Raw genomic sequence first — 57369 nt, 5'->3', positions numbered from 1 at the left:
CCGGAACAGCGCGATCACGTCGCTGAGCGGGCGAAGTGCCAGACTTCAAGAGCCGGACCCGGTCTCACCGGGTCCGGCTCTTTGTCGTTGTCCACCACTGATCGCGAGTGAGTGGCGAGTGCGTTCCAGGAGCGGGCGATGACACCGTGGGGCCCGTCACCGTATTCCTCGACGCCGTGCCGGCCTTCCTCTCGTCGCGTCGCGCTCGCGTACCCCGGCGCGCGTTCGTCACTCCGAGGGCGGACGGACGCGGGAAGGACAGCACGAGTGACTGCAGGTCACCGAGGACGGGTCCCGGCCGATACCACGCCCCGCACCGGTGAGTCAGTGGGTCCGGAGCCGGCCGGACAGTTCCTCGATCGCCCGGGTGAGCTCCTCCAGCTTCGACACCAGCACGCCGGTGACCCCGTCACCCCCCGCGTCCGGCTCGGCCCGGTCCGGCTCCTCGGCGATGCCCCTGCCTCGGTAGTCGACGGCAGGGCCGCCGCTGTGCCGCAGGAATCCGAAGAACTCGCCGAGGGCGGAGAAGCGGTCGTCGCTCCTCACCAGCAGCTGCACCCTGTTCAGCTGCACCTCGCCGACATCGCCCTCGTTCGCGGTGACGCGCAGCCGGTAGCGCCGGTACGCGGCCGGGGCGGTCACGTTGAACTCGCGGACCAGGAAGCGCCCGGCGAAGGTCTCGTCGGTACGCCGGTCGAGGGGCACCCACTTCTCCCCGTCGACGAGGCCCTCCAGCACCCAGTTCTTCGGGTCCCGCGCGCAGTGGTCGTTGGCGGAGGTCAGCGTGTAGGCCGTGACGGCGACCGGCTCGGGAAGGGCGAACTCCAGCCAGGCCTGACCGGTGCGGGCGAGCCACTTGCCCTCGCCGGAGTGGAGTACGTGGGCCGCGACCTCCCCTGCTCCCCTGTACTCGTCGTTGGCGGTGACCCCGGCCACGGGCACCGGGGTGCCGATGATCCCGGGCCGGTCCATGGTGAGCAGCCGCACCCGGTTCAGCTGCGTCTCGGGCAGTCCGCCCCAGTTACGGGCTATGTCGAGCCGATACACCGAGTACGCCGTGGAGTTGACCACCGCGAACGTACGTTCCTGAGAGCGCTCGGGGAAGGCCTGGTCCACCCGTGAGTCGAGCGTGTACCACGTGGTGCCGTCCATCGACCCCTGGAACCGCCAGTCCCGGGGGTCGCGGTCGCGGTAGTCGTTGCCGGAGGTGAGCGTGTAGGCGGTGACGGCAACCGGCTCGGTCAGGAAGAAGTCCAGGGTGGCCTTGTCATCCCAGCCCAGCCACTTGTCCGGGCCGCCGGTGAGGAGGTGCTCGGCGACCTCGTCGGCCTCCGTGTACTCGTCGCTGGCCACGACCTCGTCCACCTTCACCGGCACGGTGCTGTCGACGGACCGCGCGGCCCGCAGCGTGACGGATATGGAGGTGCCCTGCCGGTCGCGCCAGGTGATCCGCTCGACGGGAGCCCCGCCGTCGTCCAGGACCAGGTGCAGCGTGCCGGCGACCGCTGGGCCGCGCGCGCCCTCCGTCTCGGTGGCGAAGACCCGCTCCGGGGAGCCCAGAAGCTCCTCGGAGACCGCCCCGTATCCGCTCTCCGTCCCGCGGTACTCCTGCGGCGTGCCGTCGACGGTGCGCCGGTGGCCGCGGAAGTCCTTCATGCCCTCGCCGAACGCGATGGTGGCCTCCGCCCCGCCTTCTGACCGCCAGGCCAGCTCGACGAGGTCGGACGGCTCCCCCTGGTCCAGACGCACCGTCAGTGGAGAGGCCTTCCGCCACCGCCCCTCGGTCCGGACCTCGGTGTCGTAGACGATCGCGGGGGCGCCGGAGGCGCCTTGGGGGGAGCCGTTCGCGCGGGGGGCGGTGGTGCCGGGCATGGGACGCTCCATTGAGTCGTTCGACGGTTCGCTGCCTGACCCGCCCCAGCCGTGACCTCCGGCCGGAGCGGGCCGACACGGAACACCCTCGCAGGCGGGTCTGACATCCAGGCCCGAAGCAAGTCCCTCGGGGGCCCGCCCCGTTGACGGTGAAGGCCGCGAGATCAGCACGGGTCTTGAGGCGTCCCTCAGGCCGAGGAGCGGATCCGGCCGGGCTGATGGTCCGTGTGATGTTCGGGGCGTGTGGGTCGCGAGCCGTTCAAGGGCCGCGCATCAGGTTGCGGAGGCTGCCGGCAAGGGCTGCCTCGCGCTGCTTGGCGTGGGCGAGGAGGCAGCGGTGGCAGGCTCGGCGCGGTCCGTCCTTGCAGACACACGCGCCGAGCGCCTTCTGCGCGGCTGCGAGCACCTTCCGGAACTCGGCACCGTCGTCGACGACGAGCCGCTGGAGGTAGCCGGTCCCGCCGGGCAGGGAGTCGTACAGCACCAGGTAGTTGCGGGTGAGCCCACTCTCCCGGTCCGGCTCGGTGGCGGGGTGGAGCGGATGTGGTCGGGGTCGCCGCCGTAGCGGAGGGCGAGACCGAGATGGAGGGCGGCGGAGAAGGAGGCGAGCCGCTCGGGGACGTTGAGGGTGGCCGCGGGGAGCAGGATGCGCAGGGCTTCGGTGGTGTGTTCGGTCGCGGTGATGATCGGCTGGTCCTGCGGCCGGGCGGCCCGTGCCCGGCGGCGGGTGGCGCACCAGGGCCGGTGGTGGGCGAGTTCGGGTTTACCCATGACCGAGGCCGGGACGGTGCCCGCTGTGGGGGCGTTGCCCATCTCCCGCTCGGTGGCACCTCCGCACAACGGGCAGAGGGTGAAGCCAGTGATGGCCACTTCCTCGCCCGCGAAGGTGGTGTCCTTGCGCCGCCCGTGCTTGGCCTTGCCGAGGTTGAAGCTGCGGATGACCGCCTTGCGTACGTGGTCCACGCCGAAGGTGGCCCCCTTGTGACGCCAGCTCTCCTTGATGTCGTGCGGGTCGATGTCCACGGCTGTGACGACGGTGTAGTTCGTGGTGGTCCGGTTCTCGTTGTCGTCGATGATGCGGGCGTCGTCCCGCTTGTCGCGTGCGGTGACTTTGGCCGGGACGATCACGTGGTGGAGGGCGGTGCGCCCGCCGATGTCGCGTCCGCCGCAGCGCAGGCAGGCGGAGGTGTCCTGCTCGGCGTTCTCGGTGCGGACGTGGCCGCACTCCTTGCAGACGCGCCAGACCCGCAGCGCCGCGGGGGTGTCCCCGTCCGCTTCCTTGGGGCGCGGGCCGAGGTCGAAGCCGTCGACCACGTGGCGGTAGCCGCGCACGTAGTAGGAGTTACCGGGGGCGAGCTCGGTGAGGGCGGACTCGGCCGGCCGGTCGTAGACGCGCGGTTCGTTCTGCCAGCGGTCGGGGCCGGGGAGCCTGGCACCCCGGGGCGTCGAGCTGAAGCGCATGGTGAAGCGATGCGGCTCGGGTACGGCACTCGGCCGGGCGGCGGTGGCTGGGCACGTGGCGGTCCGGGCGCCGGTGGGTTCGTTGGTCACAGACCTCACCGTGATGCTCTCGGACGCCTGTGACCAGGTGCGACGCGGTGACGGACGCGGCTGTACGAGGCCGGCGGTGTCCCGTACGCGGCGTGCGGCGCGCCGACACGGGACCAGGGGAGGGGCATGCGCACATTACTATCATCGATGTTAGTAACGCAGATGTTCGTAATCGATGTCACAGGAGCTGTCCATGGCGGATTTCGTGGGTCGGCAGGCCGAGCTGGCCACGCTTGAGCGTGAACTGGGCAAGGTCACGGCCGGTGCGGGCGGGGAGAGGCCCGGCCGGTGCGTGATGCTTCGGGGCCGCCGCCGTGTAGGCAAGTCCAGGCTCGTGGAGCGCTTCGCCGAACACTCCGGCGCACCGTTCCTCTTCTATGCCGCGACCGGCGCATCGCCGGAGGCGGATCTCCAACGGCTGGCCCGGGACGCGGACGCATCGACCCTGCCGCTGGCCGGGCTGCTGTCCGGGGCCAGGCCGGCGAGCTGGGACGCCGCGTTCGATGTGCTGGCGGCCGCCCTTCCGCACGACCGGGCGAGCGTGGTCGTGCTGGACGAACTTCCGTATCTGATGGATGCGGACGGCGCCTTCGAGGGCGTGCTCCAGCGCGCCTGGGACCGGGTCCTGGAGACCAAGCCGGTGCTCCTCGTCCTCATCGGGTCCGATCTGTCGATGATGGAGGCCCTGAACAGTTACGGCCGCCCGTTCCACCAGCGCGGCCGCGAGATGGTGCTCGGGCCCCTGAACCCGGCGGAAGTGGGCCGGATGCTCGGCCTGGACGCCGCATCGGCCTTCGACGCAACGCTGGTCACCGGTGGGCTGCCGCTCATCTGCACGGAGTGGACGCATGGAGCGGGACTATGGGACTTCCTCGGGGAGGCCCTCAGCGATCCGGTGTCCGCTCTACTGGTCTCGGCGGAGCGATCGCTCGCGGCGGAGTTCCCCAAGGAGTTGCAGGCCCGTGCGGTGCTGTCCGCGATCGGCAGCGGCGAGCGGACGTTCTCCAACATCGCCCGTGCGGCCGGCGGCCTGTCCGGCGCCTCCCTGCAACGGTCACTGGCCGCCCTCACGGAGAAGCGGATGGTCGCCGCCGAACTGCCGCTGTCCACCCGGCCGTCGAAGGACCGGCGCTACCGGGTCGCGGACCCGTATCTGCGCTTCTGGCTGAAGCTGCTCGGCCCGGCGCTCCCGGAGATCGAACGAGGCCGGGGCGATCTGACGCTCGCACGCATCAAGGAGAACTGGACGAGCTGGCGCGGCCGGGCCGTCGAGCCCCTGGTCCGGGAGGCCCTGGCGCGCCTGCTGCCGGACGACAGCCTTCCGGCCGCCCCGGCGATCGGTGGCTACTGGACGCGTACGAACGATGTGGAGATCGACATCGTGGGGGCGGACAGGGCTCCGATCGCCAAGGAACTGCTGTTCGTCGGCTCGGTGAAGTGGCTGGAGAACTCCCCCTTCGACCGCCACGACCTGGCCGCTCTGCACCGCCACCGGGCAGCACTGACGCCCGAACCGGTGCCGGTAGTCGCCGTATCCCGCAGCGGAACCGACTGCGGTGGGCTGGACGCGGCGTACGGGCCTGCGGAGTTGCTGGAGGCGTGGGGCGGCGGCACGGATCGGCTGGGGTGATGATTCAGCGAACCGGGCGAGTGGTGCGGCCCGGTGTCGTAGCGTGACGAGTGGTGACTCACCGGTGCGATCAGGGTGTTGTACGCGCTGGGCACGGACGTGTACGAGGCGCGTGGCACGACGGAAGTCTCCCGGGCGCGTTGGGCCGTGGGTGGCCCGGGAGAGGCGGCGGTCGGCTGTGACTGCGGAGATGACGGACGGAACCCCCGGCAGCGGTGAGGGCGTGGCGCCTGACGGCCGGCCGGCGCGTGTGCCCGCGCAGCGCCCTGAGGACGTCGTACAAGGACAGCCGTCTGCACACCGAGAGGGCAGCGGTGCGGGAGCTCGACGAGCAGTACGGCATCCTCAGGGCACAAGCGCTGACTCCGCGTGAGTCGCTGGCCACCATTGAGAAGTTGCTGGGAGAGAGATGAACCCCGAAGAGTCCATGAAGCCCACGCCCGAGCTGGACTGGTTCAAGAGCAGTTACAGCACCGGTTCCGGCGGCGAGTGCGTGGAGGTCGCGACCCCCACGGGAGCCGTTCACGTCCGGGACTCGAAGAACACGAGCGGTCCCTCGCTCACCGTTTCGCCCGAGGCGAGGATTGGGTTCATCGCCTCCGCCTGATTGTCCACCAAGAGCCCTGCCGCACGACCACTTGCCGGCAGGGCTCTCACGCGTCAGCTAGTCATCCGCGCTGGGGCCCGTCGCACCCCCGGGCTCCCATCCTGCCGCGCGAAGGCGGCGGGTGAACTCCTTGTGGGCGGCGCGCATCTCGCTGCGCCGGTCGGCGGGATAGAGAGGCCCGTCGTAGCCCGGGAGTTCATCGACTGTCTCCGGATAGCCCTCCTGCGAGCTCAGAGCCTTCCAGGCGTCCTTGGGCTGGCCGTAGCCGTGCTGGTGGTGCGCCTTGGCAATACGCCGGCCGGCAGCGTCGAACCACAGGTTCTCCTCGTAGTGCTGGAGCACGGGGAAGCGGGCGTTGTACATCGCGACGAGCTCGTCCTCGCTGATCCCGAGCCGGACGGCCACGAGCGCGTCGATCTGCACGAGCGCGGCACGACGGGCGAACTCGGTGCGGAGGGGGGTGTCGCGGGTCCAGGTGGGGCCTACGCCTTGAGTGAGGGGCGGGGTGGTGGTGGGCCAACGGGAGATCGCGGCCCAGTTGTCGGTCTCCCAGGCTGGGCTGTAGAGCTTCCGCCAAAGCAAAGCGTACGCACCGGTCTGAGTGTTGAGACGAAGCGTGCGGAGCAGCAGCTCATCCTCCAGCGGATGACCTTGCGTGGGCGCAGGCATAACGTGCGCCTCACCCACTTGTAGGTCCGTACGCCCCGTCGCGCGGAGGAACACCCGTCTTCTGGATTTCCGGAATCCAGTCGAGCAGGTCGTCGGACCGGTCCGCCTCCCTGACCCTGGCGGTTGCCGCCCTGAGGCTCACCTCGACCGCGGACATACGCGCGAGACCGATGGACTCCGACGTTCCCCTGCCCGCGCCGGACGAGCCCGGGCGCGAGGGCGACCGCACGGACCCGGGCCGTGAGCAGCAGGAAGCACGATAGAGGACCGATGAACAGCTTCAGCAAGACCGCTGCCGGTGAGCCGCCCGTACGCCGCCGTCGCATGCCTGTCGCCGTCGTCGTGCTGTCGGTGCTTCTCGCTTGCGCCGCTGCCACGATCGGGGTGGTGTCCTGCGTCACGGAGAAGGTCTCCTCGGACTTGATGGACAAGGAGATCACCTGCTGCTGGGAAGACGGAGCCACGCCCGCCTGGATGAGCGACCAGATGGGTATTCGCATCCCGGACACGGCATCGGACCGTCGAGCGGGTTACGAGGTCGGGGAGCGCTACGACACCGGGCTCCTGTCCTTCGTCCTCCCGGCCGACGAGGCGGAGACGTATACCGGCCGGTTCGTCGAGGACGGCACCAGGATGATCGACAACTCCCATCCCAAGCCGAAGGACTACCGTCCCGCGGCTGCCTTCGATCACCTCGGGCTGCCCGCGCCGGAGACGTTCGTCAAGGGCTGCGGAAGACCAGCCTGTGCCCGGACGACCTCGCGACCCCGGAGGGCACGCACCTCCAACGCTGCGTCGATCTCTTCGCCCACGAGTTCGCACCCGGCACCATGCGGATCTACGTCCGTTCGACCATCGAGCCGTCCGTGACGCCTCCTCCTGCGGGCAAGGCAAAGTAAGTTGCCACCGCCCCCAGCGGCAGAAGGCGACGCCCGGGCGTGGCGGAGCCCGGGAGTCGTATCCAGCTCCCGGGCCCCTGGGGTTGCCACCCAATTGCGCTTGCCAGCGCCGTTTAAGAGTGCGGATCAGTCGTCATACCGTCGCGTTCTGCCTTTGAACTACCGCGCCGCGGAGAGGCGCAGGCCGGATTCGAACCAGCATTCAACGGTGTTCGTCCGTACTCGGTCGATCTGGCAATCGGCGGCGATACTGAAGCTGGAGCGAGAGTCTGAGATTGATCGCGGCTGCCTCTGCCATGTTGGGCCACCCCGGCAGGTGGTGCCGGGGGGAGGACTCGAACCTCCACCGTTACCGCGTCTTCAGGCTGAACGTCAGTTTCAGCTTGCGCTCATCACACGGGGCGGACCTCAATTCCGCCTCGTGCAGGGTGCGCAGCCCCCACGGCATGGGCGCGGGGGCGTTCTTGGGGTGTGCCGCCTGGCGTCCGACCCTAGCCGAACAGGTAGCCGAACACCGCGTCTCCGACGCGGCGGTCGGTGACCTCGGCGCCGTTGGCCTCCTCACGGGCGAATTTCACCGCGTGCTGGAGCTTCTCGACGCGTTCCAGCAGCTCGTTCACCCGGCGCGCCGGAAGCGCTCCGGAGAACTTCACGGTCGTCCAGTACCCGATGGGCACGTCCTCGTAGTACACGTCGACCTGCGCCGGGTGCTTGTCGGTCGCCTCGGCCTTGACGTGGTTGCGCGGGACCTTCTTCGTGCGGATCGTGCGGACCGGGTCGGTCTTCCACCAGTCCGTCGAGGGGTCGAGCGACCAGGACTCGGAAGCGTCCAGGACCGGAAGCTTCTTCACGAAGGTGTGAAGGTCGGTGAGCTGCTTCTCCAGGAAGAGCAGGTAGCTGACCGGGACTTCGGCGACGATAGTACGGCCGTCGACGGTGATGTCCGCGCGGGCCGAGCAGTTGGCCCAGTCCTTCGTCGCGATCACGTCGAACAGCCGGGTCAGCGACGCGGACATCTCACGCAGCGCCTCCTCTGCCTTGACCTGCACCCGCGCGGACTCGGGCGGAAGCTGCTCGCCCTCTTCGTCCTTCGGCTGGTACGTACGCGAGATGCCTGCCAGCAGCGTCGGCTTCTGCACCTTGTGGTGGGCCGCGGTGATGTCCTGGAGCGACTTGCTCTTGACACCCTTCTCCACGGCGATGATCTGGTTGAGCTTGGTCACTTCGCCCCCTTCGAGTGACAGGAACGTACCGCACCCACTGTCGATCAACCGTACGGTTTTTCACCCGGGTCGGTCTGACCACGACGCCGGGTCCGTCCCGTGCCGTGCCCGATCGTCCGGATCTCACCCACCCGGACATGACGCGTCCCGCCGCGCCTGAGGCCGCACGCGACACCGCGGCGGCCTCACACCGTCAGCGCACGTTGCGGGCCAGCCGGAGGCCGAGGTCGTCGATCGCGAAGGTGGGGTGGCTGCGCCGGCGTACGGTGGCGCCGCAGCCGCGCTCCGACTCGGCCCAGCCGCCGCCGCGGAAGGTGCGGTACTCGCCGTAGACCTCCTCGTCGTAGAGGTCCCAGCACCACTCCCAGACGTTGCCCAGCATGTCGTGCAGACCCCACGCGTTGGGGGTCTTGGCACCCGCCTCGTGGATCCGTCCGCCGGAGTTGCCGTCGTACCAGGCGATGTCGTCGATCTCGCCGTAGCGGTAGCCGGTGGTTCCCGCCTTGCAGGCGTACTGCCACTCCGCCTCCGTGGGCAGGCGGTAGCCGTCCGAGGCCGGGTCGCGGATCACCTCGCCGCTCCGTGCGTCGTGGGAGTAGACCGGGTCCAGTCCGGCGCGGGCCGAGAACAGGTTGCACACGTCGATGGCGTCGAGCCAGCTGACGTTCGTCACGGGCAGCGCACCGGGCACGCCGGGGTCGGGGGCCGTACCCGTGAGGGCGCGGTGCTGTCCGGCGGTGACGGGGTGGCGGGCGAGCAGGAAGGGCTCGATCTCCTCCTGCCAGCGGGCGCCCCGGCGGTCGTCGCGAAGATCCACGGTGCCGGCCGGTATCCGGACCATGCAGGAGACCGTCTCGTCGTCGGTGAGCGTGTGCACGCGTGGGCCCTTCTGTCCGGAGGGGGCGAAGTGCCCCCGCGCACACGCTACTTCGCCCTTCAGCCGAGGCGGCGGACCGGCTCGCCGTCGAGGTAGGCGCGAATGTCCTCGACCGCGTCCCCGTAGTACGCCGCGTAGTTGGCCTCCGACACATAGCCCAGGTGCGGTGTGGCCAGGAGGCGCGGCGCGCTGCGCATCGGGTGGTCCGCCGGGAGAGGCTCCACGTCGAACACATCGACGCCTGCCCCCGCGATGGCCCCTCGGCGCAGTACGTCGAGCAGCGCGTCCTGGTCGACGATCGCCGCCCGGGAGGTGTTGACCAGATAGCTGCCCGGCCGCATCAGCCCGAGCTCCTTCGCGCCCAGCAGTCCACGCGTGCGCTCGCTCAGCACCAGATGTACGGAGACGAAGTCGCTGGTCTCCAGCAGCTCCTCCTTGGACGCGGCGAGGCCGACCCCGGCCGCCTCGGCCCGCTCCGGGGTCAGGTTGCGGCTCCAGGCCACCACGTCCATACCGAAGGCGCGGCCGACCGTGGCGACCCTGCCGCCGATCTTCCCCAGCCCGAGGATCCCGAGCCTGCGCCCGTACAGGTCGGCCCCGACGGTGGACTGCCAGGGGCCACCGTTCCGCAGGGCGTCGGCCTCGGTCACGAGCCCGCGCGCCAGTCCGAGGAGCAGCGCCCAGGTCAGCTCGACGGGCGGGGTGGCCGTGCTGGCGGTACCGCAGACGGTGACGCCGTGCCGCTCGGCGGCGGCGTAGTCGATGGACGTGTTGCGCATGCCGGAGGCGACGAGCAGCCGCAGCCGGGGCAGCCGCTCGATCAGCGTGGCGGGGAACGGCACGCGCTCCCGGAGCGTGACGACGATGTCGAACTCGGCCAGGCGTGCGGCCAGTTCGTCCTCGGTGGCGCAGTGCTCGGTGAAGCTGACCACGTCGATGTCGGCGGCGACGGGCGACCAGTCGGCGGCGGTCGCCGCCACGGACTGGTAGTCGTCGAGCACGGCACAGCGGAGTTTCATGGCGTCTTCCCCTTCGGCGGCACGGCGATGGCACGGCGCCGGCACGGCGCCGGCGAGGGCGCTGCGCCGGCACCGGGGAATCTACCGGCCGCGTCCCGGGCTCACGCGCCCAGCCAGGCCTCCCCGTTGCGCGCGACGTCGTAGACCCGCTCCACCTGGGTGGCGGTCAGGACACCGGTCAGCGGGGCGAGTGTGGCCACCTCGCGCTCGCGGCAGACGCGAACGCCGGCCGGGGTGGCGACCACCTCCAGCGCGGTGACGCCGGTGAACACCAGCACGGTCTGCACCGGCACCTCGAAGGTGCAGTACGCCTCCAGCGCCGCCCGGGCCCGCCGGGCACCGGGACGGTCGTCGAGGTCGTACGGCTGCGGGGTGCCGTCGTCGATCCGCAGAGTGCCGTCCCCGATCCGTACCGATGCCCCGGGGCGGTGCTCGGTGCTGACGGCGAACACTCCGCCGGGCCCGATGAGCAGATGCCCGATCTCGGAGCCGTCCGGCAGGGGCACGGAGTGCAGGACCCGCCAGCCGTGCCGGGTCAGCCGCTTGAGCTCGGCCCCGACCCGCCGCTCCCCCGTGAGGGCACCACGGCGCGGGTCCGCGTCCTTGTTCCGCCGCAGCGCCCCGGTGGCCGCCCGAACGAGCGCCCCGGTCCCGGACTCACCGAGCTGCTCCCGGAGCCCGGCCCCCGGCCGCCGTGACGAGAGGTCGCTCGCGGGGGTCAGGGCAGGGAGGACCGCCGGCCGTCGCCGTCGCTGCTGCTCCGTCTCCGGACCGGCCGACGGATCCGGACCAGGCAAGGGGTCCTGACCTGCCGACGGATCCGGACCAGGCAAAGGATCCGGACCGGCCGACGGATCCGGCGCGGGCAACGGATCCGGCGCGGGTTCCGCCTCCGGTGCCGCCACGTCCTCCCGAACGCGTTCCGCCTCCCGCACGGGTTCCGCCTCCTGTGCGGGTTCCGCCTCCCGCACGGGCGCCGCCTCGTGTGCGGCGTCCCGCTTCCGCATCCCCCGCATGGGCGGGATCCGCGGAACCGGCGTCGGGGTCCGCGGGGTCGGCGGCCCGGCCGGGAGGTCCTCACCGACCAGGGCCGGCAGGTCCGGGACCTGGCGCGCCAGTGCGTCGGTCACGGCGTCGCGATAGCGCGGGTGCAGGACCGTGATCGTGCCGCTGCCCCGGTCCGCCCAGCCGATCGCGGTGCCGTCCGGCAGGTTCACATAGAGCCGGTCGTGCCCGAAGAGCTGCCATGACGTGACCTTGAGATCCTGCATCGTGCCCCCTCTGTTCACCCTCCGGCATCCATCCTTCTCCCAGCCTGTACCGCGGCCGGCCGCCCGGACAGGGCGCAGAGCGGGCGCGCGGGGTCGGGGACCCGGCGTTCCGGTGCAGCCCCGGGCCCTGTGTGCCCGGGGCTGCACCGGTACCCCGGTCAGACCAGGGGGAGACCCGGTGCCGGATAGGCGTCCATCATGGTCCGCACTTCGTCCCTGACCTTGGAAACGGTCGTTTCATCACCTGTACGAGCGGCATCGACCACACAATCGATCCACTGCGCGACGGCGCCCATCTCTGACGCGGGGATGCCCCGGGACGTCAGGGCGGGGGTGCCGATACGGATGCCTGACGGGTCGAAGGGCTTACGGGGGTCGTACGGGACGGTGTTGTAGTTGACGACGATCCCGGCCCGGTCGAGCGCCTTGGCAGCGATCTTCCCGGAGACGCCCTTGCCCGTGAGGTCGGCCAGCAGCAGGTGGTTGTCCGTGCCGCCGGACACCAGGTCGAAGCCGCGTGCCGTCAGCTCCTCCCCCAGTGCACGGGCGTTGACGACGACCTGGTGGGCGTACGCGGCGAAGTCCGCCCCGGACGCCTCCTTCAGCGCGACCGCGATGGCGGCGGTGGTCTGGTTGTGCGGGCCGCCCTGGAGTCCGGGGAAGACGGCGCGGTCGACGGCCCTCGCGTGCTCGGCCCGGGTCAGCAGCATCGCCCCGCGCGGGCCGCGCAGGGTCTTGTGGGTGGTGGTGGACACCACGTCGGCGTACGGGGCGGGCGAAGGATGCGCGCCCCCGGCGATCAGCCCCGCGATATGGGCGACATCGGCCACCAGCACCGCTCCCACCTCGCGGGCGATCTCCGCGAAGCCGGCGAAGTCGATCACGCGGGGTACGGCGGTTCCGCCGCAGAAGATCACCTTGGGCCGTTCGGCACGCGCCAGGTCGCGTACCTCGTCCAGGTCGATGCGCCCGGTGTCGCGCCGCACGCCGTACCGCACGCCCCGGAACCACGTGCCGGTGGCCGAGACGCCCCAGCCGTGGGTGAGGTGTCCGCCCATCGGCAGCGACATCCCGAGGACGGTGTCGCCGGGTTCGAGGAACGCCATGTAGACGGCGAGGTTGGCCGGGGAGCCGGAGTACGGCTGGACGTTGGCGTGCTCCATCCGGAACAGCGCCTTGGCACGCTCGACGGCGAGCGTCTCCACCTGGTCGATGACCTGCTGGCCCTCGTAGTACCGCTTGCCGGGGTACCCCTCGGAGTACTTGTTCTGCAGAACGGTGCCGGAGGCCTCCAGCACGGCGGCGGACACGTAGTTCTCACTGGGGATCAGGCGCAGGGTGTCCGCCTGGAGCCGCTCCTCGGCGTCCACGAGGGCGGCAAGCTCCGGATCGGCCGCTGCCAGGGCGGGACGGGCCGGAAGGGGGCGGACCGGAGTGGGACGGGGCGGCGCGGGACGGTGGGCATCGGACGGCTGTACGGCCACGGGGTTCCTCCCGGGTCGGTCGCACGGGGCGACATGGACCCGGACTGCCCAGGCGGACGGCCTCCGGCGACGACGCCCCGGGCGCGCCCGGGGTGTGCCGCTCCCTCGTGGTCGTTTCCACGGAGCACCCTGCCGGGCACGCGCCAGTCGCGGCATTCCGCACTCTACTGGGGCGCGGCCCGTCAGGACACCGTGCCACGGCCGGTGCGGGTCACATCGCCTCCTCGAGCCGGAGCCCTGAGTCCGTCACGAGGACGACCTGGGTGATCCGGAAGCCGTCACGGGTCCGCACCTCCACACGGTGCAGTCCAGGGCTGTCGACGGTCACCCGGGTACCGATACCACCGTCCATCCACCCCGGGTGCAGCTCCTGGCCCGTCGTCGGATCGTCGACGTCCTGGATACGGCACGTGAGGCCCGCCAAGGAATCGACCCCGCTCAGGGACAGGGTCCAGGCACGGCCCGCCTCGGCCATGTCGGGAGCCGTGATGCCACAGCCGAACTGCCCCTGGGGCGGCCCCAGGTGCGTGTCCCTGGCCAGGATCTCCTCGACCGCGTCGAGAGCCGTGTCCTCGGCGGCGAGCGAGCCGTGCTGCAGGGGAAGGGTCGTCGCGGCGGCGGTGATCTCCGCGGACTCCTTGTAGACGGTGCCGTCCCCCTGCACGGCGAAGTAGCGCAACCTGTCGTGCCGGTCCCTGATGAACGTGCCGTCGCTGTTCTGCCGGGCGCCGTCGGGGAAGGCCTCGACCTGTCCGTCACGCAGGGTGAGGCTCTGCCAGGTGGGCTGGTTGATCCCCACGACGGACCGGTGGTCGGGCAGCTCGACGTGCCGCTGGCCGGCGTGGAAATCCCGTGCCGCGCGCGCCAGTTCGGCGCTGCCGCCGATGGTCGCCACTTCCTCCGGCGTGAGAGGGCGGATGCCGTCGTTCTCCCGGACGCTCCGGTACTGGGGCAGCAGGTCGTGCAGTCCGGGCATCGTGGCGCACAGGGAGCGCAGTTTGCGCCTGGGGAGAGGCACGGGGGTCCCACGCCCCGTGTTGAGGATGACGGCGGCCGCGACCGCGCCGCTGAAGGGGGTGCCGAGGGTGATGACGCCTCGGGTGTCGGCCGCGAGATCGCTGTCGTAGCCGTGGGCGAGGGCGGCCCGTGTCACCAGGCCACCCATGGAGTGGGCCACGAAGACCAGGCGCGCGGGGCGCTCGTCCACCCGGTGCCGACGGGCCCGGTCATGCGCTTCGTGGTTCCGCCAGGCGCTCAGGTGCCGGCGGGCCGCGTCGGCCAGGATCCGTGCGTTGACAGCCACGGGAAGCCGCCAGTCGTAGGCGAACGGCAGGACGGCCGCCTCGTGAGCGACGCATTTCCTCACCCGCCCGAGCAGAGCCGTGTAGGGCTCGTGGCCACGCAGATAGGGCGTCCAGGCCGTCGAGGCGAGGAGCCCGGTGGCCTGGATCCGGCCGGTCTTCCCTTCGAGCTCGTCCTCGGTCAGGTGGAGCTCCCGCAACCCCTGGGGGTGCGTCCATGCCTTGACGTACCAGGAGGCTCCGCCCAGGCCCCAGAGGTGACGGCCCGTCGCACCGTCCTTGAGCGTGCTGCCCATGATGCCCGGTACGACGACCACGGCGTCCTGCGTGGTCCTGTCGGAGAACGGCTGCGCGTCGGCAGCCTGCGGAATGCGCGTTCGGCGCGGCGGACGGTCCATGGTTGTGCAGAATAGGGAAAGTGCAGGGGGAGCGTACGGAGATCGAGTCAGCCGGCCGGCCCCGGCGGACGGCGGCCGAACAGATGCGGGCATCCGACCCGCCCGGGCTCCTGATCACGCTGGCCGTGGAGGACGGCACCGAGCCGTTCAACGCGGCGATCGACGAACAGTTGCGGGCGGTCCGCGCCTGGTGGCAGTCCGCGCATCCCTCGGGAGCGCGTTTCGACGTGGTGGAGACACGTGAGCCGCAGAGGCGCCACGACGTGGAACTCTTCCTTGAGCGGGCCGGGTTGCGGGACGTGGAGCCGGACGTTCCGCTGGTCCTCTTCCTCACGGGACACGGCCTGGCGGGTACGGGCTCACGGCACTATCTGCTGCTGGGGGAGACGGACCGGACCCGTCTGCTGGCCACGACCCTGCCGACGTGCGACATCGTCGTCGCCGCCCTGGACTCCTGCGCCCAGGACGTCCTGGTCATCGTCAATCTGTGCGAGGCCGCCGGCATCGCCAGTGAACTCCACGCCTCCTTACGGGATCTGGCGCCCGGCCGCGAGCAACGGAACCGTCTGAACGTGCTGGCCACCACGGGCGACCGTACGGCGGTGCTCGGTCTGGAGTTCGCCACGATCCTCCAGGAGGCGCACGCGTGGTCGCGCAGGGCCGGCGGGATCACTCGTCCTCACCTGTCCATGGCGGAGTTCGTGGAGGCGCTGCGCGCGGCGACCGACGCCATCAACGAGAGGGACAACCGCAGGATCGAAGGGCCACGCCCCATCCTGACGGCGCGCCTCGACGCGCCGACCGCCGCGATCCCCAATCCGGGCTACCGGGCGCAGGTGTCACCGCTCGCGGAGAGCCGGGAATCGGGGACGTCCGAGGCCGGGGAGCCCGACCACTGGCTGGAGAAGGCGAGCGGCCGCCCCCGGCCCGAGGACACCGGCTGGTACTTCTCTGGCCGGGAGAACCTCAACCACGACGTGGCCGGGTTCCTCCAGGGGCCACCGGGTGTACTGATCGTCACCGGCACGGCCGCGAGCGGCAAATCGGCGGTGCTCGGCCGGGCCGTGACCCTGAGCGCTCCGGATTTCCGGCTCTCTGAGGACTACGGCACCGCGGTCCACGGCTCTCCCGCCACCGCCGTTCCTCCCCACGGTGCGGTCACCGCCGCGGTCAGCGCCCGCAACCGCAGCTCACTCGCCCTTCTGGAGGCTCTCTGCCGGGAGCTCGGTGACCGGACGGAGCAGAGTGACGTCCGTGAGGCGCAGGAGAACCTGCGTGCCAGGCTGCGCGCGATCGTCAAGGAGTCGGCCACCGCGGTCACGATCGTGGTGGACTCCGTCGACGAGGCGTTGAGCCCGGCCCGTTGCGTGAGCGACGTCCTGGCTCCCCTGGCAGGCCTGCTCACGCCGGAAAAGTCCGTGGGCCGTGTACCGGAACAGGCCGGCCGGTCCGGGGAGGGAGCCGCCCGGCGCGGGCTGCGGCTGCTGCTCGGGGTCCGCAGTTCCAGCCCCGGCCCCCGTGCCCCGGCAGGTCTGCGCGGAGCGAGTCTGGTGTCGGTGCTCCACGCCGCCTTTCCCACGGCCCGGGAGGTGCGCACGGACGGCGAGGGCACGGAGAACGACATCGACCGGTACACGCGCGCCCTGCTGAGGAACGCGGACGGCTGGAGCGAGCGTGATCGGACCGAGGCGGCGGCACTGGTGGCCCGGCAGGTGCAGCCGTCGTTCCTGGACGCCCAGCGTGCCGCCGAGCAACTGCGCGCGGGCGGGCCGTCCTTGCTGCGCGACGGGCAGTGGCTCGCCCAGCTGGACGGGGGCACGGCCGGCCTGCTGCGGGCCGACCTGGTCCGTGCGGCCGAAGCCGGCCTGCCGGCCGTGGAGGCGCTCGCACTCCTGCGTGCGACGGCGTTCGCCCAGGGCCGGGGAATGGCCTGGGGAGAGGTCTGGCCGGCCGCCGCCGGCGCGCTCCTCGGCCACTCGATGGCGGGTGCCGACGGGAAGATCGACAGGCTTCTGCACAGTTCGCTGTCGGGGTACCTCAGCCACGACGTCGAGGACGAACGCATCGTCTACCGCCCGGCCCACGCCCGGCTGGCCGACATTCTGCGGAGCGGGCCGTGGGCCGACGACGGGGCGGGCGAGGCCGGCGGGGCCGATGACGGCGCGCGGGGCGGGCCGCCCGCCGACGCGCGCGTGTCCGACGGCTCCGGCGCGGGGTACCCGGCGGACGAGCGGGCGGCCCACGCCTCGATCAGCGCCGCCCTGGCGCGTACCTCGGAAAGGTCACAGGGGGACCCGCCTCCCCCGTACATCCGGCGTCACCTCGCGGAGCACGCCCGGCTGGGCGGGGTCCTGGACGACGCCCACGTACCGGTGTGTGTGCTGCCGTGGGAGACGAGCGGCAGCATCCGCGGGCTGCTCAGCTCCTCCGGAGGCACCGGTCCGCGCAGCTGGCTGGAGGCGTACGCCGTCATCGAGCCGTACGCGATCCAGGCGGACGCGACGTCACGGCTCGCCGGCCTGCACCTGGCGCACACCGCGCTGAACCACTCCGGTGTACCCCGTGCCGGGCTGCCCGCCGACTCCGTACCGCAGGGGTCCCGCCTGGAGGTCCTGTGGTCCCGGTGGACGCCGCCCGCCCAGGTGCTCACCACGGTCGGGCATCCGGTGCACGCTCTCGCTCCGGTCGTCGACGCCGACGGGGAGGCGCTCCTGGCCGCCGGGGACGAGCAGGGCGGGATCGAGTTCATCGACCCGGCGACCGGAGGGCTCGTCGGTGCTCGTGTGCTCGCGCACGACGGCGCGGTGCGCTCCCTGACGAGTGTCCGGCACCCGGCCGGGAACGTCCTCGCGTCGGGGAGCGGGGACGGCACGGTACGGATCCGGGACCTGCTCACCGGCCGCCTGGTCAGCCAGGTCGGCAGCCCCGGGTCCGTATGGGCCGATGACGTGACCGGTTATCTGGACGGCGCGGGCCTTCCCGTCGTGGTGTCCGGGAAGGGCGACGGCACGCTGACGCGCTGGAGCGAGACGGACGGTGTCCGCACCCTGGCCGCCGTCGGCAGGACCCGCCGGACCTGCGTCACGACCGTCCGCCGGGAGGACGGCAGTCTGCTTCTGGTGAGCGCCGGCGAGTTCCTGACCGCGCACCTGCCCTCCACGGGCGAAGTCCTCCACCGGTGGCCGCTTCCCGAGCCCGTCCCTCAGGCACTTCGGGTCCTCGCTCCCACCCGGCGCCCGGGAGAGGTCGCGTGCGGACACGCGGACGGCAGTGTCGTCGTGTGGGACGTCACCACGGGCGGCCGGACGGCGCTCGGCGGTACGGGCGGACCCGTGACCTGCCTGACCGCGCTGGCGGTCGGCGGGCGGCACGTACTCGCCGTCGCCAACGGGGACGTCATCGACCTGTGGGACCTCTCCGGCCCCCGGCCTGTGGGCCACCTGCCGGGGCACACGGGCACCGTCACGGCGCTGACCACCCTCCCCCTGGCGGGTGAGGACGTCCTCGCGTCGGCCGCCGAGGACAGGACCGTACGGCTGTGGGACCAGGCCGCGCTGCTCCGTGCCCTGGAGGGCGGCGGAGCCCGGGCGCGGCTCCCCTCGGTCGCGGCGCTCGGCGCGGGCTGCGCTCCTCTTCTCGCCGTGGCGACCGCGGAGTCGGTCGGCCTGTGGGACCTGGAGACGGGCGCGTCCGAGGGCGGCTTCGGGACCGAAGGGGGCCGGGAGCCGCCCGCTCTCGCCTGGGCGGCCGGTACGGCGGGACGGACCCTGCTCTGGGCCGCGCCCGACCACAGCATCCGTCTGTGGGACGCGACCGCGCGCAGGAGTCCGGCCGTCAGGCTCAAGGGGCATACACAGCACGTGACTTCCCTCGCCTCCTGCACCACCGCTGCGGGGCGGGACGTCGTGCTCAGCGGAGGGCGCGACCACCGGGTCGTCCTGTGGGACCTCGACGGACCGGTGCTGCGACGCACATGGCGTGCTCACGCCTTGCCCGTCAGTGCGGTGGCGGCTGCCTCCGGTGAGAACGACGACTGGTTCGCCTCCGGAAGCTCCGACGGCACCGTCCGCCTCTGGAGCATCGAGGACAGCGCCCCGACCCGGGTGATCGCCTGCGACCAGGGCATGGTCGAAGCCCTGGCGATCAACGCACGTCCGCAGGCGGGCGAGCCGCCCTGTCTCGCCGCCGGGGGAAGCGACGGGTCGGTCAGGCTCTGGAACCTGCTGACCGGAGAGCCGCTCTTCCCCCGCCTGCTGGGCCACACCGCGTCCGTCGATGCCGTGGCCACCTGGTCGGCCGGGGGCACGGGTCTGTTCGTGGCCGGCGCCTCACGGGACGGGACACTGCGGATCTGGGACGCGGCCGGCGGCCGTTGTCTTCTGCGACTCGCCCTGACCGTGCCGGTCCACAGCCTGTCCGCCCAGCCTTCCGAGGGAGAAACGGGGCGCGTCACCCTCACCGTGGCGGGTCACGCCGGCGCTGTCGTGATGACTCTGGACCTCGGGGATCTGTGACGGCCGGATCCGGCGACCCGTGTGCGCCCCCCAGAAGCTTACGTGCGCCCCTGCTTCTTTGCGCGGGCATGCGGTGGAGGAGCGAACGGCGCATAAAAATAATCGTCCCGTACATGAGGCTGTTGCTCTGCGCGGTGCCGGGCCGTCCGACCGGACCGCTCGCCCGGCGACCCGCTGCCGGCACCACGTACGCCTGACGCTTCCGGGCGCCGCCCACCCGTCTCCCGATCCGAGTGAGGAGCACGCATGACCGTACGAGGAGACCACCAGCCGGATGTCAGGCTGATCCCCGCACCCGAACGGGGCGTATGGCGGCTCGGCAAGGTCCACGCACCCCTGAAGTACGAGCAGATCCGCCGCGACGACGCGGACAGCGCGGCCGGCAACCAATGGAGCCTGGTGGGGTACGGAACCCTCTACTGCGCCTCCGAACGGGACGGCTGCCTGGCCGAAGCCCTCAGCCCGTTCCGCCCGCATCCCGACTGGCAGGACGCCGCGGCCGCCGACTGGGCGGACGAGGACGCACCGGGCCTGCTCCCTCCCGACTGGACGACGCGGCACACACTGGAGCGCTTAGAGCTGTCCAAGGACGCCAGGTTCTTGGACGTCGACGACGAGCGCACTCTGATGACCCTGTCCGACGAGCTCAGGCCGACACTGACGCTCAACAAGGTGGACAAGCTGGCCCGCAGTCACATCGAGGGCTTCAACCGCAAGATCACCCGCGCCATCTCCGCCTGGGCCATCAGCCAGCGGGAACCTGAGCAGGGCGGCCGCCTCATCCATGGCATCGCCTATCGGTCCCGGCTGGGCATGCGTCAGTGCTGGGCGGTCTACAGCGACGTCGGCTTCACCCGGATCGAGTCACACCTGGTCTTCCCGGAGGACGCCGCGCTGCGCAGGGTGGTGCAGGAGTACGGCCTGCGACTGGGCTGACCTCGACCGGACCCACCACGGACACCACCGGGAGACCACGGGAAAACCACTGGGAAACCACTGGAGACACCAGCCTCCAATAAGGTGAAAAACCCGTGGAGTCCACGTCGCCCGAACCTGTCGACCAGAGGTCGTCGTAGCAGGTCACTGCTCCAACACGCTGATCCCCCCGTCAACTTGACGCTGCATTACGTGTCTGAAACAACAGTCAAAGCGGTGGAGTTGGACAGACTTGATGGGTAGTCTCAATGCATCTTCTTCAGATGGGGGCACAGATCATGATGAAACAAAGGGCTGTCTTAGGCACGTCGCAACAGCCGCCTTTCTGTGATGCGCGACCGTACGCCGGTCCCCGCATCGACGCGTCGCCGCACCAGCCTCCATGCACCGGATCCCCGACGACCGGCAGGCATCGAGACTGAACAGCCGGCGCGCACCAGCTCGCCCCACCCGTCGCGGTCACGCTTCCCCACGGGTGCGCACCAAGAAGCGTCCACAGCACCAGGCACACCTCTCTTCCGCGTAGCGCCGGAACGCCGGCCCGCAGTGCCTCCCGGTGCTCACTCACCACCCATGCCCATCACCCGTCGTCCGGCACGCGACCGCCGTCCAAGGCGTGCAGCCATGACAGCGAGGGAGACCCCCTGTGACCATGACGCAGACCATCACACGCACGCCGTTGAGCACCGACCTCGCCGAGATCGCGCACGGCACGGCCACACGCATGCGCATCGCGGAGGTGGCGCGCTTCCTGCAGGAGAACCTCGGGCCGCGCATCACCGCCCGCATCACGCGGATCAGCGATCCACGGCAGGTGGGCAAGTGGGCCGCCGGCGACGCACAGCCGCGCGACGAGGCCGAAGAGCGCCTCCGCGCGACGCTCCAGACGTTTCACGTCATCCAGAGCGCCGAGGACAACCACACCGCGCGCGCCTGGATGATCGGCATGAACCCGCAGCTCGAGGACGAGACGCCCGCTCAGTGCATCGCGGACGGCCGGTTCAAGGACGTCATGGTGGCCGCCCGCGCCTACGTCGACGGCGGCTGAACCCGGCACCGGCCCACGTGCGGCTCCACCCGGGGAAAGCGCCTCAGCCGCGCGTCAGGCCGACGTGCGTTTCCGCGTCCCCCGGGTGGTCTTCTTCGCCGCCTGCTTCTTCTCGGTGCTCTTCCTAGCCGTCGCCTTCTTCACCGTGTCCTTGGACGCCGTCTTCGCCGACGTCTTCGCCGCGGGCTTCTTCGCGGCCGCCTTCTTCGGGGCCGCCCGCTTCGACGGGGCCCGCTCCGTGGCCGCCCCGGCCTTCTTCGCGCCGCCGCCCCGGCCGGACCCGATGGGGTGGACGTCCGCGACCTCGCCCCCGTGCCCGCCGCCCTCGCCGTGGGACTCCCTCGCCGCCCGCACGCTGTTCTCCAGCGCCGCCATCAGGTCGATCACCTTGCCCTCGGGCTCCTCGGCCTCCCCCTCCGCCACGGGTTCACCGGCCGCCTTCGCCGCGACGAGGTCCTCGACCGCCTCGCGGTAGTCGTCGTGGAGCGTGTCCAGGTCGGCGTCGCCGAGGGTGTTCATCAGCGCGTCCGCCAGGTCGAGCTCCGCGTCGCGGACCTTGACGCCGGAGTCGGGGGCGACGCCTTCCGGGGCGCGGATCTCGTCCGGCCACAGCAGGCCGTGCATCGCGATGACGTCGTCGACCACCCGCAGCATGCCGAGCCGTTCCCGCCCGCGCAGCGCGTACTTCGCGACGGCGACCTTGCCGCTGCGTCTCAGGGCCTCGCGCAGCAGGGCGTAGGGCTTGGCGGCCGGGACGCCGTTGGCCGAGAGGTAGTACGCGGAGTCCAGCTGGAGGGGGTCGATCGCCGAGGACGGCACGAATCCCTCGATCTCGATCGTCTTGGCGGTGGGCAGCGGGAGCGAGGCGAGGTCCTCGTCGGTCACCGGGATCACCGTGCCGTCGGCGTCCTCGTACGCCTTGACGGTCTCGGAGGCGGGTACCTCCTCCTCGTCCAGCTCGCACACCTTGCGGTAGCGGATCCGGCCACCGTCCTCGAGGTGGATCTGCCGGAAGGAGATCGCGTGGCTCTCCGTGGCGTTCATGAGCTTGACCGGGATGCTGACCAGCCCGAACGAGATGGAGCCGTTCCAGATGGACCTCACCGTGCACCCCTTACGCCCTTCATGAGCTCATTCACACGATTTCATGTGATTCTTATCGTATGACGCCGATCACAGAGGTGGAGGGGCGGCGCCTGGCGCTCAGCAATCTCGACAAGGTGCTGTACCCGGCCACGGGAACGACCAAGGGCGAGGTGCTGCACTACTACGCGGCCACGGCGGCCGCCGCGATGCTGCCGCACCTGCGCGACCGCCCGCTGTCCTTCCTCCGGTACCCGGACGGCCCGGAGGGGCTGCGCTTCTTCACCAAGAATCCGCCGCCCGGTACACCCGACTGGGTGCGCACGGCCCCGGTCCCCCGCAGCGACGACCCCGATGCCCGGCAGGTGCTCGCCCAGGACCTGCCGTCGCTGATGTGGGCGGCGAATCTGGTGGTGGAGTTCCACACCCATCAGTGGCGGCAGGACTCCCCCGCCGTGGCCGACCGGATGGTGTTCGACCTGGACCCCGGACCGCCCGCAGGCGTCGTCGAGTGCTGCGCGGTCGCCCTCTGGCTGCGGGAGCGGCTGGCGGAGGACGGGCTGTCCTCGTACGGGAAGACCTCCGGCTCCAAGGGGCTCCACCTGCTCGTCCCCCTGGAACCCACCCCCTCCGAGGAGGTGACGGCCTACGCGAAGAAGCTGGCGGTGGAGGCGCAGGGCGCGTTGCCGGAGCTGGCCGTGTACCGGATGACGCGCGCCCTGCGCCCGGGGAAGGTGTTCGTGGATTTCAGCCAGAACGCCGCGGCGAAGACCACCGCGGCCCCGTACACCCTGCGCGCGAAGGGCAGCCCGACCGTCTCCGCGCCTGTCACCTGGGACGAGATCGAGGCCTGCGGGGCGCCCGACGACCTCGTCTTCCTCGCCGGCGACATGGCCGCGCGGCTGGAGCGGCACGGGGATCTGCTCGGCCCACTGACCGGCCCCGGGCAGGCCCGGCCCCTGCCCGGGGGCTGAGAGGAGCGCAGGGTACAGGGCGTGCACAACACCTTCAGCCCCGGGCGGGCGCGGCGAGGAAAGGCCGCAAGTGGACGGTGGATTGTCGTGGACGTGGTGCACACTCTGCGCAGACGCTGCTTCGCGTGCGCGGTTTTCCGCCGGGTCCGGGGTGCGAGGGAAGACACGGGGAGGGCGTGGCGTGTTCACGGGGATCGACGAGGTCGACTGGGCCTCGATGGAGCATGCGTACGGACCGGCCGACGACGTGCCGGAGCTCCTGTACGGGCTCGCCTCCGCCGATCCGGCGGAGCGGGAGAGCGCGCTCGACGGGATGTACGGCGCGGTGCACCACCAGGGCGATGTGTACGCGTGCACGCTGGCGTGCATACCGTTCCTCTTCGAGCTGGCCGTGGATCCCGGCATACGGGACCGGGGCGGCATCGTCGAGCTGCTCACCAGCATCGGCGGTATCGATCTGGACGAGGACGACGAGAGCGACCTGGACGAGGACGAGATCGAGGGCGTGGCGAACTACGCGATGGCCTCGGCCGCCGTGTCCGCCGGGTCCGCGGTGTTCTTCGAGCTGGTCGCCGACGAGGACCCGGGCGTGCGGCTCGCCGCACCGCTGGCCCTGGCCACCCTGCACGGACGGCCGGGGAGAGTGCTCGCGCTGCTGCGGGAGCGGCTGCCGGTGGAGGCGGACGACGAGGTGCGGCTCGCGCTCATCGAGGCCGCCGGCCGGATCGCCCTGCGTCACCGGCCGTTGACGGGGCAGGCCGCCGACTGGCTGAGCCGGCTCGCCGCGGAGGCGTATCCGCCCGGGCTGCGGCTCGCGGCCCTCGCCCAGCTGGCCAGGTGCGCGCCCGACGCGCTGCCCGGTGACGTCGTACGGGTGGTGTCGGGGCTGCTGCGCGAGTTGCGCACCCGGCCCGCCCGTCCGGGACCGACCGTCACGAAGGCGGCGGGCGGTGACGGCTCCGCGGCGGACGGGACCACCGCGCCGACGCCGGTGGGCCGGCTGCGGGAGCTGTCGGCCGAGGAGTCCGCGCGTCCGCAGCAGGTCGGCACCCCGTGGGCCGCCGATCTGCTGCGGACACTGCACGGCGGCCTGGACGACCGGGTGGAGGACCGTACGGCGCTGCTGACGGACCAGCTGCTCAGCCCGGACCCCTGCCAGCGCGTCGACGCCGTCCGGATGAGCGGCGGGCTGATCCGGGCCTGGCGCGGTTCGTACGAAGGCCTGGTGCGACTGGTCGGCGTGCAGCTCACGGATCCGGAACCGCGGCTCGCGGAGGCCGCCTCGCATGTGCTGGAGGAGCTGTTCGGTCTGGCCGCCCCGGCGGCCGACGCCCTGGCCGGGCGGGTGGCGGCGGATCCCGGGGCGTGGGTGAAGGAGTGGGCGAGCGGGCCGCCCGGCCTGGGCCCGGCGGTGAAGGCGCTGGCCCGGCTGGGGGACGCCCGGGTGCTGCCCGCGCTGGCGGCGGCCCTGGAGCGGCCGGAGGTGCCGCACGACGTGGGGTTCGCGATCCGGTGTCTCGGTGCCCCGGCGGCCCCGCTCGCCGGGGCGCTGCGGCGCCGGCTCGGCGAGGTCGGCCTGGACGAGGGCGCGTACGACCGGGCGAGTCCGCTGCTCGCCGGGCTGACGGCGCTGCGCGCGGGCGAGGCCGCTCCGGAGGTGCTGCGGGTGCTGCGGGGTGCGCCCGAGTACCGGGGCGAGTGGTTGCGTACGGCGGCCCTGCGGGCGCTGGGGTCGTTCGGGCCGGCCGCCGGCTGCGCCGTGCCGGAGCTGCGGCGGCTGATCCGGCGGCCGGGGACGGCGACGGAGGCGGCGGAGGCCCTGTGGGCGGTCACGGGCGAGGCGGACACGGTGCTGCCCGTGCTGGCCGAAGGGCTGAGGGCGGAGCAGGTGCACGACTGCCGGGCGGCGGTGAGCGCGCTGGGCGGGCTGGGGTGGCGGGCCGAGGCGGTGGCGCCGAGGCTGCGGGCCCTGCTGGCACACGAGGAGCTCTGGCTCCGGGTCGACGCCGCGATCGCCCTCTGGGAGGTCTCGGGGCGGACCCGCGAGGCCGTTCCCGTGCTCCTCTTCGCGTGGGAGAGGAATCGTCACGTCAGAGTCCGGATCGCGGGATGTCTGGCGCGGATGGGTGTCGCTGAGGCAGGGTCGGACGCGGTGCGGGTGCTCCGTGCCGAGCTCCTCTCCGCGCGCCGTCACAACGCGCTGGACGGCGGATACGGCAGTCACGACACTTATGAGGACGAGAAGCTGCTGGCACTCTGCCGGCGGGCACTTCTGGGAAACACGGGGAAAGGAACCACATCATGATCATTTTCGGTACGCGGGGCTATCTCTACCAGCTGGCGGTCCTGACGATGGTGTGCGGCTGGTGCGGCAATCCCGCGGCGCACACCCTGCGCAAGCGGGTCACCAAGTTCACGCTGTTCTTCGTGCCGCTGTTCCCGTTCTCCACGAAGTACGCGACGCAGTGCACCTTCTGCGGCGGTGAGCGGAAGATACCCAAGGAGGAGGCCGACCAGCTGCTGGCGCAGGCCCAGGGCGGTCAGGACGGCGCTCCGCACGGCGCCGCGCAGCAGCAGCCCGGTTACGCGCCTCCCGGCGGCCGGAACCCGTACCAGCGCTGAGCCTCCCAGGGGCCGTCCGCCTGGAAGTGCCACGAAGCTGACATAAGGGCAATAGCACCTTCCTCTTGCTACGTTGCGGGGCATGACCGCAACGACGGCGGACGCACGCCCGCCCGAGCTACGCCTGCCCAAGCGGCGCGGGGTCGAGCTCTCGCTCCTGATCGGGGCCGTGCTCATCTCCGTCTACGGCTACGCCGCCGTCGGCCTCGCCCGGAACAACGCCGTACCCCCCGATGTCGCCGGGTACGGCGCCGGTCTCGGTCTCCTCGCCCTGCTCGCCCATCTCGCGGTCCGGTTCCGCGCCCCGTTCGCCGATCCGCTGCTGCTGCCCATCGCCGTCCTGCTCAACGGACTGGGCCTGGTGCTGATCTACCGGCTCGATCTGGAGACCCCCGGCGACCGGGCGGCGACGACGCAGCTGATCTGGTCCACGCTCGGGGTCGCCTTCTTCATCGCCGTCGTCGTCCTGCTGCGCGATCACCGGGTGCTCCAGCGTTACGCGTACCTCTCGGTCGCCGCGGCACTGGTGCTGATGATCGTGCCGATCTTCTTCCCCGCGGTGAACGGGGCGAAGATCTGGATCCGGATCGGCGGACTTTCCTTCCAGCCGGGTGAGTTCGCCAAGATCCTGCTCGCCGTCTTCTTCGCCGCGTACCTCGCCGCGAACCGCAACGCGCTCGCGTACACCGGCCGCAGGATCTGGAAGCTCCAGTTCCCCACCGGCCGGGTCCTGGGCCCCATCGTCGCGATCTGGCTGCTCAGCGTCGGTGTCCTCGTCCTCGAACGGGATCTCGGCACCTCGCTGCTCTTCTTCGGCCTCTTCGTGATCCTGCTGTACGTGGCCACCGGCCGGACCGGGTGGATCGCCGTCGGGCTGCTCCTCGCCGCCGCGGGTGCCTTCGTCGTCGGCTCGTTCGAACCGCATGTGCACAGCAGGGTGGAGGACTGGCTGGACCCGTACGCCACGATCGACGCGGGCCAGGGGCCCAGCCAGCTCGCCCAGTCCCTCTTCGCGTTCGCCGCGGGCGGCATGCTCGGCACCGGCCTCGGACTCGGCCACTCCATCCTCATCGGCTTCGCCGCCAAGTCCGACTTCATCCTGGCCACCGCGGGCGAGGAGCTCGGCCTGGCCGGGCTCACCGCGATCTTCCTGCTGTACGCCCTGCTGGTGGCGCGCGGCTTCCGTGCGGGCCTGGCCCTGCGGGACCCCTTCGGGCGGCTGCTGTCGATCGGCCTGGCCTCGATCCTGGCGCTCCAGGTCTTCGTGATCGCGGGCGGGGTGATGGGGCTGATCCCGCTGACCGGGATGGCCATGCCGTTCCTGGCCCAGGGAGGTTCGTCCGTGGTCACCAACTGGATCATCGTGGCACTGCTCATCCGGGTCAGCGACGTGGCCCGCACCCCTGACCCCGTCACGGAGACCGCGCCGACCCGGGAGGCACAGTGATCCCGTACATCCGGCACGCCGCCGGATTCTGTCTGCTCCTGCTCCTCGCCCTGCTGGCGAACGCCGCCCGTGTCCAGCTCTTCGAGGCGGACGAGCTCAACTCCAGCTCCGCCAACCGCCGCACCACCATCGACCGTTACGACCGGCCGCGCGGCGACATCGTGGTCGGCGACGGACCCGTCACCGGCTCGAAGGACACCGGTGAGCAGCTCGCGTACGAGCGCACCTACCGCCACGGTCCGCTGTACGCGCCGGTGACGGGCTACGCCTCGCAGACGTACGGCACCACGCTGTTGGAGAACGCCGAGGACGATGTCCTCTCCGGCACCGACCCGGTCCTGGCCCCGATCCCGCTGTGGGGTGACCTCACCCGCAGCCGGCAGTCGGGCGGCGATGTCGTCACCACCATCGAGGAGCCGGTGCAGCGCGCGGCGTACGAGGGCCTGGACGGCCGGCGCGGCGCGGTGGCCGCGCTCGACCCGGCCAGCGGCCGGATCCTGGCGCTGGTCTCCTCGCCCTCGTACGATCCGGAACTCCTCTCCGGCACCGGCTCCGCCGTCACCGACGCGTGGACGCGGCTCAACCGCGCGCAGAGCCGGCCGATGCTCAACCGGGCCATCCGCCAGACCTATCCGCCGGGTTCGGCCTTCAAGATCGTGACGGCCGCCGCGGCGCTGGACGCGGAGGTCGTCACCGATCCGGACGCGGAGACGGACACCCCGTCCCCGTACGTCCTGCCGGGTACCTCGACCGTGCTGCCCGACGAGGCACGCGGCTGCGAGAAGGCGTCCCTGGCGGAGGCGATCCGGGTCTCCTGCAACACGGTGATGGCCCATCTCGGCGTCGAGGTGGGGCTGGACGGGATGCTGGAGGCGGTGGGCGGCTTCGGCTTCAACGACGACGACCTGAAGATCCCGTCCCGGGTGGTCCGCAGCAATTTCGACTCGGACATGAGCGACGACCAGCTGGCCCAGTCCTCGATCGGCCAGTTCGACACGGCGGCGACCCCGCTCCAGATGGCGATGGTGGCCTCGGCGGTGGCGAACGGCGGTGATCTCAGGCGCCCCCACCTGGTGGACCGGGTCACCACCGACGACGGCGACACGGTCCGGCAACAGGGCTCGGACTCGTACCGCCAGGCGATGAACCCGAGGACGGCCCAGCAGCTGCAACGGATGATGGTCGACGTCGTGGAGAACGGCACCGGCGCGAACGCGGCGATCGACGGGGTGACGGTCGGCGGCAAGACGGGCACGGCCCAGCACGGGGTCGACAACTCCGGTACGCCGTACGCCTGGTTCATCGCCTGGGCGCAGGCACCGGACTCCGGCCGCCCGGCCGTCGCCGTCGCGGTGGTCGTGGAGGACGCGTCGGCCGACCGGGCGGATGTCAGCGGGGGCGGCAACGCGGCGCCGATCGCCCGGCAGGTGATGGAGGCGGCGCTGGAGGGCGGAGACTGACCCCATGACCTCAGCGGTGGCGGCGGCACTGGCACGGATCGACGAACTGGACCCGGAACTCCACGCGTTCACGGAGGTCCGGCACGAGGACGCGCTCGCCGAGGAGCGAGCCGCCCAGGACCTCCCGCTCGCCGGACTGCCGTTCGCGGTGAAGGGCCCCAAGGGCCTCGGCTCGTACGCGGCCCGCCGTCTGGCCGCCGCGGGCGCCGTCCCGGTCGGCGCCACGTCCGTCCCCGGCCCCGGGACCCACTGGCAGACATGGGGGCAGGGCGCGCACGGCCGTACGGTCAACCCCTGGCGGCCCGACCGCACTCCGGGAGGCTCCTCGGCCGGCTCGGCGGTGGCGGTCGCGGCGGGCATGGTGGAGCTGGCGACGGGCAGCGACGGGGCCGGGTCGGTGCGGATCCCGGCGGCGTGGTGCGGGGTGTTCGGCCTGAAGACGACGACGGGCCTGCTGCCCTCCCCCGACCGCACGGGCCTCGCCTCCCCCGGTGTGCTCGCGAGCTCGGCGGCACGGGCGGAGACGTACCTGCGCCACGTACTGGACGCGTACGTGCCCCGGCCGGCCCGACTTCCGGTCCGGGCCGCCTACAGCCCGGACCTGGGCTTCGCCTCCGTGGACCCGGAGGTGGCCGAGGTGAGCCGGGCCGCAGTGGAGCGGCTGGCCACGGCCGGGGTGATCCGCCTGGTCCGGGACCCCGTCACGCTGTCCGACCCGACGGAGGCGTGGACGGCGATACGCGGGGAGTCACCGACCCCCGCCACCCGGGCGCTCCGTGCCGCCAACGACCGCGCCCTCGGCGCCTTCTTCGCCCGTACGCCCCTGCTCCTCACCCCGGTGACGCCCAACCCGCCGCACGGCCACGAGGGGCCGGGCGACGTCTACTCCACGGCGCTCACCTGGGCGTTCAACCTCAGTGGCCACCCGGCGGCCAGCCTGCCGGCCGGCTTCACCCCGGACGGCTGCCCGGCGGGTCTCCAGCTGGTGACCCGCCGGGGAGCGGACGCGGAGCTGCTCGGCATGGCGTGCGCGATGGAAGGTGTCCTGCCGGCCCGGCGGCCTGACCGGTTCAGCTGACCGGCCCGCGCCGGACGGAGCCGGTACCAGGACGGGCCGTGACCCGTCAGCTCAGGGGTTCCCGGCGCAGGCGCCACTCGGCGGGAACACCCTCCACCCCGGTCGCCGCCCCGACGACGCCCCCGGTGATGGCGCACGTCGTGTCCACGTCCCCGAAGCCCTCCGCCGTCGACCACAGGGCGGCCTCCAGGTCGCCGGGATGCCGGGCAGCGGTCCACAGCGCGAACGGAACGGTGTCGTCGGCCCTGATGCGCTGCCCGTTGCCCAGGAGTTCGGCGGCCTTCCACGGCTCCGTGACGAACGGCACCTCCACGGCACGCAGCACACCGTCGCGGACCAGGCCCGCGGGGGTGCGCTCGGCGACCGCCTCCAGCGTGAACCCCCCGCGCGCCGAGAGAGCCGCCGCCACGGCGACCGCCACCGCGCCGGCGACGCCCTCCGGGTGGGCGTGGGTGACGACCGCCGAGAGCGCGGCCTGTTCGGCGGCACGGTCCAGGTCGGCGTGGAAGCGGGCCCCGAGCGGCGCGACCCGCATCGCGGCGCCGTTGCCGAGGCTGCCGCCCTCGAAGAGCCGGGGCGCCAGGGTGCGCCAGGCGGCCGGCGAGGCCAGCAGTTCCGGCAGCAGGATGTGCATGCCGTGCCCGTAACCACGGGCCCGGTCCGCGTCGAAGGCCAGGGCGTAGTACAGGGCGAGCCGGTCCTGTACGACCTGCCCGTACTCGTCGAGGACCCGCTGCAGGGCCAGCGCGAGCGCGGTGTCGTCGGTCCAGTGCCACACGGGCTCGTGCGGGGTGCGGCGCGCCCGGACCTCGGCGTACGCCTGCCGGGGCGGCCGGAAGAGCGGGAACCAGCGCTCCCCGAAGGCGTCACCGAGGGCGAGCGCTTCGAGGCTGCGGCGGGCCGCCGCGGAATCACCTTTGCCGGAAGGGGTGTTCATGTCTGCCATCCTCCGCCCGCGTACCCGGTACGTACAGCGGATATGAGTACGCGTGCTCACGCTCTTCCCCTCCGGCCACGGCAGGCTGGACCTGTCAGCCACACACACAGAGGGAGCCCCACCATGCGTACGGCCAACCGACTCCGCACCCCGTCGCGCACCACGCTCGGGCTCGCCCTGGCCGGCGTCACGGTCGCGCTGCTCACCAGCGCCTGTTCCCTGCAGGACGCCGTGTGCGGGGGTGGTGAATACCCGGTCCTGCACGTAGGCAGCGCCGGTAGCGCGTGCGTGTCCGACGACGAGGAGCCGCCCAAGGGCTATGCCCGCTACCCGGAGGGCAAGGTTCCCGAGCGGGTGGACGACAAGTGGTACACCTACTGGAGCACCCGGACGCTCGATGAGAACGGCAACACCATCGAGCTGCCCGACGAGAACTAGGGCGCGTTTCGAAAGTCCCGCCTGTCCGGCGGGCGGACGACGCTACTTCCGCGACACGCCCTGGGGCCTCCCCTCCGCGATCGCCTCCGCGACCTCCGCGACCCGCGCCTGCTCCTCGGCCGCGAAGCGGTCACGGTCCAGTTGCTCGGCGATCTCCTCGTCCTGGGCCATCAGCAGGTCCAGGTTCGAGTCGCCCAGCTCGAAGACGCCCATGTCGACGTAGGCCTTCTGGAGCCTCTCGCCCCAGAGGCCGATGTCCTTGACGCAGGGGACGATCCGGCTGAACAGCAGCTTGCGGAAGAGCTGCAGGTACTCGGAGTGCTCGGAGAGCTCCTTGGCCTCCTGCTTGCCGATGCCGAAGTTCTCCAGGACCTCGACGCCGCTGAGGCGGTCACGCATCAGGTAGCAGCCCTCGATGACGAACTCCTCGCGTTCGCGCAGTTCGGCGTCGCTCAGCTGCTTGTAGTAGTCGCGCAGCGCCATCCGCCCGAAGGCCACGTGCCGGGCCTCGTCCTGCATGACGTAGGCGAGGATCTGTTTGGGGAGCGGCTTGGTCGTGGTGTCGCGGATCATGCCGAACGCGGCGAGTGCCAGCCCTTCGATGAGGACCTGCATGCCCAGGTAGGGCATGTCCCAGCGGGAGTCGCGCAGGGTGTCTCCGAGCAGCCCCTGGAGGTTGTCGTTGACCGGGTAGAGCATCCCGACCTTCTCGTGCAGGAAGCGGGCGTAGATCTCCGCGTGCCGCGCCTCGTCCATCGTCTGGGTCGCGGAGTAGAACTTCGCGTCCAGGTCGGGGACCGACTCCACGATCCTTGCGGCGCAGACCATGGCGCCCTGCTCACCGTGCAGGAACTGGCTGAACTGCCAGGAGGTGTAGTGCTTGCGCAGTTCGCCGCGGTCCCGCTCGGTCATCTTCGCCCAGTGCGGGGTGCCGTGGAGCGTGAGGGCCTCGTCCGGGGTGCCGAGCGGGTCCGCCGGGTCGACCTCCAGGCTCCAGTCGATGCGTTTGTTGCCGTCCCACTGCTTGTCCTTGCCCTTCTGGTAGAGGGCGAGGAGGCGTTCGCGGCCGTCGTCGTAGTCCCAGCTGAAACGGGCCGCGCCCGTGGCAGGCACCTGCCACGTCGGAGCGGCGGGTGCGGTGGTGTAGAGGTCGTGTGTCGACACGGACAGCTCCTTCGCCCGGCGAGGATCGTGCATTCCGTGGTGCTGGCGCCAGTTGGCAGGTTCACACGTTGGTAGACGCGCGGTCAACAAGTCGCGCACGGGGGATTGACCGCCTTGCTGACAGACGGTCTCATAATGCGTGACCGGAAACCTGACCGCCGGTAACCCATGTGCGAGGTGCCCTCAGCATGACGACAGTGACCGACCAGGACGTCCAGGCGCTGCGCGATGCGCTCGGCCCGCTCAAGGACCGTGAACAGGTCGCGGCCCGCCTGCTCGAAGCCTCGGCCAAGCACTCCTTCGACCCGGACACCGAGCTCGACTGGAACTCCGCCGTCGAGGACGGCAAGTGGTTCTGGCCGCCCGAGCTGGTCTCCCTCTACGACACCCCGCTGTGGCGGAAGATGTCCGAGGAACAGCGGATGGACCTGGCACGCCACGAGGCGGCGTCGCTGGCATCGCTCGGCATATGGTTCGAGATCATCCTGATGCAGCTGCTCGTCCGCCACATCTACGACAAGTCCGTGACGAGCAAGCACGTCCGCTACGCCCTGACCGAGATAGCCGACGAGTGCCGGCACTCGATGATGTTCGCCCGCATGATCGAGTGGGGCGGGGCGCCCAGCTACCCGGTGCCCCGGCGCTACCACAACCTGGCGCGGGTGCTGAAGACGATCTCCACCACCCCCGGTTCGTTCGCCGCGACCCTGCTCGGCGAGGAGATCCTGGACTGGATGCAGCGGCTCACCTTCCCCGACGAGCGCGTCCAGCCGCTCGTACGCGGAGTGACCCGCATCCATGTCGTCGAGGAGGCCCGGCATGTGCGCTACGCCCGCGAGGAACTGCGCCGCCAGATGGTGACCGCGCCCCACTGGGAACGCCGGCTGACCCGGCTCAACTGCGGGGAGGCGGCACGCGTCTTCTCCGTCTGCTTCGTCAACCCGCAGGTGTACGAGAACGTCGGCCTGGACCGCCACGAGGCCGTCGCCCAGGTGAAGGCGAGCGGCCACCGGGCGGAGGTCATGCAGGCGGGAGCGAAGCGGCTCACGGACTTCTTCGACGACATCGGCGTGCTCAACGGCGTGGGACGCAGGCTGTGGAAGAGCTCGGGCCTGCTGGCCTGAGGGGGTGGCCGAAGGCACCGCTCGTGCCGGTCGGCCTCACGGCCTCGCCCACGACTGCCAGTCGTGTCGCGGCGCTGGGACCTCCGCCTCCGCCTTGGATTCGAAGGCCCGGGGCGCCGCTGCTTCTCCCCCTGTCAATCGTGGGCGAGGTCGTTAGGCTTCGAGGTATGACCTCCGCACCCGCAGCACCGCCGGCCCGCGCCTACCGACGGCTCGGTGTCGAGGAGCGCCGCGCCCAGCTGCTGGGCGCGGCGCTCACTCTCTTCGCCCACCGGGCGCCGGACGACGTGTCGATCGACGAGGTGGCGGCGGCGGCCGGGGTCTCCCGTCCGCTGGTCTACCGCTACTTCCCCGGCGGCAGGCAGCAGTTGTACGAGGCCGCCCTGGGGTCGGCCGCCGAGCAGCTGACGCTCTGCTTCGCGGAACCGGCCGTCGGGCCGCCCACCGAGCGGGTCAGCCGGGTCCTGGACCGCTATCTCGGCTTCGTCGACCAGCACGACGCCGGCTTCAGCGCGTTGCTGCGCGGCGGCAGCGTGGCCGAGACCTCGCGCACGTCGACGATCGTGGACGGCGTACGCCGGTCGGCGGCCGAGCAGATCCTGCTCCACCTGGGCCGGGGCACCGGCCCAGGGCAGGAACCCGCCGGACCACGCCTGCGGATGATGGTGCGCACCTGGATCGCGGCCGTGGAGGCGGCGTCCCTGATCTGGCTGGACGAGGAGAAGCAGCCGGCGGCGCCCGAGCTGCGCGGCTGGCTGGTCGACCATCTGATCGGCCTGATGGCGGTGACGGCGGCCACGGACGAGGAGACCGCGTCGGTGGTGGCGGACCTGCTGGGCCAGGAGACCGCTGACGGCCCGACCGGGCGGCTCGCCACGCTGATCATCCCGGTGGCGGGCGGGGCCGCGCACCTGCTGCCACCGGGCTGAGTGACACTGGCCGGGTGAAAAGCGAGAACACGCCCTTCCGCGGCGGCCCCCTGGACGGCCGGGTGCTGCCCGTCCTGCTCGGGCCGACCGGTCATCCGCCCACGTGGTACGAGGTCCCGGTGCCTGACGCCGACGGCGGTCCCGCCACCGTCCACGCCTACCGCCGTGCTCCGGCCGGTTATTCGAAGCGTCTCGGGCTGCAACGTGGCTGGGTGTACGAGTACGCCCCCGGGGGCCGTGAGCGCTTCACCCCCAAGTGGCCCTGGAAAAAGCCCGGTAGCGGGTCCTGAGCGGCCGTCCGCACCCGCGCCCGTAAGATCGGCATCGGCGCCCGGGACCCGAAGGGTGCCACGGTCAGCGCGCCCTACCGGGTGCTGGCCGCCGGGAAGACCGCCGTGGTCCAGCGGGAACGGGCCTTCTACGCGTTCCCCGTGGAGTGAGCTGTCCGGGCGTCCGCCGTCCGGGTACGCCCCGGGCGGCACGCCCGGCGGTCCTTGCATCACCCGGGGCCGAGTGACCGGATGGACGAGATCCGATCACTTGTGGGGTTGTCCGATTAATCGGCGTCACCCCTGACACCGGAGGTGATGTCGTGCCGGGCAGAGTCGTACACGCCCTCTGCACGGCGGCGCTGGCAACGGTCGTCGCCGTCTCCCCCGCCGCCTCCCTCGCTGTCGCAGAGCCGTCCGGGCCGGACCCCGCACCGGCCGCCGGAGCGGCTCCGCAGAGCGTGGCCGGGCTGCTGAAGCAGTTACAGACGCTCTACCAGAAGGCCGAGGAGGCCGGCGAGCTCTACAACGGCACCGAGGAGGAGCTGGAGAAACTGACCGCCGAGGCCAAGAAGCTGCGCGCCGAGCTGACCAGGGCCAGGGCGGCACTGGACTCCGGACGCAGGGACGCCGGGCGACTGGCACGCGACCAGTACCAGGGGCGCACCGACTTCTCCCTGTACGTACAGCTGCTCCTCGCGGAGGACCCGGCCCGCGCCCTGGAGCAGAGCCATGTCATCGAACGCGCCCAGGCCGGCCGGACAGCCGTGGTCGACCGCCTCACCGGCGCGGAGAAGCGCGCCGAGACCCTGGCGGCCACGTCACGGGCGGCACAGGAGCGGCAGCGGGTGCTGGCCGCCCAGCGGAAGAACCAGCGTGACAGCGTGCAGGCACAGCTGAAGGGCATCGAGTCGATGCTGGCATCGCTGTCGGCCGAGCAGCTCGCCGCGCTCTCGGCCCTGGAGGAGAAGAACGTCGGCGAGGCCCAGGACGCACTGGCCGCCTCGGGGGCGCTCAGCTCGGTCCGCCCGCCGTCCGAAGAGGGCGGCGACGCCGTCCGCTACGCCGTCGAGCAGATCGGCAAGCCGTACGTGTGGGGCGCGGAGGGACCGGAGTCCTACGACTGTTCCGGGCTCACCTCGCAGGCCTGGTCGGCTGCGGGCCGGGACATCCCGCGCACCTCGCAGGAACAGTGGCGCCGGCTGCCGAAGGTGCCGGTCGGCTCGCTGCGCCCCGGCGACCTGGTGGTCTACTTCCCGAAGGCCACACATGTCGCGCTCTACATCGGCGACGGACTCGTGGTGCAGGCCCCCAGGCCCGGCACGACGGTGAAGGTCTCGCCGCTGGCCTCGAACCCGCTGCTGGGGGCCGTCCGCCCCGACCCGGGCAGCGAGCCGCTGAGCGCGTACACACTGCCGGAGCTGCCCGAGGACGCCACCTCGGGGGCGGACACGGGCTACGACGCCCCGGACACGTGAGAGCCGGGCCGCCGCATCCGCCCATGCCTGCGTGACGGAACGTGGTGGCCCGGCCTCCGTGCCAGCGGGTGTCAGCCCCGCGCGCCCGAGATCTCGGCGAGGTAGGCGTTCGTCTTCTCCGGCTCGAAGAAGAAGTTGTCGAAGTCCGCCGGGTCGTTGAACCCGTTGGCGAACCGGTCCGCGGCCGGCTGGAGCTGACCGGCCGCGCCGATCAGGTTCAGCACGTGCTCCGGCGGCGGCGCGAGCATCGCGTTGGTCCACTTCACGACGTGCCGCGTGTTCTCCCAGTGCCGCTCGAACGTGGCCTCCATCCACTCCTCGTCGAACGGTCGGTCGCCGTGCTCCAGGATCGAGTGCAGGTAGGAGTGCGCGCACTTGGACGCGGTGTTGGAGCCCTGGCCGGTGATCGGGTCGTCCGCGACGACCACGTCCCCCACGCCGAGGACCAGGCCGCCGCCGGGCAGCCGGCCGACGGGCTTCCGCACGGTCGGGGCATAACGGCCCACCAGCGTCGCGTTGGCGTCGGTCAGTTCGACCCTGGTGGCGCGTGCGTACTCCCACGGCGTGTACTTCTCCATGAGCTCCAGCGTCCTGGCCAGGTGCTCCGAGGGGTCCTTGATGCCCTGGAAGGCATCGAGCGGACCGCCGGGGACGCCCTCCCAGAACAGGATGTCCGCGCGGCCCGACGTCGTCAGGGTCGGCATGGTGAAGAGCTCACCGACGCCCGGGACCAGGTTGCACCGCACCGCGTCGAACTCCGGGTGCTCGGGCCGCGGGCCCAGACCGTGGACGTACGCGACGGCCAGCGCCCGCTGCGGGGCGTCGTACGGCGAACGCGAGGCGTCCCGGCCGAACATGGAGACGAGCTCGCCCTTGCCGGCCGACACCATCACCAGGTCGTACGTACGGGAGAAGTAGTCCAGGTCGGAGACCGCCGCACCGTGGATGACGAGCTGCCCGCCGCGCTGGACGAAGGTCTCCATCCAGCCGGCCATCTTCACGCGCTGGTCGACGGACTGGGCGAAGCCGTCCAGCTTGCCGACCCAGTCGATGACGCGCGAGGAGTCGGGCCCGGCGACGGAGACGCCGAGACCCTCGATCCTCGGGGTCTGCGACTCCCAGAAGTCGAGCTGCAGGTCGCGCTCGTACTGGAGGGCCGTGTGGAACATGCACTGCGTCGACATCACCCGGCCGGACCGGACCTCGTCCGCGGTGCGGTTGGACATGAGGGTGACTTCGTACCCGCTGGACTGCAGTCCGAGGGCCAGCTGGAGACCGGACTGGCCGGCCCCGACTATGAGTATCTTCCGCATCGCCGTTCTCCGTTACGTGTTCCGGGTGCGTCCGTCGTCACTCGGGGGCGTCGTCGAGTGCGTGGCGCACCAGGGTGAGCAGCGCCTCGACGACGGTGATCCTTCTACGCGCATCCATGATCACAACAGGTACGTGCGGAGACACGGTCAGGGCCTCCCTGACATCGGCCTCGTCGTAACCGGTCGTTCCCTCGAAGTGGTTGACGGCGACGATGTAGGGAAGACCGCAGCTCTCGAAGTAGTCGAGCGCGGCGAAGCAGTCGGCGAGGCGCCTGGTGTCGGCCAGCACGACCGCACCGATCGCGCCGCGCACCAGGTCGTCCCACATGAACCAGAAACGCTGCTGGCCTGGGGTTCCGAAGACGTACAGGACGAGGTCGTCGTCCAGGGTGAGGCGGCCGAAGTCCATCGCGACGGTCGTCGTGACCTTGTCGGGGGTGGCCGTGAGGTCGTCGGTCCCCTCACTGGCCCGCGTCATCAGCGCTTCGGTCTGCAGCGGGACTATCTCGGAGACCGAGCTGACGAAGGTCGTCTTGCCCACGCCGAACCCGCCCGCGACCACGATCTTGGTCGCGATCGGCGCGCGCGTGTGGTCGAGCTGCCAGGGCTGCACCGGCTCTTCGGGCCGGTCCTGCGGGCCTCGCTGACGCGGAGTGAAGAGCGGCGCCTCAGAGACGACGGAGTCCATTGAGCACCCTTTCGAGCAGCGCGCGGTCAGGCTGGCCGGTGCCGTGACCGGTTCCGTAGACGCGGATCTTTCCTTGGTCGGCCAGATCGCTGAGCAGTACCCGGACCACGCCGAGCGGCATCTTCAGCAGGGCGGAGATCTCCGCGACCGTACGCATACGCCGGCAGAGTTCGACGATGGCCTGGAGCTCCGGCATGACGCGCGAGGCGAGGTTGCCGTTCGTGAGCTCGCGGCGCTCCTCGGGAGCCTCCAGAGCGGCGACGAACGTCTCGACGAGCAGGACGTGGCCGAAGCGGGTACGGCCGCCGGTGAGGGAATACGGACGGACTCGCGCGATCTTGCGGTCCGCGCCCCGGACGGGGAGCTTTCGTACAGGTTCAGCAGCTGACGTCACTGGGTGCTCTCCATCGATTTGCGCAGCTCGCTGCGGAGTTCGGGGGTGAGTACGTGTCCGGCGCGGCCGACGAAGAGCGCCATGTGGTAGGCGATGACGCTCATGTCGCAGTCGGGGGTGGCGTGCACACCGAGCAGAGAACCGTCACTGATCGACATGACGAAGACGCTGCCCTCGTCCATCGCGACCATCGTCTGCTTGACGCCGCCGGCGTCCATCAGCTTGGCGGCACCGATCGTGAGGGACCCGATGCCGGAGACGATGGTGGCGAGGTCGGCGCTGGAACCCCTGGGGCCTCTCTGCCGTCCTGCCCCCTCGGCCGGTGCGAGACCGGGGTCCGAGGAGAGCAGCATCAGTCCGTCGGACGAGACGACGGTGACCGAGTGGACCCCTGACACCTCCTCCACGAGATTGCTCAGCAACCAGTGAAGGTTCCGGGCCTCGGTGCTCAACCCCAACGTGCTGGGCGCAGTCAACTGCGTGCCTCCTCGACTGTGTCCCCCGTCTCATCGATTCGACCGTCGGCACGGTCATGGTCGGTCTGTGGGCCGCTCTCGCCGATCTCCGCCTCCACTTCACGGCGGCCGTCCTTCGCCCCCTGGTGGAACCCGCCGAGCCGGTGGCGCAGGGCTTCCTTGTCCAGGCTGCCCTTTTGCTCGGCGGCCGGGACCGACGGCACCGCGGCGATCCTGGGGGTGCGCTTGGGCAGCCCCTTGTCTGTGAGGCGCTCGGGCAGGGGTGCCGGGTCGGGCACCTCCTCGCCCAGTCCGGTCAGCGCCTGCCGGGGGCCCGGAAGGGCGTCGGCGGCCGGTGCGGGCACGGGGGCCGTGGCGGGGCTCGTGTCGGCGGCGCGCTCGTGGCGGTCGGGGCCGATGGCGTACGGGCTCGACGCGTCCTGCTGCGCGGGCAGCCGGACCTGCATCGTGGTCTCGGCCTCGGACTCCTCGTGGGCCTCGGACACAGGCTCGGCGGCATCGGATGCCACGGGCTCAGCTGCGGCAGCGGATGCCACAGGCTCAGCTTCCGCCACAGGCTCAGCTTCCGCCACGGGCTCAGCTTCCGCCACAGGCTCAGCTTCCGCCACGGGCTCAGCTGCCACGGGCTCAGCTGCCACGGGCTCCTGGCCCGCGGCCTGCAGGGTCCGCTCCGCGGCCGCGATCAGCGGGTCTCCCACCGGAGGGGCCGAACGGGGCGGCAGTGCGTTGGAGTTGGCCTCGGCGACCGACCCCGGAAGATTCAGCGTGGGCGCGTCCCCCGGCAGGGGTACGGGCGGCGAGGAAGCCGCGGGCGGCTCCTTGGGCAGCAGCGCCTGCGGAAGGACGACGACCGCGGTCAGCCCGCTCCCCTTCTGCTCGCGGAGCTCCACCCGTACGCCGTGGCGGGCCGCCAGCAGCGAGGTCACCTGGAGACCCAGACCGGCTCCGTCCGCGGCCTGTTCGCCCGCTTCGAAGGACGCCGGGTCGGCCAGTCTGGCATTGAGCTCGCTCATCCGGACCGCCGACATGCCGATGCCCTCGTCCTGCACGGAGAGCATCACCTCCCCGGTCTCCAGCAGCCAGCCGGAGAGCTCGACATGGGAATCCGGCGGTGAGAAGGCGGTCGCGTTCTCCAGGAGTTCGGCGACGAGGTGGCTCAGGTCGTCCGCGGCGAAGCCCGCGACCTGGGCGTGCGGCGGCAGGGACTGGATCGTGACCCGCTCGTACCGCTCGATCTCGCTGATCCCGGCACGCAGTACGTCGACGAGGGGGATCGGGCCCGCGTGCCCCTGGTTGTGATCGGTTCCCGCGAGGACCAGCATGTTCTCGCTGTGGCGCCGCATGACGGTGGCCATGTGGTCCAGCTTGAAGAGGGTCGCCAGGCGCTCCGTGTCCTGCTCGCGCTCCTCCATGCCCTCGATGACGCCGAGCTGGCGCTCGACGAGGCCGAGCGTGCGCAGCGACAGATTGACGAAGGTGTGGTGGACCGTGTTCCGCAGCCGCTCGATCTGCCCGGTGAGTTCCGCCACCTGGGCCTGGAGTTCGGCCCGCTCGAGTGTGAGGGCCTCATGGCCGGTGGCCAGGTCGCCGCGCTCGGTCTGCAGGTTCTCGAGCCGGCCGGTGACCTCGTGGTGCAGTCCGTGCAGCTTGCCGTGCAGGGTGTTGATGGACCGTACGACCTGGGCGAACTCGTCGTTGCGCCCGGTGTAGCGGACCGGTTCGGCGGTCTCCGGCTCGGCGGCGATACGGCCGGCCCCGATGCGCAGGACGGCGAGCGGCTGGGTGAGGGTGCGGGCGACGGCGGTGGAGACGCCGATGGCGATCAGCACACAGCCGCCGAGCAGGGCGAGGCGGAGCTCCAGCGCGGTGACGTCGTCGTCGCGCAGCCCCTCCAGACGCTTGACCTGCGCGGTACCCAGCGCGGACTCGACTCCGCGCATACGGTCGATACGGGCGGAGAGCGCCGCCTCGACCTTCTTCGGGTCGGCTTTCCGGTCGGCGTCGGACAGCTCGGGGCGGTCGGTGAACCGCGTGAGGTACTTCTCCGCGCTGGTGACCTCGGGCCCGGTGACCGTGGAGGCGAGCCTGTCACGGGCGGAGGACCCCGCCGCCTGGTCGAACTCGGCGAGCGAGGCGAGCTCGCGCACCCGCGCCCGCTGTGCGGCGGCGCTCAGCTCGTCGCGGTTGCGGTCGTCCTCGTCGGAGGCCGTGGCCTGGCCCTGGACGGGCAGACCGGTGAACGGGTCGATCTGCTGCTGCACCTGCGTGCCGGGCACGGCCAGCGCGGCCAGGAGCAGCCCCCTGGTGGCGGCCGCCTGCTCCACGGCGCCGCCGAGCGCGAGCGGGGCGCGGGTGGCGTCGGCGGCCCGCGGCGGGGTCTTCTCGGCCAGCTCGTTCGCGAGGTCGTGGAGCTTGGCGATGACCTCGGAGTACGCCGTGTACGCCTCCATCGCCGAGCCCTTGCCCGTGAGGGCGGTCCGGCGCAGCGAGGGAACGGCGGCGAGGTCCCGGCGCAGCGCCGCAGGAGCCGTGGCCCGGATCTCGTCCACCTGCTGGTCGACGCGGGCAGCGGGGCTCGTGGTGGCGTCCTCGGCGTCCCCGGCCTCACGGCCGCCCGCGATGTGGGCGATGACCTCGTCGCGCTCGTCCGCGAGGGAGTGCGCGAGGGTGATCGCCTGTTGGTTCAACTCGGCCAGTGTGACCAGCCGCTGGGACTCGTTGAGATCCGAGGACGCGCCGAGGGCCGCCGGGGCTCCCGCGGCGATGACGGTGATCCCCACGACGGCAACGCCGGCGACGAGCCGGCTGCGTACCCGCACGGTCCGCTTGGAGGCACCCGCTGCCTGGGGCGTCGCCCCGGACTCCTCGCGCGTGCTGTCCTTGCTCCGAGGCCGCTTCTTCTGCACCGGTGCTCGCAATCTTGACTCGTCCGCCCTTGAAGCAGAGGTGACGCACGGTCACGTGAATGGGCGCCCGCCCTGGTGTGCACCGTACGGCTTCTGACCATTCCAGCGCTTTTGCGAGGGGGCCGTGCATCAACCGCTCCGCCACTCGAACGAGTGAACCGCACTCCGGAGTTGGCGAACAAGTCTCCCCACAGGAGCCGCAGGGCATGCATGCACCACCGGGTGGAACTTCGGGCCAGGCTTTGGCAGTATGCCTGCCCGCATATGCCTGGATCCCTGAGTTCCGTCCACGGCGAGCCATCTGACCTGCCGGTACGGCCCGAGCGCGGGATCAGCGGGATCACGCGCCCTCGCGAGGACATCGTGCAGACTGATCGGATGCGTATCGAACTCGCTACGGAGCCCGGCAGTCCCGAACGCCCCAACGAGGACTGGGCGTCGACCGCCGCCCCTGCGGGGGGCCGGGGCGGCGCCCTCGTCCTGCTCGACGGTGTCACGCCACCTGTGGGCGACGACGGGTGCGCGCACTCCGTTCCGTGGTTCACCGCGCGACTCGGAGGCGCATTGGTCGAACTGTCCGCTTCGCGACGGGATCTGACGCTGGCGGAGATCCTCGCGCTGTCCATCCGACGCACCGCCGACACCCACCGACCCCTGTGTGACCTTTCTCACCCGCGTACTCCTCAGGCGACGGTGGTCCTGGCGCGCTGGGACGACGAGCGGGTCGAGCACCTCGTGCTCTCCGACTCGGTCCTGCTCGTCGAGGGGCCCGACGGCACGGTCCGGCCGCTGCTCGACGACCGTCTCGACCGGCTGCCGCCCGGCTCGCTCGCCTCGGAGGAGATCGCGGACGCACGCGTACGGAACAAGGAGGGCGGCTTCTTCACGGCCGCCGCCGACCCCTCGGTGTCGTCACGCGCGGTGACCGGCGAGACCCCGCGGGCGGAGGTGCGGGCACTGGCGGCCCTGACCGACGGTGCGAGCCGCTGGACGGAGAAGTTCCGGGAGGGTGACTGGACGGCCACCCTGGGGGTGCTGCGCAAGGTGGGGCCGCAGGGGCTGATCGACCGGGTCAGGGAGCTGGAGCGGGCCGACACCGGCCGCGCGCACCTGCGCCGGGGCAAGACCCATGACGACGCGACAGCGGTCCTCGTGGAGCTCTGACTTCCGCCCCCCGACCGGCCGAGGCTGCGGCGGGGCGGCTCACCCCTCGGCCCGCTCGTTCAGATGGTGCAGCAGTCGCGCCAGTTCCGCGATCTCGGCCCGGTCCCAGCCCGCGAGCTTGCGGGCATAACGGCCGCGGCGCGCGTCACGGACGCTGCGGAAGCGCGCGAGGCCTTCCTCGGTGAGATGGACGAGCGAGGCGCGCCCGTCCGCGGGGTCGGTCTCCCGCGCCACCAGGCCGAGCCCTTCCAGGGCCCGCAGCTGGCGGCTCATGGTCGCCTTGCCCACCCCGAAGTAGGCCGCGAGGTCCGTGGCGCGCTGCCGCCCCGCCGATTCCAGTCGCACGAGAAGCCCGTAGGCGGCGGCTTCCAGGTCCGGATGGACCTCGCGCGCCATTTCCCCCGAGTTGGCCCGTGCCCGGCGCAGGAAGACCGCCAACTCCCGCTCCAGGGCGAGGAACTCATGGTCCACACCATTTCCGGCGACTGCACCGGGTTCACCGCCGCTTTCGCTCCCGTGCACGTCAGCACCCCTCATACGCTTTCCCGCCGCTGAAACTTTCTTTCAGCTCCGGCCATCGCCGCAGCTGGGCCAGTATTTCGCAGGCGTAGACCTCCGGCAGCTGCCGGACCCCCTTCCGGAGCCGGGTCTACGTGCGTAGCTTCGTGAGCGCCCTGGACGACACGCCTTATGACATGTCCACGCCAGGATGCACGCACCGCAGGAGCGTCCCGCACCCGCTCCTGGGTCATGAGCTCCCCCACCGAGCCCTCGGAGGCACGCAATGTCCGTGCACAGTTCCGGAACCGCAGCATCCCGCCGCCGCCCCCGCCTCGCCGCGGCGGGCGCGCTCGTCGCCGCCCTCGCTCTCCCGCTCACACTGCCCGGCGCGGCGTCCGCGGCCTCGGCCGACACCACCACCGTCCCCGAACGGGGTACGGCGCGCATGGGTCAGGGTGTGATCGCCCACGACGGCCAGGGCGGCGGCACCCCCGCCGGCACGAACGCCGTCCAGACCGAAGGCGTGGACGTCAGCGGCCACCAGGGCAACGTCGCCTGGCAGACCTTGTGGAACAGCGGCGTGAAGTGGGCCTACGTCAAGGCCACCGAGGGGACGTACTACAAGAACGACTACTTCACGCAGCAGTACACCGGCTCCTACGGCGTCGGCATGATCCGGGGCGCCTACCACTTCGCCACTCCGGACACCACCAGCGGCGCGGTACAGGCGAACCACTTCGTGGACAACGGCGGCGGCTGGTCCAGAGACGGCAGAACGCTGCCCGGCGTGCTGGACATCGAGTGGAATCCGTACGGCGCCCAGTGCTACGGCAAGACCCAGGCCGGCATGGTCGCCTGGATCCGCGACTTCGTGAACACCTACAAGGCGCGCACCGGACGGGACCCCGTGATCTACACCGCGACCAGCTGGTGGAAGGACTGCACGGGCAACAACGCGGGCTTCGGCGCCACCAACCCGCTCTGGGTGGCGCGTTACAACACGACGGTCGGTGAACTCCCGGCCGGCTGGAGCTATTACACGATGTGGCAGTACACGTCGTCAGGCCCGACGGTCGGCGACCACAACCACTTCAACGGCGCACTCGACCGCGTGGTGGCGCTCGCCAACGGCTGAGCTTTCGGCACGACGCAGGACCGATCCCCGGAGACGAGCCCCAGGTCACCGGGGCTCAGCACAGCGCCACCCTCTACTGTGCACCACACGTATACACGCTGTGTATAGACGCGGTCGTGCCGCACCACCGGCGTGTGCTGATCGAGAAGCGCACTCTCGACCAGGCGGGCAAGGACGGGATCATCCTGCTGCACGACATCTACGAGGGCACGGTGCCCGCGGTGCCGGGCATCATCGACGCGTTGCAGAAGGACGGCTGCACCTTCGTGACGGTCCCCCAGCTGATGGCCCCCGCGGAGCCGAGCCCGGCACGGTCTACCGCCCCTGAGTTCCTTCGGACCGGCCCGGGCATGCGGAACGGCCCGCTTCTCCCTCACGGGAGCAGCGGGCCGTCCGTACCGGCCGTCGGCGTGATGTCACGCCCGTCACGCCGTGACGCCTACGCGGCGGCCGGGATCCTGTCCTGCGCCCGGGCCGCGGCCGGGGCGAGAGCGATCTCCAGCACCTGGCGGACGTCGTTCACCGGGTGGACCTCCAGGGTGTCGAGGACCTCGGCCGGGACGTCGTCCAGGTCGGCCTCGTTGCGCTTGGGGATCACCACGGTCGTGATGCCGGCCCGGTGCGCGGCCAGCAGCTTCTGCTTCAGGCCGCCGATCGGGAGCACCCGTCCGGTCAGCGACACCTCACCGGTCATGGCCACATCCGTCCGGACGAGCCGCCCCGAGAGCAGGGAGGCCAGCGCCGTCGTCATGGTGATGCCCGCGCTCGGACCGTCCTTGGGGACCGCACCCGCCGGGAAGTGGATGTGCGCGCCCCGGTCCTTGAGGTCCGCGACCGGAAGCTCCAGCTCCGCGCCGTGCGAGCGCAGGAAGCTCAGGGCGATCTGCGCGGACTCCTTCATGACGTCACCCAGCTGACCGGTCAGGGTCAGCCCGGACGCCCCGGTCTCCGGGTCGGCGAGCGACGCCTCGACGAAGAGCACGTCGCCACCCGCTCCGGTCACCGCGAGACCCGTGGCCACACCCGGCACCGCGGTGCGGCGCTCGGCCGGGACCTGGGCGGACTCGGGCACGTGGTGCGGCCTGCCGATCAGACCCCGCAGGTCGCCCTCGGCCACCGCGAACGGCAGCTCACGCTCGCCGAGTTCGTGCTGGGCCGCGACCTTGCGGAGCAGCCGCGCGACGGCCCGCTCCAGATTCCGCACCCCGGCCTCCCGGGTGTACTCCCCGGCCAGCTTGCGCAGCGCCGACTCGTCGAGGCCGACCTCGTCCTCCTTCAGACCGGCCCGCTCCAGCTGGCGCGGGAGCAGGTGGTCGCGGGCGATGACGACCTTCTCGTCCTCGGTGTAGCCGTCCAGCGTGACCAGCTCCATGCGGTCGAGCAGCGCCTCCGGAATGGAGTCGAGGACGTTGGCCGTGGCCAGGAACACGACGTCGCTGAGGTCGAGTTCGACCTCCAGGTAGTGGTCGCGGAAGGTGTGGTTCTGTGCCGGGTCGAGCACTTCCAGCAGGGCGGCCGCCGGGTCGCCCCGGAAGTCGGAGCCGACCTTGTCGATCTCGTCGAGCAGGACGACCGGGTTCATCGAACCGGCTTCCTTGATCGCCCGGACGATGCGCCCCGGGAGCGCGCCGACGTACGTACGCCGGTGACCCCGGATCTCCGCCTCGTCCCGGACACCGCCGAGCGCGACCCGGACGAATTTGCGCCCCATGGCGTGCGCGACGCTCTCACCGAGCGAGGTCTTCCCGACGCCGGGCGGGCCTACCAGCGCCAGCACCGCGCCGCCGCGCCGGCCACCGACCACACCGAGGCCGCGGTCGGCACGCCGCTTGCGCACCGCGAGGTACTCGGTGATGCGCTCCTTCACGTCCTGCAGACCGGCGTGTTCGGCGTCGAGGATCTCCCGGGCGCCCTTGATGTCGTACGCGTCCTCGGTCCGCTCGGTCCACGGCAGTTCCAGGACGGTGTCCAGCCAGGTGCGGATCCAGGAGCCCTCGGGGCTCTGGTCGGAGGACCGCTCCAGCTTCTCGACCTCCTTGAGGGCGGCCGCGCGGACGTGCTCCGGGAGATCGGCGGCTTCGACGCGCGCCCGGTAGTCGTCGGACTCGTCACCGGAACCGGCTTCGCCGTTGAGCTCGGAGAGCTCCTTGCGTACGGCGTCGAGCTGGCGCCGCAGCAGGAACTCCCGCTGCTGCTTGTCGACACCCTCCTGGACGTCCTTGGCGATGGACTCGGCGACGTCCTGCTCGGCGAGGTGCTCGCCGAGCCACTGGATGGCGAGCTTCAGACGGGCGACCGCGTCGGCGGTCTCCAGCAGCTGGACCTTCTGGGCGGTGGTGAGGAAGGGCGAGTACCCGGAATTGTCGGCGAGCGCGGAGATGTCCTCGATCTGCTGGACCCGGTCCACGACCTGCCAGGCGCCACGCTTCTTCAGCCAGCTGGTGGCGAGGGCCTTGTACTCCTTGGCGAGCTCTGCGGCGGAACCGGGCAGGGGGTCGGGTACCGATACGTCGATCCGGGTGCCCTCCACCCACAGCGCGTTCCCGGGACCGCTCGTCCCGGCGCCGATCCGCACCCGGTCACGGGCCCGGATGAGTGCGCCCGGGTCCCCGTCCGACAGCCGTCCCACCTGCTCGACGGTGCCCAGGACACCGGTCCCGGTGTAATTCCCGTCGATGCGCGGCACGAGCAGCACCTCGGGCTTGCCGCCCCCGGGCCGCGCGACGGCCTGAGCGGCCTCCACGGCGGCGCGCACCTCCGTGTCCGACAGGTCGAGCGGCACGACCATGCCGGGCAGTACGACCTCGTCGTCGAGCGGCAGCACGGGCAGGTCGATCGGCGCGAACGCCTCGGACGCATGGGACTCAGCAGTCATGATCTCCCCTTCAGCAGGCAAGTTGAGTTATATGGACTCAATGCTTGTGCGCCCCCGAATGTTCCCCACGCCCTGTTCGCTCTCAGCGATCACCCGGATCCGGGTGGCGAGGCCCACGCCTCCACACCAGCGCCCTGCGGCGCGCAGCCATTCCCCGGCACGACCGCGGCCGGGAGGGCGCGACCTCGGTAATCGGCTGGTCCGAAGGCCGGTGGTAAGCGAAACTGGGCGGCCGCAGAGAGAACCACCCGCCGCCCGCAGGAGACCGGAGACCGCGCCCATGCCCGCCACAGACGCCCACCGCCCCGTCGTCCTCGACCGGCGTGAAGGCCCGTTCGGCGAAGTCGTCCTGCGCGAGCGTGGCGACGCGCTCGAGATCATCGCCAACGGCTGCTTCCTGATGGACACCTCCGACGGGCGCTCCGAGCGGCTCCTGATCGAAGCGGCGCTCGACGCCCTGCCCGACGGACGGCCGGCCCCCTCGGTGCTGATCGGCGGACTCGGCGTGGGGTTCTCCCTGGTGCGGGCCGCCGCCGAACCACGCTGGGGCAGGATCATCGTCGCCGAGCGGGAACAGGCCGTCGTGGACTGGCACCTCGACGGACCGCTCGGCCGGATCTCCGGCGCGGCACTCGCCGATCCACGGACCGAGATCCTGCGTACGGACCTCGTCACCCACCTCCTCACGACCACGGAGCGTTACGACGCACTGTGCCTGGACATCGACAACGGTCCCGACTGGACCGTCACTCAGAGCAACGAAAACCTCTATTCACCCACCGGTCTCGCCGCCTGCCGCGCCCGCCTGACGCCCGGTGGAGTGCTCGCCGTATGGTCCGCGCAGCCGTCCTCCGAATTCGAGCGGGCCATGCGGAATGCCGGATTCCACGCAGTAAGGACCGAAGAAGTAGCGGTTGCCCGAGGTGTACCGGACGTGGTTCATCTCGCAGTCCGGAACGGCTGAACCCCCAGCCGGTACCCCTATCCTGGTCCCGCCGCGGGTCAGGCGGCACAAGTCCGCCGATCCGCCTCGTTCCCGCGGGTAACACCTTCGCGAAGGGCAACACCCTGCGTAGCCGAGAGGTGTCCTCTGCCTTTACGCTGCTGACCGGCACAAGGGATCACCGACGAAAATCCACAAGCGATAACCGTGCTCCGGGGGTATGGCCTCCGTGAGAACGGGCAGGGGCGGGGCGATGGAACAGACACACACCACCCACAACGGCGTCGCGGCCACCCCCGGGGCTCAGCGCCGGGTGCTGGTGGTCGAGGACGACGCGACAATCGTCGACGCCATTTCCGCCCGGCTGCGGGCCGAGGGCTTTCTGGTGCAGACCGCGCTGGACGGGCCGGCGGCCGTGGACGCGGCCGAGGCATGGCAGCCCGATCTGATGGTGCTCGACATCATGCTTCCCGGCTTCGACGGCCTGGAGGTCTGCCGTCGTGTGCAGGCCCAGCGCCCCGTGCCGGTACTGATGCTCACCGCGCGGGACGACGAGACCGACATGCTGGTCGGGCTCGGGGTCGGCGCCGACGACTACATGACCAAGCCGTTCTCCATGCGGGAACTGGCGGCGCGGGTCCACGTCCTGCTGCGCCGGGTCGAGCGGGCCGCACTGGCCGCCGTGACGCCGCGCAGCGGCATCCTGCGCCTCGGCGAGCTGGAGATCGACCACGCGCAGCGCCGCGTCAGGGTGCGCGCCGACGACGTCCACCTCACCCCGACCGAATTCGACCTGCTGGTCTGCCTGGCCAACACCCCCCGCGCGGTGCTGTCCCGCGAACAGCTGCTCGCCGAGGTCTGGGACTGGGCGGACGCCTCCGGGACCCGTACGGTCGACAGCCACATCAAGGCCCTGCGCCGGAAGATCGGCGCCGAGCGGATCCGTACCGTGCACGGCGTCGGCTACGCCCTGGAGACACCCGCGCCATGACGCGGCCCGGCTCCGGACTGCGGCCCTTCTCGATCAAGGCCAAGCTGGGCACGCTCGTGGTGGTGTCCGTGTTCATCACGACCGGGCTGCTGATCGTCGCCCTGCGGACCCGGACCGAATTCCGGTTCATCACGGTCTTCTCCGTGATCGCCACCCTGCTGATCACCCAGTTCGTGGCACACGGTCTGACCGCGCCGCTGGACGAGATGCGCGCCGTCGCGCGGTCGATCTCGCACGGCGACTACACGAGACGGGTGAGCGGCGCCGGGCGGCGGGACGAGCTCGGCGACCTGGCGCAGACGATCAACCGCATGGCGGACGATCTGGAGGCGGAGGACCGGCACCGCAAGGAGCTGGTGGCCAACGTCTCCCATGAGCTGCGCACACCGATCGCGGCGCTCAGAGCCGTCCTGGAGAACGTCGTGGACGGGGTGTCCGCCGCGGACCCCGAGACGATGCGGACGGCTCTGAAACAGACCGAACGCCTGGGGCGGCTGGTGGAGACCCTGCTGGACCTCTCCCGGCTGGACAACGGCGTGGTGACGCTCAAGGCGCGCCGCTTCGAGGTCTGGCCGTATCTGTCGGGCGTACTGAAGGAGGCGAATCTCGCCGCCGCTCAGCGCCGGCTCTCCTCCGGTTCCGGGAACCACTCCCGTACCGACGTCCATCTGCATCTCGATGTGTCGCCGCCCGAGTTGACGGCGTACGCGGACGCCGAACGCCTGCACCAGGTGGTCGCCAACCTGATCGACAACGCCGTGAAGCACAGCCCGCCGCACGGCCGGGTCACGGTGCTGGCGCGGCGCGGGGAGTACCCCGAGTCGCTGGAGCTGGAGGTCATCGACGAGGGCCCCGGCATTCCGGAAGCGGAGCGCCACCGGGTCTTCGAGCGCTTCAACCGCGGCCAGGCTCCGTCCCCGCACGGCCCGGGGAGCGACGGCGGCACGGGGCTCGGTCTCGCGATCGCCCGCTGGGCGGTGGATCTGCACGGCGGTCGCATCGGGGTGGCCGAATCCGCCCGTGGTTGCCGAATCCAGGTCACTCTTCCGGGCGTCACACCGATGCATGGTTGACCCGGCGTTCGAAGCGGAGGACCCCGTTCTCCCTCCCGGCCGGGAAAGAGATACGGTCCAGGGGGCCGCAGCATTGGCCTCGCATACCCGAAGAGCAGCGGAACCCTGCTTGTTTCCCGCCATTTCATGCGCCGAAACCCAACTTCCGATGTGATGTGCACGACGAAGAGCGGCCCGGCCTGCACGTAACGGCTCGGGGGGCGTAGCCTTGATTTCCGCTGTCCATCACCTTGTGAAGCGGAAGAGGGCGGTTGCCGCCGTGTCGTCTCAGTCCCCCAGTAACTCGAGCATCTCGACCGATCAAGAAGCAGGCTCCGGGTCCAACCCGGCCGCCGCGTTCGGCCCCAATGAGTGGCTCGTCGACGAGATCTACCAGCAGTACCTCCAGGACCCGAATTCGGTCGACCGCGCCTGGTGGGACTTCTTCGCCGACTACAAGCCGGGTACGTCCGGCACGGCGGACAAGCCCGTCCCCACATCCGCGGGAGCGGTGACCCCGGCTCCAGCCGCCACCGCCGCGAACAACACCCCTCCGGCGCAGGCCGCGGCACCGGCTCCGGCCGTGCCTCCGGCTGCCCCGGTCAAGCCCGCTGCCGCCGCTCCGGCGAAGGCTCCGGCTGCCCCCGCGAAGGCCGCGCCTGCGGCTGCGGCACCGGCCCCCGCGAAGGCGGACGCCCCGGCCGCGGCCCCCGCAGGCCCGGAGTACGTGACGCTGCGCGGCCCTTCGGCCGCCGTCGCGAAGAACATGAACGCCTCCCTGGAGCTGCCGACGGCCACGTCGGTCCGCGCCGTGCCGGTGAAGCTGCTCTTCGACAACCGCATCGTCATCAACAACCACCTGAAGCGGGCCCGCGGCGGGAAGATCTCCTTCACGCACCTCATCGGGTACGCGATGGTGCAGGCCCTCAAGGCCATGCCGTCGATGAACTACTCCTTCGCGGTGAAGGACGGCAAGCCGACCCTGGTCAAGCCGGAGCACATCAACCTCGGCCTGGCCATCGACCTGGTGAAGCCGAACGGCGACCGCCAGCTGGTCGTCGCGGCCATCAAGAAGGCCGAGACGCTCAACTTCTTCGAGTTCTGGCAGGCGTACGAGGACATCGTCCGCCGTGCCCGCGTCGGCAAGCTCGGCATGGACGACTTCTCCGGAGTCACCGCCTCGCTGACCAACCCCGGCGGCATCGGCACCGTCCACTCGGTGCCCCGCCTGATGCCCGGACAGGGCCTCATCATGGGCGTCGGCGCGATGGACTACCCGGCGGAGTTCCAGGGCACCTCGCAGGACACCCTGAACAAGCTGGGCATCTCGAAGGTCATGACCCTGACCTCGACGTACGACCACCGGGTCATCCAGGGTGCCGCGTCCGGCGAGTTCCTGCGTGTCCTGGCCCAGCTCCTGCTCGGCGAGAACGAGTTCTACGACGAGATCTTCAAGGCGCTGCGCATCCCCTACGAGCCGGTCCGCTGGCTCAAGGACATCGACGCCTCGCACGACGACGACGTCACCAAGGCCGCGCGGGTCTTCGAGCTGATCCACTCCTACCGGGTCCGCGGCCACGTCATGGCCGACACCGACCCGCTGGAGTACCGCCAGCGCAAGCACCCCGACCTGGACATCACCGAGCACGGCCTCACCCTGTGGGACCTGGAGCGGGACTTCGCGGTCGGCGGTTTCGCCGGCAAGACGATGATGAAGCTCCGCGACATCCTCGGCGTGCTGCGTGAGTCGTACTGCCGCACCACCGGCATCGAGTTCATGCACATCCAGGAGCCGAAGGAGCGCAAGTGGCTCCAGGACCGGGTGGAGCGCCCGCGCCCGGCTCCGGAGCGCGAGGAGCAGCTGCGGATCCTGCGCCGCCTCAACGCCGCCGAGGCGTTCGAGACGTTCCTGCAGACCAAGTACGTCGGCCAGAAGCGGTTCTCGCTGGAGGGCGGCGAGTCCGTCATCCCGCTGCTCGACGCGGTCATCGACTCCGCCGCCGAGGCCCGCCTCGACGAGGTCGTCATCGGCATGGCCCACCGCGGCCGGCTGAACGTCCTGGCGAACATCGTCGGCAAGTCGTACGCGCAGATCTTCCGCGAGTTCGAGGGCAACCTCGACCCGCGTTCGATGCACGGCTCCGGTGACGTCAAGTACCACCTGGGCGCCGAGGGCACCTTCACCGGCCTGGACGGCGAGCAGATCAAGGTCTCGCTGGCCGCCAACCCCTCGCACCTGGAGGCGGTCGACCCGGTCCTCGAGGGCATCGCCCGCGCCAAGCAGGACATCATCAACAAGGGCGGCACGGACTTCACGGTCCTGCCCGTCGCGCTCCACGGCGACGCGGCCTTCGCGGGCCAGGGCGTCGTCGCCGAGACGCTCAACATGTCGCAGCTGCGCGGCTACCGCACCGGCGGCACCGTGCACGTGGTGATCAACAACCAGGTCGGCTTCACCGCCGCCCCGGAGTCCTCGCGCTCCTCGATGTACGCCACCGACGTGGCGCGCATGATCGAGGCTCCGATCATCCACGTCAACGGCGACGACCCGGAGGCCGTGGTCCGCGTCGCGCGGCTCGCCTTCGAGTACCGGCAGACGTTCAACAAGGACGTCGTCATCGACCTCATCTGCTACCGCCGCCGCGGTCACAACGAGGGCGACAACCCGGAGTTCACCAACCCGCAGATGTACACCCTGATCGACAAGAAGCGCTCGGTGCGCAAGCTCTACACCGAGTCCCTCATCGGTCGCGGCGACATCACGCTGGAAGAGGCCGAGCAGGCGCTCCAGGACTTCCAGGGCCAGCTGGAGAAGGTGTTCGCGGAGGTCCGCGAGGCCACCTCGGCGCCGGCCCAGCCGCATGTCCCGGACGCGCAGGCGGAGTTCCCGGTCGCCGTGAACACCGCGGTGTCCTCGGAGGTCGTGAAGCTGGTCGCCGAGTCGCAGGTGAACATCCCCGACGGGATCACCGTCCACCCGCGTCTCCTGCCGCAGATGCAGCGCCGTGCCGCCTCCGTGGAGAACGGCACGATCGACTGGGGCATGGGCGAGACCCTGGCCATCGGCTCGCTGCTCATGGAGGGCACCCCGGTCCGGCTCGCCGGCCAGGACACCCGGCGCGGCACGTTCGGTCAGCGTCACGCCGTTCTCGTCGACCAGAAGACCGGCGAGGACTACACCCCGCTGCTCTACCTCACCGACGACCAGGCCCGCTACAACGTCTACGACTCGCTGCTCAGCGAGTACGCGGCGATGGGCTTCGAGTACGGCTACTCGCTGGCCCGCCCGGAGTCCCTGGTGATCTGGGAGGCCCAGTTCGGCGACTTCGTCAACGGCGCGCAGACCGTCGTGGACGAGTTCATCTCCTCCGCCGAGCAGAAGTGGGGCCAGACGTCCGGCGTCACCCTGCTGCTCCCGCACGGCTACGAGGGTCAGGGCCCGGACCACTCGTCCGCCCGCCCGGAGCGTTTCCTGCAGATGTGCGCGCAGGACAACATGACGGTCGCGATGCCCACGCTCCCGTCGAACTACTTCCACCTCCTGCGGTGGCAGGTGCACAACCCGCACCACAAGCCGCTGATCGTCTTCACCCCGAAGTCGATGCTCCGCCTCAAGGCGGCCGCGTCGAAGGCGGAGGAGTTCACCACCGGTGGCTTCCGCCCGGTCATCGGCGACGAGTCGGTCAAGGCCGAAGCGGTCCGCAAGGTCGTCTTCGTCTCCGGCAAGCTGTACTACGACCTGGACGCCGAGCGCGAGAAGCGCGGTGACACGGAGACGGCGATCATCCGGCTGGAGCGCCTGTACCCGCTGCCGGGTGCGGAGATCCAGGCCGAGATCGCCAAGTACCCGAACGCCGAGAAGTACCTCTGGGCCCAGGAGGAGCCGGCGAACCAGGGAGCGTGGCCGTTCATCGCGCTCAACCTGATCGACCACCTGGACCTGGCCGTCGGCGCCGATGTGCCGCACGGTGAGCGCCTGCGCCGCATCTCGCGTCCGCACGGCTCGTCCCCGGCGGTCGGCTCGGCCAAGCGCCACCAGGCCGAGCAGGCTCAGCTGGTCGCCGAGGTCTTCGAGGCCTGATCAGCGGCTGTACGTCACCGGAGGGCCCGGCCCCGCGAGTTGTTCGCGGGGGCGGGCTCTCCGGCTTTCCGGCCTCGTTATTCTGGTCGTATGTACTTCACGGACCGTGGCATCGAGGAACTGGAGAAGCGGCGCGGCGAGGAGGAGGTCACCTTCGAGTGGCTCGCCGAGCAGCTCCGTACGTTCGTCGACCTCAACCCCGACTTCGAGGTTCCCGTCGAGCGCCTGGCGACCTGGCTGGCCCGGCTGGACGACGACGAGGACGAGTAGTCACCGTCCGGGGCCTCCGCTTGCTCCGCCCGCTCCCCTGAAGCGGTTGTAGGCCAGCCCCAGCAGCCCCTGCACGAGGAGGACCAGGCCCGCGGTGATCCAGCCGCCGCTTCGCCGACGGGCACCCCACAGGGTCAGTGGCAGCCCTGTGGCGACCTGCGCGGCAGCCACCGCGCGGGCTCTCGGGCCGACCATCCAGGGACCGAGGCTGCCGCTCTCCACGGCGTCGAGTTCCACACGCACGGCATCGCGCCAGCCGCCCCATTCGATCTGTTCCGCTTCCGGATGGGCCCCGGCCACCGAGCGCAGCCGGTCGGCGGACTCGCCGGGCGTGAGACCGGGTGGCAGGGCCACCCCGGCCCGGGTGAGTACGGCGAGCAGTCCGCGCAGCCGGGCGTCGGCGTCCGTATCCGGGTCCGCGCGGGTGAGGGCCTCCAGCGCCTGGACGTCCAGGACGGGGTCGAGCCCCAGCCGGACGGCGGACGTCCGCATCGCTTCGTCCTCGGCGGCCGGGGTGCCGTCGGCGAGCCAGATGTAGCCGACCGGACGGCGGAAGCCGGAGGCGAGGGTGTAGCCGGACCGGTCGCCGTCCCACCACAGGGCGAGCACCGGCCAGGTGGAGCCCACCGCGAGGGCGGTGGCCCAGCCGCCGACGACGCGGTCGACCGGCTCGCCACCTCCGTCGGCCCCGCCGGACTCCACTCCCCCGCCGGCTCCGTGGCCGTCCCGCCGCCAGGGCTTCCCCTCGGGGACGAGCACGCTCCAGCCGTCCCCGGCGGGCACGAGCAGCATGCGCTCCCGCAGAAGATGGGCCACGGGCCGTACGGTCTCGGGGTCGGCCCGGCACAGGAGCAGGGCACCCACGGATGTCGCGGTCATGCCCCATACGCTAGGGCAATTTGCCCAGCTATGAACCATTTGAGGCTCTCGATCACCCTTCTACCGGCAGCCTGCCGACTCCCCTCTCGACTTCTCCTTGACTTCCCTCGACCGCGATATATCGTGTTACGGAGAAGACGCGATATGTTGCGTCTCGCCGCCCAGAGGGAGGTCAGACCATGCCTGAGTCGACGTGGACCGTCGCAGAGCCCCGGAAACTCGCCTTCGACGCCCCCGTGTCAGCACTCAACGTGCGCATCGTCAACGGCGTGATCAATGTCGTCGGCACCGACGAGCCGCACGCCCGGCTCGAGGTGTCCGCGATCGACGGACCGCCGCTGGTCGTGACGCTGGAGGGCGGCACCCTCACCGTCACCTACGAGGACCTGCCGTGGCAGGGCCTCCTCACCTGGCTCGACCACAGGGGCCCGCACCGTAGCGCTGCGGTCTCACTCGCCGTACCGGCCGACGCCACCGTGGAGGTCGGCGTGATCGGCGCCGAGGCGGTCGTCTCGGGGATCCGGGGACGGACCGATCTGCGGGGCATCTCCGGCGCCACCACCCTGGTGGGCCTCTCCGGTGTCGTCCGGGCCGAGACCGTGTCCGGCAGCCTGGAGGCCCAGACCGTCACCGGCGACCTCCGTTTCCAGTCCGTTTCGGGCGACCTGACGGTCGTCGAGGGCGCGGGCACCTCGGTCCGGGCGGAATCCGTCACCGGCCACATGGTGCTCGACCTCGACACCTCGCCGAGGCCGACGGACATCAGGCTGACCTCGGTCTCCGGCGAGATCGCCATCCGGCTGCCGCACCCGGCGGACGCGAAGGTCGAGGCGAACACCGCGAGCGGTAGCGTCTCCAACGCCTTCGAGGACCTGCGCGTAGGCGGCCAGTGGGGTGCGAAGAAGATCACCGGCACGCTGGGCGCGGGCACGGGCAGGCTGAAGGCGACCACCGTCTCGGGTTCGATCGCCCTGTTGCGCCGCCCACCCGCCCAGGACGGCGCACATGATGCCGAGCCGACCGGAAAGGTGCTCTGACATGGCCCCCGTATTCGCCCATGGCCGCCTGCGCCTGTACCTCCTCAAGCTGCTGGACGAGGCTCCCCGCCATGGATACGAGGTGATCCGGCTCCTGGAGGAGCGCTTCCAGGGGCTGTACGCGCCGTCGGCGGGCACCGTGTATCCGCGGCTGGCCAAGCTGGAGGCCGAGGGCCTGGTCACCCATGCCACCGAGGGCGGCCGCAAGGTCTACTCCATCACCGACGCCGGACGGGCCGAACTGGCCGGCCGCGGAGGAGAACTGGCCGATCTGGAGCTGGAGATCCGCGAGTCCGTCTCCGAACTGGCCGCAGAGATACGCGACGACGTGCGGGGCGCGGCCGGCCGGCTCCGCAGCGAGA

At 71.2% G+C, this 57369-nt stretch carries 46 protein-coding genes and 2 pseudogenes (1 of these 48 cut by a window edge); 28 read left to right on the top strand and 20 right to left on the bottom strand.

Translation table 11 applies throughout. From position 1 onward, the window contains the following. Positions 1-324 precede the first annotated feature (324 nt). Complete coding sequence (locus ACFYQ5_RS05520) at positions 325-1872, bottom strand: coagulation factor 5/8 type domain-containing protein (protein ID WP_389193491.1); 1548 nt, start codon at positions 1870-1872, stop codon at positions 325-327. A 259-nt stretch (positions 1873-2131) separates the two neighbouring features. After that, complete coding sequence (locus ACFYQ5_RS05515) at positions 2132-2356, bottom strand: DUF1998 domain-containing protein (RefSeq protein WP_389193488.1); 225 nt, start codon at positions 2354-2356, stop codon at positions 2132-2134. A gap of 1260 nt (positions 2357-3616) precedes the next feature. Here ACFYQ5_RS05515 and ACFYQ5_RS05510 point away from each other — a divergent pair. The 3 genes and pseudogenes from ACFYQ5_RS05510 (at position 3617) to ACFYQ5_RS05500 (ending at position 5660) form a co-directional block, all read left to right on the top strand. Beyond that, a complete protein-coding gene (locus ACFYQ5_RS05510) occupies positions 3617-5053 on the top strand; it encodes an ATP-binding protein (RefSeq protein ID WP_389193485.1) in 1437 nt (478 codons plus the stop codon). Between the two features lie 281 nt (positions 5054-5334). Continuing rightward, a pseudogene (locus tag ACFYQ5_RS05505) lies at positions 5335-5466 on the top strand (transcriptional regulator); the annotation flags it as partial. Further along, positions 5463-5660 (top strand): DUF397 domain-containing protein, encoded by a 198-nt coding sequence (locus ACFYQ5_RS05500; RefSeq protein WP_389193482.1) that lies wholly within the window; start codon positions 5463-5465, stop codon positions 5658-5660. The pseudogene ACFYQ5_RS05505 and the gene ACFYQ5_RS05500, both read left to right, overlap by 4 nt. A gap of 57 nt (positions 5661-5717) precedes the next feature. Here the strand turns inward: ACFYQ5_RS05500 and ACFYQ5_RS05495 are convergent, their stop codons facing one another. After that, positions 5718-6329, bottom strand: coding sequence for a hypothetical protein (locus ACFYQ5_RS05495; RefSeq protein WP_389193480.1), 612 nt, complete (start codon positions 6327-6329; stop codon positions 5718-5720). A gap of 270 nt (positions 6330-6599) precedes the next feature. Between ACFYQ5_RS05495 and ACFYQ5_RS05490 the strand changes: the two genes are divergently transcribed. Then, a complete protein-coding gene (locus ACFYQ5_RS05490; protein ID WP_389193477.1) occupies positions 6600-7199 on the top strand; it encodes a hypothetical protein in 600 nt (199 codons plus the stop codon). 520 nt (positions 7200-7719) lie between these two features. On the opposite strand, the gene ACFYQ5_RS05485 is transcribed toward ACFYQ5_RS05490, so the two are convergent. The 6 genes from ACFYQ5_RS05485 to ACFYQ5_RS05460 form a co-directional block, all read right to left on the bottom strand. Continuing rightward, positions 7720-8451, bottom strand: a complete 732-nt coding sequence (locus ACFYQ5_RS05485) for a hypothetical protein (protein WP_389193474.1) — start codon at positions 8449-8451, stop codon at positions 7720-7722. 193 nt (positions 8452-8644) lie between these two features. Then, a complete protein-coding gene (locus ACFYQ5_RS05480; RefSeq protein WP_389194232.1) occupies positions 8645-9292 on the bottom strand; it encodes a formylglycine-generating enzyme family protein in 648 nt (215 codons plus the stop codon). 95 nt (positions 9293-9387) lie between these two features. After that, positions 9388-10347, bottom strand: a complete 960-nt coding sequence (locus ACFYQ5_RS05475) for a D-2-hydroxyacid dehydrogenase family protein (protein ID WP_389193471.1) — start codon at positions 10345-10347, stop codon at positions 9388-9390. A gap of 101 nt (positions 10348-10448) precedes the next feature. Beyond that, complete coding sequence (locus ACFYQ5_RS05470; protein ID WP_389193468.1) at positions 10449-11618, bottom strand: nuclease-related domain-containing protein; 1170 nt, start codon at positions 11616-11618, stop codon at positions 10449-10451. A gap of 158 nt (positions 11619-11776) precedes the next feature. After that, complete coding sequence (gene glyA / locus ACFYQ5_RS05465) at positions 11777-13021, bottom strand: serine hydroxymethyltransferase (protein ID WP_389194229.1); 1245 nt, start codon at positions 13019-13021, stop codon at positions 11777-11779. 292 nt (positions 13022-13313) lie between these two features. After that, positions 13314-14801 carry an esterase/lipase family protein gene (locus ACFYQ5_RS05460; RefSeq protein WP_389193465.1) on the bottom strand — a complete coding sequence of 496 codons (1488 nt, stop codon included), beginning with the start codon at positions 14799-14801 and terminating at the stop codon, positions 13314-13316. Positions 14802-14821: 20 nt separating this feature from the next. Between ACFYQ5_RS05460 and ACFYQ5_RS05455 the strand changes: the two genes are divergently transcribed. The 3 genes from ACFYQ5_RS05455 to ACFYQ5_RS05445 all read left to right on the top strand — a co-directional run bounded on the left by ACFYQ5_RS05455 (position 14822) and on the right by ACFYQ5_RS05445 (position 21299). Further along, positions 14822-19315 carry a hypothetical protein gene (locus tag ACFYQ5_RS05455; protein WP_389193462.1) on the top strand — a complete coding sequence of 1498 codons (4494 nt, stop codon included), beginning with the start codon at positions 14822-14824 and terminating at the stop codon, positions 19313-19315. A gap of 246 nt (positions 19316-19561) precedes the next feature. Beyond that, a complete protein-coding gene (locus tag ACFYQ5_RS05450) occupies positions 19562-20251 on the top strand; it encodes an RES domain-containing protein (protein WP_389193459.1) in 690 nt (229 codons plus the stop codon). Positions 20252-20903: 652 nt separating this feature from the next. Continuing rightward, the gene (locus ACFYQ5_RS05445) at positions 20904-21299 is read left to right on the top strand and encodes an XRE family transcriptional regulator (protein ID WP_389193456.1); all 396 of its coding nucleotides are present in this window, start codon (positions 20904-20906) and stop codon (positions 21297-21299) included. Between the two features lie 54 nt (positions 21300-21353). Here the strand turns inward: ACFYQ5_RS05445 and ACFYQ5_RS05440 are convergent, their stop codons facing one another. Then, on the bottom strand, positions 21354-22403 hold the full coding sequence (locus tag ACFYQ5_RS05440; protein ID WP_389193453.1) for a Ku protein: 1050 nt from the start codon (positions 22401-22403) through the stop codon (positions 21354-21356). Positions 22404-22462: 59 nt separating this feature from the next. Here ACFYQ5_RS05440 and ligD point away from each other — a divergent pair, with 59 nt between their 5' ends. The 6 genes from ligD to ACFYQ5_RS05410 all read left to right on the top strand — a co-directional run bounded on the left by ligD (position 22463) and on the right by ACFYQ5_RS05410 (position 29963). Continuing rightward, entirely contained in the window at positions 22463-23356 is an 894-nt protein-coding gene (ligD, locus tag ACFYQ5_RS05435; RefSeq protein WP_389193450.1) for a non-homologous end-joining DNA ligase, read from the top strand. A gap of 181 nt (positions 23357-23537) precedes the next feature. Further along, the gene (locus ACFYQ5_RS05430; protein WP_389193447.1) at positions 23538-25661 is read left to right on the top strand and encodes a HEAT repeat domain-containing protein; all 2124 of its coding nucleotides are present in this window, start codon (positions 23538-23540) and stop codon (positions 25659-25661) included. Then, the gene (locus ACFYQ5_RS05425; protein WP_389193444.1) at positions 25658-25978 is read left to right on the top strand and encodes a zinc-ribbon domain-containing protein; all 321 of its coding nucleotides are present in this window, start codon (positions 25658-25660) and stop codon (positions 25976-25978) included. Before ACFYQ5_RS05430 ends, ACFYQ5_RS05425 begins: the two co-directional genes overlap by 4 nt. Before the next feature lie 82 nt (positions 25979-26060). After that, complete coding sequence (locus ACFYQ5_RS05420) at positions 26061-27425, top strand: FtsW/RodA/SpoVE family cell cycle protein (RefSeq protein WP_389193442.1); 1365 nt, start codon at positions 26061-26063, stop codon at positions 27423-27425. Further along, positions 27422-28885, top strand: coding sequence for a peptidoglycan D,D-transpeptidase FtsI family protein (locus ACFYQ5_RS05415; RefSeq protein WP_389193439.1), 1464 nt, complete (start codon positions 27422-27424; stop codon positions 28883-28885). Before ACFYQ5_RS05420 ends, ACFYQ5_RS05415 begins: the two co-directional genes overlap by 4 nt. Positions 28886-28889: 4 nt before the next feature. Further along, positions 28890-29963 (top strand): amidase family protein, encoded by a 1074-nt coding sequence (locus ACFYQ5_RS05410; RefSeq protein ID WP_389193437.1) that lies wholly within the window; start codon positions 28890-28892, stop codon positions 29961-29963. Between the two features lie 46 nt (positions 29964-30009). On the opposite strand, the gene ACFYQ5_RS05405 is transcribed toward ACFYQ5_RS05410, so the two are convergent. Next, positions 30010-30900: an ADP-ribosylglycohydrolase family protein gene (locus ACFYQ5_RS05405; RefSeq protein WP_389193434.1), complete on the bottom strand. Its 891-nt coding sequence runs from the start codon at positions 30898-30900 to the stop codon at positions 30010-30012. A gap of 123 nt (positions 30901-31023) precedes the next feature. On the opposite strand from ACFYQ5_RS05405, the gene ACFYQ5_RS05400 reads away from it, so the two are divergent. Then, on the top strand, positions 31024-31338 hold the full coding sequence (locus tag ACFYQ5_RS05400; RefSeq protein ID WP_389193432.1) for an SCO0607 family lipoprotein: 315 nt from the start codon (positions 31024-31026) through the stop codon (positions 31336-31338). 42 nt (positions 31339-31380) lie between these two features. On the opposite strand, the gene ACFYQ5_RS05395 is transcribed toward ACFYQ5_RS05400, so the two are convergent. Beyond that, a complete protein-coding gene (locus ACFYQ5_RS05395) occupies positions 31381-32502 on the bottom strand; it encodes a ferritin-like domain-containing protein (protein ID WP_389193429.1) in 1122 nt (373 codons plus the stop codon). A gap of 188 nt (positions 32503-32690) precedes the next feature. Between ACFYQ5_RS05395 and ACFYQ5_RS05390 the strand changes: the two genes are divergently transcribed. From ACFYQ5_RS05390 to ACFYQ5_RS05375, 4 genes are all read left to right on the top strand, one after another. Further along, positions 32691-33626: a diiron oxygenase gene (locus ACFYQ5_RS05390; RefSeq protein ID WP_389193426.1), complete on the top strand. Its 936-nt coding sequence runs from the start codon at positions 32691-32693 to the stop codon at positions 33624-33626. A gap of 167 nt (positions 33627-33793) precedes the next feature. Continuing rightward, positions 33794-34555 carry a TetR/AcrR family transcriptional regulator gene (locus tag ACFYQ5_RS05385; RefSeq protein ID WP_389193423.1) on the top strand — a complete coding sequence of 254 codons (762 nt, stop codon included), beginning with the start codon at positions 33794-33796 and terminating at the stop codon, positions 34553-34555. 14 nt (positions 34556-34569) lie between these two features. Further along, the gene (locus ACFYQ5_RS05380) at positions 34570-34845 is read left to right on the top strand and encodes a hypothetical protein (RefSeq protein ID WP_389193421.1); all 276 of its coding nucleotides are present in this window, start codon (positions 34570-34572) and stop codon (positions 34843-34845) included. Between the two features lie 302 nt (positions 34846-35147). Beyond that, the gene (locus tag ACFYQ5_RS05375; protein ID WP_389193419.1) at positions 35148-36302 is read left to right on the top strand and encodes an NlpC/P60 family protein; all 1155 of its coding nucleotides are present in this window, start codon (positions 35148-35150) and stop codon (positions 36300-36302) included. A 71-nt stretch (positions 36303-36373) separates the two neighbouring features. Here ACFYQ5_RS05375 and ACFYQ5_RS05370 read toward each other — a convergent pair whose 3' ends face one another. Genes ACFYQ5_RS05370 through ACFYQ5_RS05350 form a run of 5 tightly spaced genes read right to left on the bottom strand, consistent with a single transcriptional unit; the run spans position 36374 to position 42079 of the window. Continuing rightward, a complete protein-coding gene (locus tag ACFYQ5_RS05370; RefSeq protein WP_389193416.1) occupies positions 36374-37615 on the bottom strand; it encodes a styrene monooxygenase/indole monooxygenase family protein in 1242 nt (413 codons plus the stop codon). 37 nt (positions 37616-37652) lie between these two features. Beyond that, on the bottom strand, positions 37653-38303 hold the full coding sequence (locus tag ACFYQ5_RS05365) for an ATP/GTP-binding protein (RefSeq protein ID WP_389193413.1): 651 nt from the start codon (positions 38301-38303) through the stop codon (positions 37653-37655). After that, positions 38284-38697, bottom strand: coding sequence for a DUF742 domain-containing protein (locus ACFYQ5_RS05360; RefSeq protein WP_389193411.1), 414 nt, complete (start codon positions 38695-38697; stop codon positions 38284-38286). The genes ACFYQ5_RS05365 and ACFYQ5_RS05360 overlap by 20 nt, the downstream gene beginning before the upstream one ends. Then, on the bottom strand, positions 38694-39173 hold the full coding sequence (locus tag ACFYQ5_RS05355; protein WP_389193408.1) for a roadblock/LC7 domain-containing protein: 480 nt from the start codon (positions 39171-39173) through the stop codon (positions 38694-38696). The genes ACFYQ5_RS05360 and ACFYQ5_RS05355 overlap by 4 nt, the downstream gene beginning before the upstream one ends. Further along, positions 39170-42079 (bottom strand): nitrate- and nitrite sensing domain-containing protein, encoded by a 2910-nt coding sequence (locus ACFYQ5_RS05350; protein ID WP_389193405.1) that lies wholly within the window; start codon positions 42077-42079, stop codon positions 39170-39172. Before ACFYQ5_RS05350 ends, ACFYQ5_RS05355 begins: the two co-directional genes overlap by 4 nt. A 378-nt stretch (positions 42080-42457) precedes the next feature. Here ACFYQ5_RS05350 and ACFYQ5_RS05345 point away from each other — a divergent pair, with 378 nt between their 5' ends. Beyond that, positions 42458-43243 carry a hypothetical protein gene (locus ACFYQ5_RS05345; RefSeq protein ID WP_389193403.1) on the top strand — a complete coding sequence of 262 codons (786 nt, stop codon included), beginning with the start codon at positions 42458-42460 and terminating at the stop codon, positions 43241-43243. 39 nt (positions 43244-43282) lie between these two features. Here the strand turns inward: ACFYQ5_RS05345 and ACFYQ5_RS05340 are convergent, their stop codons facing one another. Beyond that, complete coding sequence (locus tag ACFYQ5_RS05340; RefSeq protein WP_389193401.1) at positions 43283-43780, bottom strand: MarR family winged helix-turn-helix transcriptional regulator; 498 nt, start codon at positions 43778-43780, stop codon at positions 43283-43285. 247 nt (positions 43781-44027) lie between these two features. Here ACFYQ5_RS05340 and ACFYQ5_RS05335 point away from each other — a divergent pair, with 247 nt between their 5' ends. Beyond that, a complete protein-coding gene (locus ACFYQ5_RS05335; protein ID WP_389193399.1) occupies positions 44028-44879 on the top strand; it encodes a lysozyme in 852 nt (283 codons plus the stop codon). Between the two features lie 137 nt (positions 44880-45016). Then, positions 45017-45207 (top strand): annotated as a pseudogene (locus ACFYQ5_RS05330) (polysaccharide deacetylase family protein); the annotation flags it as partial. 111 nt (positions 45208-45318) lie between these two features. On the opposite strand, the gene lon reads toward ACFYQ5_RS05330, so the two are convergent. Continuing rightward, complete coding sequence (gene lon / locus ACFYQ5_RS05325) at positions 45319-47754, bottom strand: endopeptidase La (RefSeq protein WP_389193396.1); 2436 nt, start codon at positions 47752-47754, stop codon at positions 45319-45321. Positions 47755-48034: 280 nt separating this feature from the next. On the opposite strand from lon, the gene ACFYQ5_RS05320 reads away from it, so the two are divergent. The 5 genes from ACFYQ5_RS05320 to ACFYQ5_RS05300 all read left to right on the top strand — a co-directional run bounded on the left by ACFYQ5_RS05320 (position 48035) and on the right by ACFYQ5_RS05300 (position 55091). Further along, positions 48035-48718, top strand: a complete 684-nt coding sequence (locus tag ACFYQ5_RS05320; protein WP_389193393.1) for a spermidine synthase — start codon at positions 48035-48037, stop codon at positions 48716-48718. 232 nt (positions 48719-48950) lie between these two features. Further along, positions 48951-49688: a response regulator transcription factor gene (locus ACFYQ5_RS05315; RefSeq protein WP_014154105.1), complete on the top strand. Its 738-nt coding sequence runs from the start codon at positions 48951-48953 to the stop codon at positions 49686-49688. After that, positions 49685-50761 (top strand): ATP-binding protein, encoded by a 1077-nt coding sequence (locus ACFYQ5_RS05310; RefSeq protein WP_389193390.1) that lies wholly within the window; start codon positions 49685-49687, stop codon positions 50759-50761. The genes ACFYQ5_RS05315 and ACFYQ5_RS05310 overlap by 4 nt, the downstream gene beginning before the upstream one ends. 259 nt (positions 50762-51020) lie before the next feature. Next, positions 51021-54821, top strand: a complete 3801-nt coding sequence (locus tag ACFYQ5_RS05305) for a multifunctional oxoglutarate decarboxylase/oxoglutarate dehydrogenase thiamine pyrophosphate-binding subunit/dihydrolipoyllysine-residue succinyltransferase subunit (RefSeq protein ID WP_389193387.1) — start codon at positions 51021-51023, stop codon at positions 54819-54821. Between the two features lie 90 nt (positions 54822-54911). Further along, positions 54912-55091, top strand: coding sequence for a DUF6104 family protein (locus tag ACFYQ5_RS05300; protein WP_014048295.1), 180 nt, complete (start codon positions 54912-54914; stop codon positions 55089-55091). On the opposite strand, the gene ACFYQ5_RS05295 is transcribed toward ACFYQ5_RS05300, so the two are convergent. After that, the gene (locus ACFYQ5_RS05295) at positions 55092-55970 is read right to left on the bottom strand and encodes a hypothetical protein (RefSeq protein WP_389193384.1); all 879 of its coding nucleotides are present in this window, start codon (positions 55968-55970) and stop codon (positions 55092-55094) included. 179 nt (positions 55971-56149) lie between these two features. Here ACFYQ5_RS05295 and ACFYQ5_RS05290 point away from each other — a divergent pair, with 179 nt between their 5' ends. Both ACFYQ5_RS05290 and ACFYQ5_RS05285 read left to right on the top strand, forming a co-directional pair. Next, complete coding sequence (locus ACFYQ5_RS05290) at positions 56150-57007, top strand: DUF4097 domain-containing protein (RefSeq protein ID WP_389193381.1); 858 nt, start codon at positions 56150-56152, stop codon at positions 57005-57007. 1 nt (position 57008) lies between these two features. After that, on the top strand, positions 57009-57369 hold the 5' end (the start) of the coding sequence (locus tag ACFYQ5_RS05285) for a helix-turn-helix transcriptional regulator (RefSeq protein WP_389193378.1). Its footprint extends 620 nt past the window's final position; 361 of the gene's 981 nt are visible here — the first part of the coding sequence; the start codon lies at positions 57009-57011; its stop codon lies beyond the right edge, outside the window.

Source organism: Streptomyces sp. NPDC005794 (genome assembly GCF_042871445.1).
In the GTDB taxonomy this organism is placed as follows: Bacteria; Actinomycetota; Actinomycetes; order Streptomycetales; family Streptomycetaceae; genus Streptomyces.
This window is presented reverse-complemented; position numbering and strand designations above follow the sequence as displayed.

Bases quoted from the DNA above. Each gene is read 5' to 3' on its own strand.
- ACFYQ5_RS05405 (WP_389193434.1), bottom strand. From the start codon at position 30,900: ATGAACACCCCTTCCGGCAAAGGTGATTCCGCGGCGGCCCGCCGCAGC.
- ACFYQ5_RS05290 (WP_389193381.1), top strand. From the start codon at position 56,150: ATGCCTGAGTCGACGTGGACCGTCGCAGAGCCCCGGAAACTCGCCTTC.
- ACFYQ5_RS05295 (WP_389193384.1), bottom strand. From the start codon at position 55,970: ATGACCGCGACATCCGTGGGTGCCCTGCTCCTGTGCCGGGCCGACCCC.
- ACFYQ5_RS05420 (WP_389193442.1), top strand. From the start codon at position 26,061: ATGACCGCAACGACGGCGGACGCACGCCCGCCCGAGCTACGCCTGCCC.
- ACFYQ5_RS05365 (WP_389193413.1), bottom strand. From the start codon at position 38,303: ATGGACTCCGTCGTCTCTGAGGCGCCGCTCTTCACTCCGCGTCAGCGA.
- ligD (WP_389193450.1), top strand. From the start codon at position 22,463: ATGACGCCGATCACAGAGGTGGAGGGGCGGCGCCTGGCGCTCAGCAAT.
- ACFYQ5_RS05495 (WP_389193480.1), bottom strand. From the start codon at position 6,329: ATGCCTGCGCCCACGCAAGGTCATCCGCTGGAGGATGAGCTGCTGCTC.
- ACFYQ5_RS05475 (WP_389193471.1), bottom strand. From the start codon at position 10,347: ATGAAACTCCGCTGTGCCGTGCTCGACGACTACCAGTCCGTGGCGGCG.
- ACFYQ5_RS05410 (WP_389193437.1), top strand. From the start codon at position 28,890: ATGACCTCAGCGGTGGCGGCGGCACTGGCACGGATCGACGAACTGGAC.
- ACFYQ5_RS05480 (WP_389194232.1), bottom strand. From the start codon at position 9,292: ATGGTCCGGATACCGGCCGGCACCGTGGATCTTCGCGACGACCGCCGG.
- ACFYQ5_RS05425 (WP_389193444.1), top strand. From the start codon at position 25,658: ATGATCATTTTCGGTACGCGGGGCTATCTCTACCAGCTGGCGGTCCTG.
- ACFYQ5_RS05500 (WP_389193482.1), top strand. From the start codon at position 5,463: ATGAACCCCGAAGAGTCCATGAAGCCCACGCCCGAGCTGGACTGGTTC.
- ACFYQ5_RS05385 (WP_389193423.1), top strand. From the start codon at position 33,794: ATGACCTCCGCACCCGCAGCACCGCCGGCCCGCGCCTACCGACGGCTC.
- ACFYQ5_RS05520 (WP_389193491.1), bottom strand. From the start codon at position 1,872: ATGCCCGGCACCACCGCCCCCCGCGCGAACGGCTCCCCCCAAGGCGCC.
- ACFYQ5_RS05300 (WP_014048295.1), top strand. From the start codon at position 54,912: ATGTACTTCACGGACCGTGGCATCGAGGAACTGGAGAAGCGGCGCGGC.
- ACFYQ5_RS05510 (WP_389193485.1), top strand. From the start codon at position 3,617: ATGGCGGATTTCGTGGGTCGGCAGGCCGAGCTGGCCACGCTTGAGCGT.
- ACFYQ5_RS05345 (WP_389193403.1), top strand. From the start codon at position 42,458: ATGCGTATCGAACTCGCTACGGAGCCCGGCAGTCCCGAACGCCCCAAC.
- ACFYQ5_RS05340 (WP_389193401.1), bottom strand. From the start codon at position 43,780: ATGAGGGGTGCTGACGTGCACGGGAGCGAAAGCGGCGGTGAACCCGGT.
- ACFYQ5_RS05370 (WP_389193416.1), bottom strand. From the start codon at position 37,615: ATGCGGAAGATACTCATAGTCGGGGCCGGCCAGTCCGGTCTCCAGCTG.
- ACFYQ5_RS05315 (WP_014154105.1), top strand. From the start codon at position 48,951: ATGGAACAGACACACACCACCCACAACGGCGTCGCGGCCACCCCCGGG.
- ACFYQ5_RS05460 (WP_389193465.1), bottom strand. From the start codon at position 14,801: ATGGACCGTCCGCCGCGCCGAACGCGCATTCCGCAGGCTGCCGACGCG.
- ACFYQ5_RS05445 (WP_389193456.1), top strand. From the start codon at position 20,904: ATGACGCAGACCATCACACGCACGCCGTTGAGCACCGACCTCGCCGAG.
- ACFYQ5_RS05400 (WP_389193432.1), top strand. From the start codon at position 31,024: ATGCGTACGGCCAACCGACTCCGCACCCCGTCGCGCACCACGCTCGGG.
- ACFYQ5_RS05335 (WP_389193399.1), top strand. From the start codon at position 44,028: ATGTCCGTGCACAGTTCCGGAACCGCAGCATCCCGCCGCCGCCCCCGC.
- ACFYQ5_RS05490 (WP_389193477.1), top strand. From the start codon at position 6,600: ATGAACAGCTTCAGCAAGACCGCTGCCGGTGAGCCGCCCGTACGCCGC.
- ACFYQ5_RS05310 (WP_389193390.1), top strand. From the start codon at position 49,685: ATGACGCGGCCCGGCTCCGGACTGCGGCCCTTCTCGATCAAGGCCAAG.
- ACFYQ5_RS05320 (WP_389193393.1), top strand. From the start codon at position 48,035: ATGCCCGCCACAGACGCCCACCGCCCCGTCGTCCTCGACCGGCGTGAA.
- ACFYQ5_RS05390 (WP_389193426.1), top strand. From the start codon at position 32,691: ATGACGACAGTGACCGACCAGGACGTCCAGGCGCTGCGCGATGCGCTC.
- ACFYQ5_RS05450 (WP_389193459.1), top strand. From the start codon at position 19,562: ATGACCGTACGAGGAGACCACCAGCCGGATGTCAGGCTGATCCCCGCA.
- ACFYQ5_RS05470 (WP_389193468.1), bottom strand. From the start codon at position 11,618: ATGCAGGATCTCAAGGTCACGTCATGGCAGCTCTTCGGGCACGACCGG.
- lon (WP_389193396.1), bottom strand. From the start codon at position 47,754: ATGACTGCTGAGTCCCATGCGTCCGAGGCGTTCGCGCCGATCGACCTG.